The organism is Allobosea sp. MMO-172, assembly GCF_037147855.1.
Classification (GTDB): Bacteria; Pseudomonadota; Alphaproteobacteria; order Rhizobiales; family Beijerinckiaceae; genus Allobosea.
This window is the reverse complement of record NZ_JBBCUM010000015.1, coordinates 56,760-111,805: the sequence shown is the minus strand read 5'-3', so window position 1 is coordinate 111,805 and position 55,046 is coordinate 56,760. Positions and strand designations below refer to the sequence as shown.

General features: G+C 67.5%; 59 protein-coding genes and 1 other RNA gene (2 of these 60 cut by a window edge). 36 read left to right on the top strand and 24 right to left on the bottom strand.

The features are described 5' to 3' along the window. The 3 genes in view from WFK61_RS20685 to WFK61_RS20675 are tightly spaced (at most 16 nt apart) and all read right to left on the bottom strand, a layout consistent with a single transcriptional unit that may run on beyond the window. On the bottom strand, positions 1-563 hold the 5' portion of the coding sequence (locus WFK61_RS20685) for an ABC transporter permease (protein WP_336813953.1). Its footprint begins 538 nt before the window's first position; the window shows 563 of its 1,101 coding nt (coding positions 1-563); its start codon is at positions 561-563; the stop codon falls past the left edge of the window. Further along, positions 560-2,089 (bottom strand): ABC transporter ATP-binding protein, encoded by a 1,530-nt coding sequence (locus WFK61_RS20680; RefSeq protein WP_336813952.1) that lies wholly within the window; start codon positions 2,087-2,089, stop codon positions 560-562. Before WFK61_RS20680 ends, WFK61_RS20685 begins: the two co-directional genes overlap by 4 nt. Positions 2,090-2,105: 16 nt before the next feature. Beyond that, complete coding sequence (locus WFK61_RS20675; RefSeq protein WP_336813951.1) at positions 2,106-3,110, bottom strand: BMP family lipoprotein; 1,005 nt, start codon at positions 3,108-3,110, stop codon at positions 2,106-2,108. A gap of 170 nt (positions 3,111-3,280) precedes the next feature. Between WFK61_RS20675 and WFK61_RS20670 the strand changes: the two genes are divergently transcribed. The 3 genes from WFK61_RS20670 to WFK61_RS20660 all read left to right on the top strand — a co-directional run bounded on the left by WFK61_RS20670 (position 3,281) and on the right by WFK61_RS20660 (position 6,999). Further along, entirely contained in the window at positions 3,281-4,081 is an 801-nt protein-coding gene (locus tag WFK61_RS20670) for a HesA/MoeB/ThiF family protein (RefSeq protein ID WP_336813950.1), read from the top strand. Between the two features lie 304 nt (positions 4,082-4,385). Beyond that, positions 4,386-6,101 (top strand): hypothetical protein, encoded by a 1,716-nt coding sequence (locus WFK61_RS20665; RefSeq protein WP_336813949.1) that lies wholly within the window; start codon positions 4,386-4,388, stop codon positions 6,099-6,101. A gap of 133 nt (positions 6,102-6,234) precedes the next feature. Beyond that, complete coding sequence (locus tag WFK61_RS20660; RefSeq protein WP_336813948.1) at positions 6,235-6,999, top strand: hypothetical protein; 765 nt, start codon at positions 6,235-6,237, stop codon at positions 6,997-6,999. A gap of 10 nt (positions 7,000-7,009) precedes the next feature. Here the strand turns inward: WFK61_RS20660 and gshB are convergent, their stop codons facing one another. The 3 genes from gshB to rsmI form a co-directional block, all read right to left on the bottom strand. Continuing rightward, entirely contained in the window at positions 7,010-7,948 is a 939-nt protein-coding gene (gshB, locus tag WFK61_RS20655; protein WP_336813947.1) for a glutathione synthase, read from the bottom strand. 74 nt (positions 7,949-8,022) lie between these two features. Beyond that, complete coding sequence (locus tag WFK61_RS20650; RefSeq protein ID WP_336813946.1) at positions 8,023-8,418, bottom strand: YraN family protein; 396 nt, start codon at positions 8,416-8,418, stop codon at positions 8,023-8,025. Further along, positions 8,415-9,323 (bottom strand): 16S rRNA (cytidine(1402)-2'-O)-methyltransferase, encoded by a 909-nt coding sequence (gene rsmI, locus WFK61_RS20645; protein WP_336813945.1) that lies wholly within the window; start codon positions 9,321-9,323, stop codon positions 8,415-8,417. Before rsmI ends, WFK61_RS20650 begins: the two co-directional genes overlap by 4 nt. A 185-nt stretch (positions 9,324-9,508) precedes the next feature. Here rsmI and WFK61_RS20640 point away from each other — a divergent pair, with 185 nt between their 5' ends. Beyond that, positions 9,509-10,717, top strand: coding sequence for a penicillin-binding protein activator (locus tag WFK61_RS20640; protein ID WP_336813944.1), 1,209 nt, complete (start codon positions 9,509-9,511; stop codon positions 10,715-10,717). A 62-nt stretch (positions 10,718-10,779) separates the two neighbouring features. On the opposite strand, the gene WFK61_RS20635 is transcribed toward WFK61_RS20640, so the two are convergent. From WFK61_RS20635 to WFK61_RS20615, 5 genes are all read right to left on the bottom strand, one after another. Next, entirely contained in the window at positions 10,780-11,415 is a 636-nt protein-coding gene (locus WFK61_RS20635; RefSeq protein WP_336813943.1) for a thioredoxin family protein, read from the bottom strand. 29 nt (positions 11,416-11,444) lie between these two features. After that, on the bottom strand, positions 11,445-13,610 hold the full coding sequence (locus WFK61_RS20630; protein WP_336813942.1) for a protein-disulfide reductase DsbD family protein: 2,166 nt from the start codon (positions 13,608-13,610) through the stop codon (positions 11,445-11,447). A gap of 161 nt (positions 13,611-13,771) precedes the next feature. Next, complete coding sequence (locus tag WFK61_RS20625; protein WP_336813941.1) at positions 13,772-14,548, bottom strand: ABC transporter ATP-binding protein; 777 nt, start codon at positions 14,546-14,548, stop codon at positions 13,772-13,774. Next, positions 14,524-15,276 (bottom strand): ABC transporter permease, encoded by a 753-nt coding sequence (locus tag WFK61_RS20620; RefSeq protein ID WP_336813984.1) that lies wholly within the window; start codon positions 15,274-15,276, stop codon positions 14,524-14,526. Before WFK61_RS20620 ends, WFK61_RS20625 begins: the two co-directional genes overlap by 25 nt. Positions 15,277-15,457: 181 nt before the next feature. Further along, the gene (locus tag WFK61_RS20615) at positions 15,458-16,486 is read right to left on the bottom strand and encodes an ABC transporter substrate-binding protein (protein WP_336813940.1); all 1,029 of its coding nucleotides are present in this window, start codon (positions 16,484-16,486) and stop codon (positions 15,458-15,460) included. A gap of 159 nt (positions 16,487-16,645) precedes the next feature. On the opposite strand from WFK61_RS20615, the gene WFK61_RS20610 reads away from it, so the two are divergent. From WFK61_RS20610 to WFK61_RS20585, 6 genes are all read left to right on the top strand, one after another. Next, entirely contained in the window at positions 16,646-17,113 is a 468-nt protein-coding gene (locus tag WFK61_RS20610; RefSeq protein ID WP_052232492.1) for an Lrp/AsnC family transcriptional regulator, read from the top strand. A gap of 92 nt (positions 17,114-17,205) precedes the next feature. Further along, positions 17,206-18,480 (top strand): phosphopantothenoylcysteine decarboxylase domain-containing protein, encoded by a 1,275-nt coding sequence (locus WFK61_RS20605; RefSeq protein ID WP_336813939.1) that lies wholly within the window; start codon positions 17,206-17,208, stop codon positions 18,478-18,480. Between the two features lie 3 nt (positions 18,481-18,483). After that, positions 18,484-18,954 carry a dUTP diphosphatase gene (gene dut / locus WFK61_RS20600; protein ID WP_336813938.1) on the top strand — a complete coding sequence of 157 codons (471 nt, stop codon included), beginning with the start codon at positions 18,484-18,486 and terminating at the stop codon, positions 18,952-18,954. Continuing rightward, complete coding sequence (locus WFK61_RS20595; protein ID WP_336813937.1) at positions 18,951-19,403, top strand: RrF2 family transcriptional regulator; 453 nt, start codon at positions 18,951-18,953, stop codon at positions 19,401-19,403. Before dut ends, WFK61_RS20595 begins: the two co-directional genes overlap by 4 nt. Positions 19,404-19,490: 87 nt before the next feature. Next, complete coding sequence (gene cysK, locus WFK61_RS20590; protein WP_336813936.1) at positions 19,491-20,462, top strand: cysteine synthase A; 972 nt, start codon at positions 19,491-19,493, stop codon at positions 20,460-20,462. Continuing rightward, positions 20,459-20,911, top strand: a complete 453-nt coding sequence (locus tag WFK61_RS20585) for a GNAT family N-acetyltransferase (protein ID WP_336813935.1) — start codon at positions 20,459-20,461, stop codon at positions 20,909-20,911. Before cysK ends, WFK61_RS20585 begins: the two co-directional genes overlap by 4 nt. 7 nt (positions 20,912-20,918) lie before the next feature. Here WFK61_RS20585 and WFK61_RS20580 read toward each other — a convergent pair whose 3' ends face one another. The 3 genes from WFK61_RS20580 to WFK61_RS20570 all read right to left on the bottom strand — a co-directional run bounded on the left by WFK61_RS20580 (position 20,919) and on the right by WFK61_RS20570 (position 24,188). Next, complete coding sequence (locus WFK61_RS20580) at positions 20,919-21,788, bottom strand: VOC family protein (RefSeq protein WP_336813934.1); 870 nt, start codon at positions 21,786-21,788, stop codon at positions 20,919-20,921. Positions 21,789-21,903: 115 nt separating this feature from the next. After that, positions 21,904-23,139 carry an NAD(P)/FAD-dependent oxidoreductase gene (locus WFK61_RS20575; protein ID WP_336813933.1) on the bottom strand — a complete coding sequence of 412 codons (1,236 nt, stop codon included), beginning with the start codon at positions 23,137-23,139 and terminating at the stop codon, positions 21,904-21,906. Further along, the gene (locus WFK61_RS20570; protein WP_336813932.1) at positions 23,139-24,188 is read right to left on the bottom strand and encodes a YihY/virulence factor BrkB family protein; all 1,050 of its coding nucleotides are present in this window, start codon (positions 24,186-24,188) and stop codon (positions 23,139-23,141) included. Before WFK61_RS20570 ends, WFK61_RS20575 begins: the two co-directional genes overlap by 1 nt. A 182-nt stretch (positions 24,189-24,370) precedes the next feature. Here WFK61_RS20570 and WFK61_RS20565 point away from each other — a divergent pair, with 182 nt between their 5' ends. Next, positions 24,371-25,075 (top strand): outer membrane protein, encoded by a 705-nt coding sequence (locus WFK61_RS20565; protein WP_336813931.1) that lies wholly within the window; start codon positions 24,371-24,373, stop codon positions 25,073-25,075. Between the two features lie 7 nt (positions 25,076-25,082). Here WFK61_RS20565 and recR read toward each other — a convergent pair whose 3' ends face one another. The 4 genes from recR to ffs all read right to left on the bottom strand — a co-directional run bounded on the left by recR (position 25,083) and on the right by ffs (position 28,256). Continuing rightward, complete coding sequence (recR, locus tag WFK61_RS20560) at positions 25,083-25,688, bottom strand: recombination mediator RecR (RefSeq protein ID WP_257733135.1); 606 nt, start codon at positions 25,686-25,688, stop codon at positions 25,083-25,085. Positions 25,689-25,851: 163 nt separating this feature from the next. Continuing rightward, positions 25,852-26,172: a YbaB/EbfC family nucleoid-associated protein gene (locus WFK61_RS20555; RefSeq protein WP_336813930.1), complete on the bottom strand. Its 321-nt coding sequence runs from the start codon at positions 26,170-26,172 to the stop codon at positions 25,852-25,854. Positions 26,173-26,193: 21 nt separating this feature from the next. Continuing rightward, a complete protein-coding gene (locus WFK61_RS20550) occupies positions 26,194-28,071 on the bottom strand; it encodes a DNA polymerase III subunit gamma/tau (RefSeq protein ID WP_336813929.1) in 1,878 nt (625 codons plus the stop codon). Between the two features lie 88 nt (positions 28,072-28,159). Next, positions 28,160-28,256: signal recognition particle sRNA small type (ffs, locus tag WFK61_RS20545), an RNA gene on the bottom strand. 242 nt (positions 28,257-28,498) lie between these two features. Here ffs and rpmH point away from each other — a divergent pair. The 21 genes from rpmH (at position 28,499) to WFK61_RS20440 (ending at position 44,269) form a co-directional block, all read left to right on the top strand. Then, positions 28,499-28,633, top strand: a complete 135-nt coding sequence (gene rpmH / locus WFK61_RS20540) for a 50S ribosomal protein L34 (protein ID WP_038364779.1) — start codon at positions 28,499-28,501, stop codon at positions 28,631-28,633. A 54-nt stretch (positions 28,634-28,687) separates the two neighbouring features. Beyond that, on the top strand, positions 28,688-29,116 hold the full coding sequence (rnpA, locus tag WFK61_RS20535; protein ID WP_336813928.1) for a ribonuclease P protein component: 429 nt from the start codon (positions 28,688-28,690) through the stop codon (positions 29,114-29,116). Positions 29,117-29,163: 47 nt separating this feature from the next. Beyond that, positions 29,164-31,026 (top strand): membrane protein insertase YidC, encoded by a 1,863-nt coding sequence (gene yidC / locus WFK61_RS20530; protein ID WP_336813983.1) that lies wholly within the window; start codon positions 29,164-29,166, stop codon positions 31,024-31,026. Positions 31,027-31,083: 57 nt separating this feature from the next. Then, positions 31,084-31,716, top strand: a complete 633-nt coding sequence (locus tag WFK61_RS20525) for a CatB-related O-acetyltransferase (protein ID WP_336813982.1) — start codon at positions 31,084-31,086, stop codon at positions 31,714-31,716. A gap of 10 nt (positions 31,717-31,726) precedes the next feature. Then, positions 31,727-32,464 (top strand): GTP-binding protein, encoded by a 738-nt coding sequence (locus WFK61_RS20520; protein WP_336813927.1) that lies wholly within the window; start codon positions 31,727-31,729, stop codon positions 32,462-32,464. 6 nt (positions 32,465-32,470) lie between these two features. After that, positions 32,471-32,839, top strand: a complete 369-nt coding sequence (locus tag WFK61_RS20515) for a DUF423 domain-containing protein (protein WP_336813926.1) — start codon at positions 32,471-32,473, stop codon at positions 32,837-32,839. An 85-nt stretch (positions 32,840-32,924) separates the two neighbouring features. Then, positions 32,925-33,821: an acetylglutamate kinase gene (argB, locus tag WFK61_RS20510; protein WP_306227610.1), complete on the top strand. Its 897-nt coding sequence runs from the start codon at positions 32,925-32,927 to the stop codon at positions 33,819-33,821. Between the two features lie 204 nt (positions 33,822-34,025). Next, on the top strand, positions 34,026-34,766 hold the full coding sequence (locus WFK61_RS20505) for a pyrimidine 5'-nucleotidase (protein ID WP_336813925.1): 741 nt from the start codon (positions 34,026-34,028) through the stop codon (positions 34,764-34,766). A 117-nt stretch (positions 34,767-34,883) separates the two neighbouring features. Then, positions 34,884-36,080, top strand: coding sequence for an O-succinylhomoserine sulfhydrylase (gene metZ / locus WFK61_RS20500; RefSeq protein WP_336813924.1), 1,197 nt, complete (start codon positions 34,884-34,886; stop codon positions 36,078-36,080). Positions 36,081-36,268: 188 nt separating this feature from the next. Further along, positions 36,269-36,856, top strand: a complete 588-nt coding sequence (gene hisB, locus WFK61_RS20495) for an imidazoleglycerol-phosphate dehydratase HisB (protein WP_336813923.1) — start codon at positions 36,269-36,271, stop codon at positions 36,854-36,856. Positions 36,857-36,865: 9 nt separating this feature from the next. Next, entirely contained in the window at positions 36,866-37,351 is a 486-nt protein-coding gene (locus WFK61_RS20490; protein WP_336813922.1) for a DUF2628 domain-containing protein, read from the top strand. Next, positions 37,348-38,004: an imidazole glycerol phosphate synthase subunit HisH gene (hisH, locus tag WFK61_RS20485; RefSeq protein WP_336813921.1), complete on the top strand. Its 657-nt coding sequence runs from the start codon at positions 37,348-37,350 to the stop codon at positions 38,002-38,004. Before WFK61_RS20490 ends, hisH begins: the two co-directional genes overlap by 4 nt. After that, complete coding sequence (gene hisA / locus WFK61_RS20480; protein WP_336813981.1) at positions 37,992-38,744, top strand: 1-(5-phosphoribosyl)-5-[(5-phosphoribosylamino)methylideneamino]imidazole-4-carboxamide isomerase; 753 nt, start codon at positions 37,992-37,994, stop codon at positions 38,742-38,744. The genes hisH and hisA overlap by 13 nt, the downstream gene beginning before the upstream one ends. Further along, positions 38,741-39,505, top strand: a complete 765-nt coding sequence (gene hisF, locus WFK61_RS20475; protein WP_336813920.1) for an imidazole glycerol phosphate synthase subunit HisF — start codon at positions 38,741-38,743, stop codon at positions 39,503-39,505. The genes hisA and hisF overlap by 4 nt, the downstream gene beginning before the upstream one ends. Continuing rightward, positions 39,506-39,970, top strand: coding sequence for a hypothetical protein (locus WFK61_RS20470; protein ID WP_336813919.1), 465 nt, complete (start codon positions 39,506-39,508; stop codon positions 39,968-39,970). Next, a complete protein-coding gene (locus WFK61_RS20465; protein ID WP_336813918.1) occupies positions 39,967-40,287 on the top strand; it encodes a phosphoribosyl-ATP diphosphatase in 321 nt (106 codons plus the stop codon). The genes WFK61_RS20470 and WFK61_RS20465 overlap by 4 nt, the downstream gene beginning before the upstream one ends. An 81-nt stretch (positions 40,288-40,368) precedes the next feature. Next, positions 40,369-41,343, top strand: a complete 975-nt coding sequence (gene coaA, locus WFK61_RS20460) for a type I pantothenate kinase (protein ID WP_336813980.1) — start codon at positions 40,369-40,371, stop codon at positions 41,341-41,343. Between the two features lie 16 nt (positions 41,344-41,359). Next, positions 41,360-41,887: a DUF1697 domain-containing protein gene (locus tag WFK61_RS20455; RefSeq protein ID WP_336813917.1), complete on the top strand. Its 528-nt coding sequence runs from the start codon at positions 41,360-41,362 to the stop codon at positions 41,885-41,887. Then, positions 41,887-42,333, top strand: a complete 447-nt coding sequence (locus tag WFK61_RS20450; protein WP_336813916.1) for a YqaA family protein — start codon at positions 41,887-41,889, stop codon at positions 42,331-42,333. The genes WFK61_RS20455 and WFK61_RS20450 overlap by 1 nt, the downstream gene beginning before the upstream one ends. A gap of 117 nt (positions 42,334-42,450) precedes the next feature. Beyond that, positions 42,451-42,801 carry a RidA family protein gene (locus WFK61_RS20445; protein ID WP_257733118.1) on the top strand — a complete coding sequence of 117 codons (351 nt, stop codon included), beginning with the start codon at positions 42,451-42,453 and terminating at the stop codon, positions 42,799-42,801. A gap of 109 nt (positions 42,802-42,910) precedes the next feature. Next, entirely contained in the window at positions 42,911-44,269 is a 1,359-nt protein-coding gene (locus WFK61_RS20440) for a coiled-coil domain-containing protein (RefSeq protein ID WP_336813915.1), read from the top strand. Between the two features lie 18 nt (positions 44,270-44,287). On the opposite strand, the gene WFK61_RS20435 is transcribed toward WFK61_RS20440, so the two are convergent. Beyond that, a complete protein-coding gene (locus tag WFK61_RS20435) occupies positions 44,288-45,436 on the bottom strand; it encodes an aminotransferase (protein ID WP_336813914.1) in 1,149 nt (382 codons plus the stop codon). Between the two features lie 144 nt (positions 45,437-45,580). Further along, positions 45,581-45,787 (bottom strand): hypothetical protein, encoded by a 207-nt coding sequence (locus WFK61_RS20430; protein ID WP_336813913.1) that lies wholly within the window; start codon positions 45,785-45,787, stop codon positions 45,581-45,583. On the opposite strand from WFK61_RS20430, the gene WFK61_RS20425 reads away from it, so the two are divergent. From WFK61_RS20425 to WFK61_RS20415, 3 genes are all read left to right on the top strand, one after another. Next, the gene (locus tag WFK61_RS20425) at positions 45,786-47,267 is read left to right on the top strand and encodes a cobyric acid synthase (protein ID WP_336813912.1); all 1,482 of its coding nucleotides are present in this window, start codon (positions 45,786-45,788) and stop codon (positions 47,265-47,267) included. The genes WFK61_RS20430 and WFK61_RS20425 overlap by 2 nt on opposite strands. Positions 47,268-47,441: 174 nt before the next feature. Then, positions 47,442-48,038, top strand: coding sequence for a TetR/AcrR family transcriptional regulator (locus WFK61_RS20420; RefSeq protein WP_336813911.1), 597 nt, complete (start codon positions 47,442-47,444; stop codon positions 48,036-48,038). A 151-nt stretch (positions 48,039-48,189) separates the two neighbouring features. Continuing rightward, positions 48,190-50,154 carry a nucleoside-diphosphate sugar epimerase/dehydratase gene (locus WFK61_RS20415; RefSeq protein ID WP_336813910.1) on the top strand — a complete coding sequence of 655 codons (1,965 nt, stop codon included), beginning with the start codon at positions 48,190-48,192 and terminating at the stop codon, positions 50,152-50,154. Here WFK61_RS20415 and WFK61_RS20410 read toward each other — a convergent pair. The 4 genes from WFK61_RS20410 to WFK61_RS20395 all read right to left on the bottom strand — a co-directional run bounded on the left by WFK61_RS20410 (position 50,078) and on the right by WFK61_RS20395 (position 53,936). Further along, a complete protein-coding gene (locus WFK61_RS20410) occupies positions 50,078-51,007 on the bottom strand; it encodes an NAD-dependent epimerase/dehydratase family protein (protein ID WP_336813909.1) in 930 nt (309 codons plus the stop codon). The genes WFK61_RS20415 and WFK61_RS20410 overlap by 77 nt on opposite strands. After that, a complete protein-coding gene (locus tag WFK61_RS20405; protein WP_336813979.1) occupies positions 51,000-51,998 on the bottom strand; it encodes an MraY family glycosyltransferase in 999 nt (332 codons plus the stop codon). The genes WFK61_RS20410 and WFK61_RS20405 overlap by 8 nt, the downstream gene beginning before the upstream one ends. 99 nt (positions 51,999-52,097) lie before the next feature. Then, complete coding sequence (locus WFK61_RS20400) at positions 52,098-52,547, bottom strand: hypothetical protein (RefSeq protein ID WP_336813908.1); 450 nt, start codon at positions 52,545-52,547, stop codon at positions 52,098-52,100. Positions 52,548-52,673: 126 nt separating this feature from the next. Then, positions 52,674-53,936: a GGDEF domain-containing protein gene (locus WFK61_RS20395; protein ID WP_336813907.1), complete on the bottom strand. Its 1,263-nt coding sequence runs from the start codon at positions 53,934-53,936 to the stop codon at positions 52,674-52,676. 428 nt (positions 53,937-54,364) lie between these two features. On the opposite strand from WFK61_RS20395, the gene WFK61_RS20390 reads away from it, so the two are divergent. Then, positions 54,365-55,046 carry the 5' portion of a methyl-accepting chemotaxis protein gene (locus tag WFK61_RS20390; protein ID WP_336813906.1) on the top strand. It continues 1,136 nt past the right edge of the window, so the window shows 682 of its 1,818 coding nt (coding positions 1-682); the start codon lies at positions 54,365-54,367; its stop codon lies beyond the right edge, outside the window.

The window sequence follows — 55,046 nt, the reverse complement described above, 5'->3', positions numbered from 1 at the left end:
GGCGTCAGGATGGCGCCTGCCGGGAAATCCGGAGTCTCGGGCTGCATCGAGCCGGGCTTCCCGATGACCTCGCGCAAGAGATAGACGATCAGCGTCGCCGCGACGAAGTTCAGCATGATCGTGGTGATCACGACATGGCTGCCGCGCCGCGCCTGGAGCCAGCCGGGGATGAAGGCCCAGAGCGCGCCGCCCGCTGCCGCTCCCAGGATCGCGAAAGGCACGGCGAGGAAGCCGGGCAGCATGGGCAGCGCGAGACAGACGATCGCCATGGCGATGCCGGCGACCGTCGCCTGCCCCTCGCCGCCGATATTGAACAGGCCGGCATGGAAGGCGACCGCGACCGCGAGCCCGGTGAAGATGAAATTCGTGGCGTAGTAGAGCGTGAAGCCGATACCCTCAGCGCTGCCGAGCGCGCCGCGCAGGAGCAGCGCCGTCGCCTCCAGCGGGTTCTCGCCGATGCCGACGACCACGAGTCCGGCGACGAGCAGGGCCGCGATCACCGAGACCAGCGGCACCAGCGCGATATCGGCCCAGCGCGGCAGTTCGACCGGGGCCGCGCTCATGCGGCCTCGTCCGTCACGCCGGCCATCAGCAGGCCGAGATCGCGTTCGTCGGCTGCCTCGGCGACGCGCTCGCCGGTGATCCGGCCGCCGCACATCGCGATGATCCGGTCGGACAGCGCCATCACCTCTTCCAGCTCGACCGAGACGAGCAGGATCGCGACGCCGGCATCGCGCAAAGCCACCAGCCGGCGATGGATGAACTCGATCGCGCCGATATCGACGCCGCGCGTCGGCTGGCCGACGAGCAGTACCTTGGGGCCACGCTCGATCTCGCGGGCGAGCACGATCTTCTGCTGGTTGCCGCCGGAGAATTTCGCCGTCTTCAGCGCCGGATCGGGCGGGCGCACGTCATAGGCCGCGAAAGCCTCGCGCGCATGGGCCTCGATGCGGGCCGGCGAGAGCAGCGGGCCGGAGCCGAAGGCGGGATCGTGCTGATAGCCGAGAATGGCGTTCTCCGCGGCGGAGAAGGCTGTGACGAGGCCGCTGCGGTGGCGATCCTCGGGGATATGCATCAGCCCGAGATCGCGCAATCGCGCCGGATGGCGATCAGCGGCGGCCAATATCTGCCCGCCGAGCCGGACCACGCCGCGGCTCGGCTGGATCAGGCCGGCCAGCACCTCCAGCAACTCGCTCTGGCCATTGCCGGCGACACCGGCGATGCCGACGATCTCGCCGGCATGGAGGGTGAGATTGACGTCCTTCAGGGTCTCGGTGCCGCGCCCGTCGCGGCAGGAGAGACCAACCGCTTCCAGCACCGGCGCACCGCGCTCGCGTGGCTCCTTCTCGACACGCAGCAGCACGCGCCGGCCGACCATCGCCTCGGCCAATGCCGGCGGCGAGGTTTCGGCGGTCGCGACATGGGCGACCATCTCGCCACGGCGCATCACCGAGACCCGGTCGGTCACGTCCATGATCTCGCGCAGCTTGTGGGTGATCAGGATCACCGTCTTGCCCTGCGCCTTCAGCGCCCGGAGCAGGGCGAAGAGCTGGTCGGCCTCGGCCGGGGTCAGCACCGCCGTGGGCTCGTCCAGGATCAGAATCTCGGCGCCGCGATAGAGCGCCTTCAGAATCTCGACGCGCTGCTGTAGGCCGACGGAGAGCTCGCCGACGATGGCATCGGGATCGATCGCGAGGCCGTAATCCTGCGACAGCTTCGCGAGCGCCCCCCGGGCCTTGCCGATGCCGCCTTTCAGGAAGGCCCCGCCCTCGGCGCCGAGCACGACGTTCTCGACGACGCTCAGCGTCTCCACCAGCATGAAATGCTGATGGACCATGCCGATCCCGGCCGCGATCGCATCGGCCGAGGAGCGGATGCGGCGCGGCGCGCCGGCGATCCTGATCTCGCCGGCATCGGCCTCGTAGAAGCCGTAGAGGATCGACATCAGCGTCGACTTGCCGGCGCCGTTCTCACCCACGATGCCATGGATCGAGCCGGCCGCGACCGAGAGGGACACGTCCCTGTTGGCGGCGACCGGGCCGAAGCGCTTGGAGATGCCGACGAGCTCGATGGCGGGCGCAGAACTCAAGGGAGCGGCCCGCGCCTCACATCGTGCATTTCTGGTCGGACATGTAGTCGTGGACCTTGACCGTGCCGGCGATGATGTCGGCCTTGGCCTTGTCGGCAGCGGCCTTCATCTCCGGCGTGATCAGGGCCTTGTTGGCATCGTCCAGCGCCCAGTCGATGCCCTCTTCCTTCAGGCCCAGCACGGAGACACCCGGCTTCCAGGAGCCGTCCTGCGCCGCCTTGAAGGAGTTGTAGGCGGCGACATCGACGCGCTTGAGCATCGAGGTCAGCACCTTGCCGGGATGGAGCGCGTTCTGGTTGGAATCGACGCCGATGCCGAGCTTGCCGGCATCCGCCACGGCGCGCAGCACGCCGATGCCGGTGCCGCCGGCGGCGTGATAGACCACGTCGGCGCCGCGATCGATCTGCGACTTGGCGAGCTCGCCGCCCTTGACGGGGTCGTTCCAGGCGGCCGGCGTCGAGCCGGTCATGTTCTGGAAGATCTCGGCGCCGGGCTTGCCGGCCTTGACGCCCTGGACATAGCCGCAGGCGAACTTGCGGATCAGCGGAATATCCATGCCGCCGACGAAACCGACCTTGCCGGATTTCGAGGCCAGCGCCGCGAGCAGGCCGACGAGATAGGAGCCCTCATGCTCCTTGAAGACGACCGACTGCACGTTCGGCAACTCGACGACCATGTCGATGATCGTGAATTTCAGGTTCGGGAATTCGGCCGCGACCTTCTGCAGGGCCGTCGCCTGCGAGAAGCCGACGGCGATGATCGGCGAATGGCCGTCGCGGGCAAAACGGCGCAGAGCCTGCTCGATCTGGGCGTCGTTGGTCGGCTCGAAATCGCGGAAGTCGACATTGGTCTCCTTCTTGAACTTCTCCGCGCCGATGAAGACGCCCTCGTTGAAGGATTTGTCGAACTTGCCGCCCTTGTCATAGACGATCGCGGGCTTGATCGGTTGCGGCTGCGCCAGAGCGGCCACACTGGAAAGCGCAACGCCGGCGAGCGCCGCCGCGAAAGAACCCAAACGCATCGAACCGATCCCCTGTTGCTGCCGGGCGCCGTTGGCCGGCCCTCGATGGCGGCACGATGGCATGGCCCGGGCGCGCGGCCAAGCTGGCGAAAGGTCATGCTCGCCGCGGGGCACGACCGGGCACGGCCGGCGATTGCCCAAGCACCGCTCCCGGCCTTAGGCTGCCGGCCATGATGCTGAACGACGACGAGATCGAGCGTTACGCCCGCCATATCGTCCTGCCCGAGATCGGCGGGCCGGGCCAGCAGCGGCTGAAGAACGCGCGCGTGCTGGTCGTCGGCGCGGGCGGGCTCGGCGCGCCGCTGATCCAGTACCTGGCGGCAGCCGGCGTCGGCAAGATCGGCATCGTCGACGACGACATCGTCTCGCTCTCGAACCTGCAGCGCCAGACCATCTTCTCGACCGAGGATATCGGCGCTCACAAGGCGGTCGCCGCCGCGCGCTTCGTGCGCAACCTCAACCCGAATGTCGTGGTCGAGGAGCATGTGACACGGCTCGATCCGCATAATGCGCGCGCGCTGATCGCCTTCTACGACGTCGTCGCCGAAGGCTCCGACAATTTCGCGACGCGCTATGCCGTCTCGGACGCCTGTTTCCATGAGCACAAGCCGCTGGTGATGGGCGCGCTCGGGCGCTTCGACGGCTCGCTCACCACGATCCGCGCCCATGAAGCGGGACCGGACGGCAAGCCCAACCCGACCTGGCGCTGCCTCTTCCCGGACGCGCCGCCGCCCGGCGCGATCCCGACCTGCGCGGAAGCCGGCGTGCTCGGCGCCCTGCCCGGCGTGATCGGCTCGCTGATGGCGCTGGAGGTGGTGCGCGCCGTCACCGGCTTCGGCGAATCGCTCGTCGGCAAGCTGCTGCTGGTCGATTCGCTGACGATGCGCTTCGAGACGCTGCGCTATGGCTGGGACGAGGCCAATCCGCTCAACGGCACGGGCGCGAACGAAGGTCGATCTAAGAGCCTCTAATAGAGCCTGGAGGGGTCTCGACGCCGGCAATTCGTCCGCTCCGCCAGGAGCGGAGTGAAGCCGATACCGTTGGTATCGGCAAGCGCCGCGACGCCGCGGGCGGTCGAATTCCCGGCGCCGCAGGTGGGCTTTGGAGGGCCGCCTGCGGCGTCGGACCGACTTGCCGATATCTGGGGATATCGGCTGCGCGCTCCTCCTGGCATTCGGCTCCTCCAAGGCCCATCGAGCCCCCTCCAGGCTCTATTAGAGGCTCTTAACCGGCTTCTGCTAGCAAGCCCCATCGAAAGCGATGGGGAAGGGCGCCATGCAGGCCGGCGACACGATCGGGACGCGGGTTTCGACGCGAACGGCCCGGCTTCCGAATCTGCCCCTCGCCCTGCTCGGCATCGCCATCCTCGCCTGCGCGCTGCTGCTGACGCTGCCCCTGACATTGCCGCTGGGGCCGATGTACTGGGACCTCGTCCTCTATCTCGACGCCGCCAACCGCATCGGCGACGGACAGATCCCGCTGATCGACTTCATCGCGCCGGTCGGGCCGCTCGGCTACTGGCTCTTCGCCGGGTTCGACGCGCTGTTCCCCCGCGCGCATCCGCTGCTTCTGGCGCAGTGGTGCCTCTTCGCCGTGACCGCCCCGGCCATGGCCGTGATCCTGCACAAGGTCGGCCGGCCATCGCGCGCCACGGCGCTGGCGCTGCTCCTGCCCTATCTCGCCTTCCAGATCCTGCCGATCAATGTCGAGCATTACTCCTTCTTCCCCGGCACGGACGGGTTCGGCATCTACAACCGCCATGTCAGCATCGTGCTCTACGTGCTGGTCTCGGGCCTCGTCTTCCTGCGCGGCCCAGCCCTCGGCGCCGTCATCGGCTGGACGCTGACCGCGCTGTTCCTGATCAAGATCACCGGCTTCCTCGCCGGCGGCCTCGTCACGGCCTTCGCGCTCGCGGCCGGGCGGATCGGCTGGCGCCCGAGCGCCCTGATCGCCGCTGCCGCCGGGATCGGGATGCTCGGGCTCGAACTCTCGACCGGGCTCGTCGGCGCCTATCTCGGCAGCATCCTCGCGCTGATCGCGATCAATGCCGGCGGTATCCTGCCCCGCTTCGTCCAGGCGGCCTCACTGCATCTCGACATCGTCGGCGCCGGAACGGCGCTGGGCCTCGCCCTGCTCTGGCTGGACCGGCGCGACATCGCCGACGCCGCGCTCGCGCTCCGCCGTGAGCCATCCGCCAACGGCTTCGTCCGGCTGCTCGACCGCGACGTCGCCTGGCTCGCGGTCGTCCTTGCGGCGGGCCTGTTCTTCGAGACCCAGAACACCGGTGGGCAGGCCTTCATCTTCATCTGGCCGGTGCTGCTGATGATCCTGTCGCGCTGGCTCGGCAGCGGCCGGCGCGGCGCGCTCGTCGTCTGCGGCCTCGTCGCGGCCACCGCGATCCCGCCGGCCGAAACCGTGCTCCAGCGCGGCGCGCGCGCCCTGATGGCGCAGACCGGCTATTCCACCCTGCCGAACCAGCATCTCGGCCGGCTCGGCCTGGTCTCGCAACATATCGACGTCATGAGCCGCGCGAGCGCGATGCTCGACATCTATGCCGCCTATCCCGCCACATTCCAGGGTTTCGCCACCCGCGAGATGCTCCCGGGGCTGCAGCTCTATTCCGAGCTCGACTTCCAGGCCTCCTGGCTGCTGGCGGTCGACGAGGGCGTCTCGGCGATCCTGGCCCATGAGCAGGCGAGCGGACGCCGCTTCGAGACGATCATGAGCCTCAATTTCGTCAACCCGTTCCCCGCCGTGATGGGCCGCAGCGCGCCGCGCGGCATCGCCATCGGCGCCGACCCGTTCCGGGCCGTGCCGAAGCCTGACGATGCCGAGATCACGCTCGCCCGCGAGGCCGACCTCGTTCTCTATCCGCTCTGCCCGGTCACGGTGGCGAACGAGGCCCTGCGCCGGATCTACGCGCCGGTCCTGACGGGCCGGCGGGAGATCGCGCTCGGGCGCTGCTGGAAGGGCTATGTCAGGGCGGACTAGCACCCCGCGAGAACAGCCCACATCTCCGGCGTGCAGAGAAAAGCCTCCACTCTCTTCAAATTGCGCGATTTTAGTTCACCTGCACTTCTCTCGGCTTTGAGACGCTGATCTTCCTGCAATTGGGCACCCTGCCATGCGTACGCTTGCCATCTGCGTTCTGTTCTGGATTTCGACGTCATCGGCCTACGCTTTCGATAGCGCCTGGCAGCGGCTGGAAAGCTATCGCATCTTGGCTGGAAGCTGCTCACCGGAAATCCAGAAGTCGCTTAAAGGTTTTCAGGTTGCCGATTTGGATGAGCCAATCGCCATCATTTACGAGCGCGAAGCCAATTTCGTCAGCAGCATCAGCAAGCCGGGCAATATCGTTCAAGCTCGCAAGGCTATGGATGACTATCGAATTGAAATGGTCCGCCAACTCGACGAGGCCGTCAAAACCGCGGGCTGCGAGAAAGCGATCCAGCGCCTAGGTCTCGATATTCCCAAGCCCGTTACCAAACAGCAGATGATCGAGTTCGTGCGCTCCGTTCCGATACCAACATCTGAACGCACGGACTCCATCCCTGCCATCGACCGGATCGGCACGAAGGCGGCCTACACGCTACAGAAGGTCATCACGCGCGCGCTCATCGACAAAAAACAATGTGATCTGGCCACTCTGAAAGCGTCTGTCGTGAAAGAAACGCCTAGGGAGGCGATCAACCCGCCACCATTCGTCGGTGTGCCCAAATCCCATGAAGAGCGCTGGGATATCGTCTGTGACGGCAGCAACCTGACGGCCCTAGTTACGTTTGTTCAAGACGCGCGAAAGTGGCGCAATTACAAGATCGAAACGAAAAACAGCGCCAGCGAGAAAGCTGACGCTGCAACAAGTGGCGGCCTTCGCAAAGCTCTAGACTGACACGCGCAGCTTAGCGCTTCGCCTCGATCACGTCGAAGAGCTGGGCCGCGAGGTCCGGGCCGCCGAGCTTCTTGATCGCCCGCACGCCGGTCGGCGCGGTGACGTTGATCTCGGTAAGCTTGCCGTGGATCACGTCGATGCCGACCAGGAGCAGGCCGCGCTCGCGCAATGTCGGGCCGATCGCCTCGCAGATCGCGAGCTCCTGCTTCGACAGGTCGGTCGGGCGCGCCGCGCCGCCGCGGACCATGTTGGCGCGCAGATCCCCGACCGCCGGGACGCGGTTGACGGCGCCGGCCGCCTTGCCGTCGATCAGGATGATGCGCTTGTCGCCCTCGCTGACCTCCTTGATGAAGCCCTGCACCACCCAGGGCTCACGGAAGAGATTGCTGAACAGGTCGAAGAGCGAGCCGAAATTCGGGTCGCCCTTGCCGGTCTTGAACACGGTCGCGCCGCCATGGCCGTACAGCGGCTTCATGACGATCTCGCCGTGCTCGTCGCGGAAGGCCTCGATCTCCGCCTTGTCGCGGGTGATCAATGTCGGCGGCATCAATTCCGGGAAATGGGTGACGAGGATCTTCTCGGGCGCATTGCGCACCGAGGTCGGATCGTTGACCACCAGCGTCTTCGGGTGGATGCGCTCCAGCATATGGGTGGTCGTGACATAGGCCATGTCGAAGGGCGGATCCTGCCGCAGCAGCACGACGTCGAGCGTCGAGAGATCGACCTTCTCCTCGGCACCGGCGGTGAAATAGTCGCCGTCGACATCGCGCACCTTCACCGGGCGCATCGGCGCGGTGACCTTGCCGTCGCGCATCGAAAGCTTGTCGGGCGTGTAGGTGTAGAGCGAGTGGCCTCGCGCCTGCGCTTCCAGCATCAGCGCGAAGCCGGTATCCCCGGCGATCCGGATGCGCTCGATCGGGTCCATCTGGATGGCGACGTTGAGGCTCATGACAGGCTTCCTGTTGCAGGCAGGCGGTTCTTATCGGACCGCAGACGGTGTCCCCGCAAGTGGGTGGCCCTGCATCAGAGGACAAGCGCGAAGGCAGCGGGGACATGGCGCGGCCGGCGCCAGGGCGCCAGGAACACCGCATCGGCCCGCAGATGATGGTCGACGGCCCAGGCATTGCGCGAGAGCCAGTGCCGGACGCGCCGCTCGACGAGGCGCTGCTTTTCCGCGGTGATCGCGATCATGGCGTTGTCGAGCTGGCCCCGCGCCTTGACCTCGACGAAGGCGATGGTGCGGCCGCGCTTCATCACGAGATCGATCTCGCCGCCCTTGCCGCCGAAGCGCCGCTCCAGCAGGCGATAGCCCTTAGCCGTCAGCCAGAGAATGGCGAGCCATTCGGCGCGGCGCCCGGTCAGGCCGGAGCGGCGTGCCTTGAGGCTGCGCCCGCCCGGATCGGCGCCGGCCTTGCTCATGGATCGTCGCGCGTGAGTTCGAGCGCGCGGGCATAGACTTTGCGGCGCGGCTGGCCGGTCTCGGCCGCGACCTGCGCCACGGCTTCCTTCAGCGAAACCTTGGCCATGGCCGTGCGCAGGCGCTCGTCGATCGCCTCGTCGCTGGTGACGAGATCGGCGGCGCCGGGCGGGCCGATGATCACGACGATCTCGCCGCGCGCCTCCTCCTCGCTCTCGTAATGGGCCGCGAGTTCCGGAAGCGTGCCGCGCCGGACCGTCTCGTAGAATTTGGTGAGTTCGCGCGCGACGGCGCCCGGCCGCGCGCCGAGCACGGCAGCGGCATCACTCAGCATCTCGGCGAGGCGGCGGGGCGATTCGAAGAAGACCAGCGTCCCGGGAATGGCGGCGAGCTCGGTCAGGCGGGTGCGGCGTCCCCCCGATTTCGGCGGCAGGAAGCCCTCGAAGAAGAAGCGGTCGGTCGGCAGGCCGGCCAGCACCAGCGCCGCCAGTACGGCGGAAGGACCGGGAATGCCGGTGACGGGCAGGCCTTCCGCCACCAGTTCGGCGACGAGCTTGTAGCCGGGATCGGAGACGAGCGGCGTGCCCGCATCCGAGATCAGCGCGAGCTTGCCGCCCTCGCGCAGCTTCGCCAGCACTTTGGGGCGCATCTGCGCGGCATTGTGCTCGTGATAGGGCAGGAGCGGCGTCGATATCCCGTAATGCGCCAGCAGCGTCTTCGAGGTGCGGGTATCCTCGGCCAGGATCGCATCGGCAGCGGCAAGCGTCGCCAATGCCCTAAACGAGATGTCGCGGAGATTGCCGATCGGCGTCGCGACGATGTGCAGGCCCGGCGCCAGCGGCTCGGCCTCGGCCTTCAGGCCGAAGGCGGTGTAGCTGGGGGGGCGGGCGGCGGCATCGGTCGACATGGCGCCACGCTGCCACAGCCAGGCGGCCCACGCCATCGCAAGGCGCGCGTACGCCCCTGCAACCTATAGTTAACAACTTGAAAATAGGCTTCCGCACTGGCACGAGAGGTCCGGGGGTAGAACAGTTCCGCAGGACCTATCGCCGGGCCGCTTCTTGCCGGCCCGGTCACGACTGGAGATCGCCCGTGTTCCACCATCGGCACCTCGCACCGATCCTGCGGTTCAAGGCACGGGCCTTCGCCGTCATGCTGCCGCTTGCGCTTGCCGCCTGCGGTGGCGGCACCTCCGGCATGCCGGGCTTCGATTCGGGCGCGCCCGCAGCCGGCGGCGCCGCGCCGACCGGGCAGACCCTCGGCACCGGCAAGGTCAAGGTCGGGCTCATCCTGCCGCTGACGGCCGAGGGGCAAGGTGCCGTGGTCGGCAATTCCCTGAAGAACGCCGCCGAGATGGCGCTCGCCGAATTCCCGAATGCCGACCTGATGCTGCTGGTCAAGGATGATCGCGGCACGCCCGAAGGCGCCCGCGCCGCCGCGCAGGAGGCCCTCTCGGAAGGCGCCGAACTGATCGTCGGCCCGCTCTTCGCGCCCTCCGTCCAGGCGGCCGGGCAGGTGGCACGCGCCGCCAACAAGCCGGTCATCGCGTTCTCCAGCGATTCCAACGTCGCCTCGCGCGGCGTCTACCTGCTCTCCTTCCCGCCCGAGAACGACGTCAACCGCGTGATCGGCTATGCCGCCCAGCAGGGCCGCAAGTCCTTCGCCGCGCTGGTGCCGGACACCGCCTATGGCAAGGTCGTCGAGGCCGCCTTCCAGCAGGCCGCGGCCAATCGCGGCGTGCGCGTCGCCGCGATCGAGCGCTTCAGCTCCGATCCGGCCGCGATGAAATCCGCGATCCAGCGCCTGATGCCCTCGCTCGCCCAGGCCGATGCGCTGTTCGTGCCGGCCGCGGCCGACACGATGCCCACCGTGGGCCAGCTGCTGCAGGAGGCCGGCTACAACCCGGCCAAGGTCAAGCCGCTCGGCACCGGCGTCTGGAACGATGCCAGCATCGCGCGCGTGCCGGCGATCCAGGGCGGCTGGTTCGCCTCGCCGGATACCGCCGGCTTCAACGCCTTCGCCGGGCGCTATCAGCAGCGCTTCAACAGCGCGCCGACCCGCACCGCGACGCTGGCCTATGACGCGGTCTCGCTGGCGGCGGCGCTGGCCCGCACGCAAGGCTCGCAGCGCTTTTCGGAAGCCGTCCTGACCAACGGCTCGGGCTTCGCCGGGGCGGACGGCGTCTTCCGCTTCCGCCCGGACGGGCAGGTCGAGCGCGGCCTCGCCGTGCTGGAGCTGCGCAACGGCCAGATCGTCACGATCAACGCAGCGCCGCGCGATCTCGGGCCGAGGTCGCAATAGGCGCCCAAACGAAAACGGCCGGGCAAGACCCGGCCGCTTCCTGATCACGTTGGGCGACGGCCTCAGCTCAGCGGCGCGTATTTCACCACGCAGCCATAGGCCTTGGTGCTGGCTTCCGAGACCGGCTTGCCCGCCTTGAGCTCGGCGATGGCCTGGCGGACATAGCTTTTGGCGCCTTCGAGGCTCGCGGCCGACGAGGTCGGCTTGTCGTCGATCGCGCCCATATAGGCGAGCGTGCCCTTGGGATCGATGATGTACATATGCGGCGTGGTCTGCGCGCCATAGGCGCGTGCCACCTTGCTGTTCGGGTCGAGCAGGATGCCGGCCGGGGCGGCGTTGCGCTGGACGGTCAGTTCCTTCGCCTTCGCGGCATCGACATGGCCCTGCTCGCCCTGCGGCGAGGAGATCACCGAGAGCCAGACGATGCCCTCCTTCGCCATGTCCTTCTGCAGGGTCTGCATGGTCGCGCTGTTATAGTGCTTCCGAACATAGGGGCAGTCATGGTTGGTCCATTCGAGGATCACCGTCTTGCCGGCGAATTCCGAGAGGTTGCGCGTCTTGCCTTCGACATCGACCGCCTGGAAGGCGGGGGCGGGCGCGCCGACCTTGGCCGCGCCTTGCGCGAAGGCGGCTGCCGGGAAGGCGAGGCCCGCGAGGGTAAGGCCGGCGATGAAAGTCTGTCTGGTCAGGCTTTGCATGTCTGTCTCCCTGGGTTGATGTCGAAAACCTATGGCAATGCCGCCGTCTTCGCGTTGCGACCGGCCGCACGCTCGGCCGCGGCGATCAGCCCGTCCACGGTCAGGAGCTGCGGCAGGATTTCGGCCTGCGCCTCCTTGCGGGCGGGGTAGAACAGATAAAGCGGCACGCCGGCGCGGCCCTGCTCGGCCAGCGCCTTGGCGATGCGGCTGTCGCGATTGGTCCAGTCCGCCTTGAGATAGACGACGCCGAGCCTGGCGAAGGCGTCCTTCACCTCCTGCCGGGAGAGCGCGACGCGCTCGTTGGCGATGCAGGTGATGCACCAGGCGGCGGTGAAATTGACGAAGACCGGCTTGCCCTGCACCTGCAAGGCCGCGACCCGCTCGGGCGACCAGGCCTCGATATCGCCGGCCCGCGCCTCGGTCGCCGTGCCGGGAATGGCGTTCTGCACGGTGAACCAGCCGGCGCCGAGCACGACCAGCGCCGCCAGCACCGAACCGAAAGCGCGCCGCGCGAAAGAGCCGCGCGTCACCCCGACGAGCCAGACGGCGAAACCCGCCGCCAGCACCGCGACCAGGGCGGCAAGCACGCCCTGCGGACCGCTCTGCACCGAGGCGACCCAGATCAGCCAGATCGCGGTCGCGAACATCGGGAAGGCGAAGGCCTGCTTCAGCACCAGCATCCAGCGGCCGGTCCTGGGCAACAGGCGCAGCAGCCCCGGCGCGAAGGAGAGCGCGACGACCGGCAGGGCAAAGCCCAGCGCCAGCGCCATGAAAACGGAGAGGGCGATGACTGGCGGCTGCGTCACCGCATAGCCCATCGCCGCGCCCATGAAGGGCGCCGTGCAGGGCGTCGCGACCACGACCGCGAGCACGCCGGTCATGAAGGCGCCGAGCCGCCCGCCCCGGCTGGCGAGGCCGTCACCGAGCCCGGTGACGGAGGTGCCGATCTCGAAGGCGCCGAGCAGGTTGAGGCCGATCAGGACCATCACCACCGCGAGCCCGATGACCAGCGGCGGGGACTGGAGCTGGAAGCCCCAGCCGACGCTGCTGCCCAGCGCCCCCAAGGCGATCACCGCGCCGGCCAGCACCATGAAGGTCAGCAGCACGCCGCTGAGAAAGAGCAGGCCCTGCTCGCGAACCTCGGAGCGATTGCGATGGGCGAGCTGCGCGAAGCCGAGCGCCTTGATGAACAGCACCGGCAGGACGCAAGGCATCAGGTTGAGGATCAGGCCGCCGGCAAAGGCAAAGGCGAGCGCCGCCCAGAGCGTGAGATCGGCGCCCTCGGCCGGCATCGGAATCCGCACCACGGCCGGGCGGGCTTCCGGCGCAGCCGCCCCGCCAGCCGCCATCAGGGCGGCGTCGGCATCGGCGACGATCGTAACCGCCCTCGGCGAGCCGGTTTCGGTGAAGGTGAGGACGCCGGTCACCTCCGGCTTCTCCAGCTTGAAGGCGCTCGAACGGGTCAGGGTCAGGAAGGGCTTGTCGCCGGCCGTCAAGGGCTGATCGGCCGCATGCTCGATCAGCGTATCGGAAACCGGGAAGAAGCGCAGATCGGCGACGCCGGCCGGCAGGCCGGGCAGGTCGAGCACGAGCTTGCCGGCATCGTCGCGGAGCTTGCCGCGGAAGGCGGCGGGCTTCGGCAGCGCCGCGATGGCGGCATTGATCCGCGCTGCTGCAGCCTGATCGACCGTGCTGACAGCGGCGATGGGGAGGTCGAGCGAGAAGGAACCTTCCTCGGGAATGCAGATCTTCTCGCAGACGAGCCAGGTCGCCTCGGCCTTCAGCGCAAAATTCTCGCCGGGCTTGGCATCGGCCGGGACGGTGATCTCGAGCGGCAGCAGGACAGTGCCCTCGAAGCCGAAATTGACGAGCGGCTCGACGCGGATCGCCTTGGGCGCCGGCCACTGGATCTCGCCGGCCGTCGCGCCGGCCGGCAGGTCCCACCTGATCTGGGTCGGCTCGCCGGAATCGCCGGGATTCAGCCAGTAGGTATGCCAGTGCGGCGCCAGCTTCTGGACGAGCGCGACCTTGAAGCGCTCACCGGGCACGACCGTATCGCGGCTCGACAGCAGGGTCGCGGTGACGCGCGGCGAGGTGACCGCGGCGGATTCGGCTGCGAGCGCCAAGCCCGGAGCCGCCAGCCCGAATGCCAGCACTGCCCCGCGCAGGAAACGCTTGCCGAAATGAAGCCGCATGATGCCGTCGCCATCCCTGATCACCCGGACCCCATGCCTCAATCCGCCCTCACCTGCCAATGACAAGGCAGTGAGGCGGGGTCAGGACCATTCTGGGCGATCGGGCGCCGGGAGGCAGCGTGCCATGATGTCGCCGCCCTCGATACGGGCGGCGCGATGGGTCAGATCGCGGCGCCGTCCGTCACGATGTCGGCGCCGAGGCCCTGGCGGACCGCACGCACGATCTCGGCCTCCGCCGCCGCACCGCGCTTGCGCGGGCGGCTCGCGTCGATGCGGTGCTCGGCGATGATCTGGCCGGGTGCGCCCGAGAGGACGACGACACGATCGGCGAGATAGGCGGCCTCGTCGATATCATGGGTGACGAAGAGCACGGTCTTGCCCGTGCGCTGCCAGACGCGGATCAGCTCGTCCTGCAGGTTCTCGCGCGTCAGGGCGTCGAGCGCCGAGAAGGGCTCGTCCATCAGCAGGATTTCCGGCTCGACGGCGAGTGCGCGGGCGAGCGAGACACGCTGGCGCTGGCCGCCGGAGAGCTGGTGCGGCCAGCGCTGCGCCAGCGGCGCGAGGCCGACGAGGTCGAGCATCGCCGTCGCCTTGGCGAGACGCTCGGCGCGGGGCGCGCGGCCTTCGAGCCCGAAGCCGACATTGGAGACGACCTTGCGCCAGGGCAGCAGGCGCGAATCCTGGAAGACCAGCGCGACCGGCCGGCGCGTCCGGTCCTTCGCGTCGATTACGACCTCGCCGCCGCTCGGCCTGGCGAGGCCGGCGATGACGCGCAGCAGGGTCGACTTGCCGACGCCGGAGGGGCCGACGATGGCAAGAAACTCGCCACGCCCGACATTCAGGTCGAGCTTGCGCAGAACCTCGGTCTCTTCGCCGTCGCGGGTGAAGGTCAGCGACAGACCCTTGATCTCGATCACGCTTTCCAACGCAGCACCCATTTCTGGAAGGCGACGAAGCCGGTGTCGAGCAGGCCGTAGAGCGCCGCCATCGTCAGCATGTAGACCACGACGATATCGGTCGCGAGCAGGCTGGACGCCTGCATCATGCGCTGGCCGACACCGGCGACGCCGAAGATTTCGGCCGCAACCACCGCCATCCAGGCCTGGCCGAGCGCCGTCCTGATGCCGACGAGAATGCCCGGCAGGGCCGCCGGCAGCAGGATCTTGAACAGACGAGCCCAGGGCGAGCGGAAGCCGAAGGCATCGGCGACCTCGATGAGATCGCGGTCGACGCCACGGATCGCGCCCTGCGCCGCGAAGAACACGATCCAGAACACGCCGATCGCAATGATGAAGACCGCCGCGCCGGGCGTCACACCGAACCAGATGATGGCGAAGGGCACCCAGGCGAGACCCGGAATCGGCCTGAGTACCCGGACGACCCAGGCCGTCGCCTCCTCGGCAATGCGGGACATGCCGATCAGGACGCCGAAGGCGATACCGAGACCGGCGCCGACAAACAGGCCGACAAAGTAGTGCCAGAGCGAACCGAGTATGGCCGCGAACCAGGCGCCGGAGGAGAGCTCCCGCATGAAGGCCTTCGGCAGGGCGCTCGGCCCCGGCAGGAAGGCCGGATTCACCAGACCGAAATAGGGCATCGCCTCCCAGAGCAGGAGGAAGGCGACGAGGCCCAGAAGGGCGAGGGCCGGAGCCCGGAACGACTGCAACGTCAAACCACTCAACCTCTGGCTCGTAAACGCACCGTCATCCCGGGCGGAGCGAAGCGCAGACCCGGGATCCATGGCTGAACCTCACCGAGATATGCTCCGGAATGGATCCCGGGTCTCCCTGCGATCGCCCGGGATGACCCGCGTTTCATATCCACAACGATATCCATGAGGATCGGCATCAGCCGCCCGTCTTGATCGCGCGCTCGAAATACTGGGTTTCGAACAGCCCGTCGAAGGGAAGTTCCTTCTCCAGCGAGCCGAGCTTGACCTGATAGGCCTGCATCGCGCGGGACGGCTCGATGATCTTGCGCGGGTCGATCTCGAACTGGCTGGCCGGCGAGACCAGCGCCTTCTGGATCAGTTCGGGATCGACGATGCCCTTGCCGAGCGCGGCACCGACATGGGGAGCGGCTTTCTTGGGATCGGCCTTGATCAGCGCGGCTGCCCTGACGAGACCGGTGACGAGGTTCTGCACGGCCTGCGGGTTCTTGGTGGCGAAGGCGCCGGAGACAGCGACGACCGTGCCGGGCTGGCCGGGGAAGACCTCCTCGCCGCCGGCGACGAGCTTGATCTGCGGGTTGCGGGTCTGGAGGATGGTCAGTGCCGGCTCGCGGACGGAGCCGCCATCGACCGCGCCGGCCAGGATCGCCTGCTGGGTCGCGTCGATGCCCATCGGTACGATCTCGACATCGGCCTTGTCGACCTTCGCGACCTCCCAGAGCCAGTATTGCAGGGTCGTGTTGGGTACCGAGCCGGCCGGCTGGGTGGCGAGGCGCGCGGCCTTGCCATTGGCGGCGCGGAAGGCCTTGAAGGCGGCGGCGGCATTCGTGCCGGGGGTGAAGAACTTGGTGAGCGAAGGCGCGCTGACCACGACGTTCTCGCCGATCGCGGTCGAGGCGACGACGCGGATGTCGATGCCGCGCGAGCGGGCAACCGCGAGCGGCGCGACGCCGGCGACATAGACATCGATCGTGCCGGAAGCCAGCGCCTGGATCATGTTCGGGCCGGATTCGAAGACGGTGACCGCGACATCGATGCCCCCCTGCTTCAACCAGCCCTCGCCATTGGCGACGAAGAACGGCGCCGTGCCGACGATCGGAATGTAGCCGACACGCGCCGCGACGCTCTGAGCGCGGGCCGGAGCGGCGGCGAAGGGCATGGCCGCCGCGAGGCTCGACCCGGCGATGAGGAACTGGCGGCGATCCATCGTTCAAATCCCTTTCGAAAACAGGCCCGATTGAGCCCCATTGACAGATTGAGAAAAGGATTTTCTATCTGGATGCAATAGATTAGCTAGAAAAAGATAATTCGTCTATTTCATGCGAAATCTGCGAAACGAATTTCTCCAGATAGCGAGCTTGAGAGAATGGACGCCATCGACCGCAAGATTCTGACCGTGCTCCAGGCGGACGCGAATATCTCGATCGCGGAGCTCGCCGACCGCGTCGGGCTCTCGCAGACCCCGTGCTGGAAGCGCATCCAGAAGCTGGAACAGGCCGGCGTGATCCTGAAGCGGGTCGCGCTGGTCGCGCCCGAGAAGATCGGGCTCGGCCTCACCGTCTTCGTCCAGATCGAGACAGCCGACCATTCCGGCCCCTGGCTGGAAAAGTTCGCCCAGATGGTCGCGGCGATGCCGGAGGTGATGGAGTTCTACCGGATGGCGGGCGATGTCGATTACATGCTGCGCGTCGTGGTCGCCGACATGGCCGCCTATGACGGCTTCTACAAGAAGCTGATCGAGACGATCCCGCTCAAGAACGTCACGTCGCGCTTCGCGATGGAGCGGATCAAGGCGACGACGGCCTATAAGGTGCCCGATCTGCCCCGCAACTGAGGAAGGCGGGGCAACGCGCCGCGCATGACAGCGCGGCGTGGCAGATGCTACGTAACGGACAGTTCGCCATTCGCGCTGCCCGAGGAGCCGCCTTGTCCGCTTCCCGCTCCGTTCTCCTGATCATCGGCGGCGGCATCGCCGCCTACAAGATGCTGGAGGTCATCCGCCGGCTGAAGGATCGCGGCATCGCATCGCGCTGCATCGTGACCAAGGCGGGCGAGCAGTTCGTCACGCCGCTCACCGTCTCGTCGCTGGCGGGCGAGCGCTGCTTCACCGACCTGTTCTCGCTGACCGACGAGGCCGATATCGGCCATATCCAGCTGTCGCGCTCGACCGACCTCGTCGTGGTCGCGCCCGCGACCGCAGACCTGATCGCCAAGATGGCGAACGGGCATGCCGACGACCTCGCCTCGACCGCGCTGCTCGCCACCGACAAGCGCGTGCTGATCGCGCCGGCGATGAACCCGCGCATGTGGCAGCACCCGGCGACCCGCCGGAACATGGCGCAGCTCGAGAAGGACGGCGTGCTCGTCGTCGGCCCCAATGTCGGCGCCATGGCCGAGCGCGGCGAGAGCGGGCCGGGCCGCATGGCCGAGCCGCCGGAAATCCTCGCCGCGATCGAGCTGGCGCTCGCAGAAGAAAAGCCCAACGCCCAGCGTGCCATCGGCTTCCTCGGCCGGCTGCCGGGTGGTGAGCATGCGACAGGCTCGCTCGCAGGCCGGCATGTGCTGATCACGTCCGGGCCGACGCATGAGCCGATCGACCCCGTGCGCTACATCGCCAACCGCTCCTCCGGGAAACAGGGCCATGCCATCGCGGCAGCGGCGGCCGCGGCCGGAGCACGCGTGACGCTGGTGAGCGGCCCGGTGAACCTGCCCGATCCCGCCGGCGTCGAGACCATCCATGTCGAATCGGCGCGCGAGATGCTCTCGGCCGTCGAGACGGCGTTGCCTGCCGATATCGCGATCTTCGCCGCTGCCGTCGCCGACTGGCGCGTCGCCGACGCGGCCTCCGACAAGCTGAAGAAGGATGGCAAGGCGCTGCCGCCCCTCTCGCTGGTCGAGAACCCCGACATCCTCGCAACGATCGCGCATCGCAAGAACGGGCGCCCGCCGCTGGTCGTCGGCTTCGCCGCCGAGACGCAGAACGTGATCGACTATGCCCGCGCCAAGCTTGCCCGGAAGGGCTGCGACCTGATCGTCGCCAACGATGTCGGCGGCACCGGCGTGATGGGCGGCGATGCCAATACCGTGCATCTCGTCACCGCGACGGACATCGAGACCTGGCCGACCCTGCCGAAGGGCGAGGTCGCGGCGCGCCTGATCGCCCATATCGCCGGGCTGGCGCCGGCCCGGCAGGCGGATTGAGCGATGGTCGCGGTCCTGCTGCAACGCCTCCCGCATGGCGCCGACCTGCCCTTGCCGGCCTATGAGACGGAAGGCGCGGCCGGGCTCGACCTGCGCGCCGCGATTGCCGAAGGCCTCTCGCTCGCCCCGGGCGAACGCGCGCTCGTCCCGACCGGGCTGGCGATGCAATTGCCAGCGGGTTTCGAAGGGCAGGTACGCCCGCGCTCGGGCCTTGCCGTCAAGCATGGCGTCACCGTCTTGAACGCACCCGGCACGGTCGACAGCGACTATCGCGGCGAGGTTAAGGTGCCGCTGATCAATCTCGGGCAGGAGCCCTTCGCCATCGCCCGTGGCGACCGGATCGCGCAGATGGTGATCGCGCCGGTGACGCGCGCCATTCTCACGGAGGTCGCAGGGCTCGACGCCACGGCACGCGGCGCGGGCGGCTTTGGCTCGACCGGCGTCGCGAGCGGCGGCGGGGAGAAGCGGCCATGATCCTGCTCTCGCGCCGCAGCCTGCTCGCCATCGCCGCCGTGGTCGATATCGCGCTGCATGCAAGGCCGCAGCCGGTCGCGGCCAAGCTGCTCGCCGCGCGCCATGCGCTGCCGCCGCGCCATCTCGAAACCCTGCTGCAGACGCTGGTGCGCGTCGGCATCCTCAAGGGCGTGCGCGGCCCGCGCGGCGGCTACGAACTCGCCCGCGAGCGCCGCAAGATCACGGCCGGCGACATCGCGCGCGCCGCGATGCAGGAAGCGATCGAGGAAGCGCTCGGGCCGGAGCCGCAATCGCGACTGGTCGACGAGGTCATCGGGCCGGAGGTCGCACATGCCTCGGCGGCCTTCCTCGCGGCGCTGGACACCGTGACGGTCGAGGAACTGTGCCGCCGGGCGCAGGCCAAGGCCGTCTTCGGCGAGCCCGGAACGAAACCTGATTTCACTATCTGATTGTGTGATTTATTTCTTTATTCGACAGATTCTGTGAATTGTTCTAGCGTCGCGACCGAACGTTCTCTCGTCCAGAGGAGTCATGTCATGACCGAAGCACAGAAGACGACGAAGGCGCCCGGACGCGGACGCATCTACAACTCGATCACCGACACGATCGGCGACACGCCCCTGGTCAAGCTCAACCGCCTGCCGGCCGAGCGCGGCGTCAAGGCGACGATCCTGGCCAAGCTCGAGTTCTTCAACCCGATCTCGAGCGTGAAGGACCGCATCGGCGTCAACATGATCGATGCGCTGGAGGCCTCCGGCGCGCTCAAGCCCGGCGGCACGCTGATCGAGCCGACCTCCGGCAATACCGGCATCGCGCTCGCCTTCGTCGCGGCAGCCCGCGGCTATCGCCTGATCCTCGTGATGCCCGAGACGATGTCGCTGGAGCGGCGCAAGATGCTCGCCCTGCTCGGTGCCGAACTCGTGCTGACGCCGGGCCCCGGCGGCATGCGCGGCGCCGTCGCCAAGGCCGAGGAGCTCAAGGCCGAAATCCCCGGCGCGATCATCCCGCAGCAATTCGAGAACCCGCATAATCCCGAGATCCACCGCAAGACCACGGCGGAGGAGATCTGGAACGACACGAATGGCGCGGTCGACATCGTCATCTCCGGCGTCGGCACCGGCGGCACCATCACCGGCGTCGGCCAGGTGCTGAAGGCCCGCAAGGCCGGCGTGAAGATGGTCGCGGTCGAGCCGGAGGATTCCCCGGTCCTGTCCGGCGGCCAGGCCGGCCCGCACAAGATCCAGGGCATCGGTGCCGGTTTCGTGCCGGGTATTCTCGACCGTGGAATCATCGACGAGGTCGTCACCGTGGGCAACCAGACGGCCTTCGAGACGGCGCGCGCGCTCGCCAGGAGCGAGGGCATCCCGGCCGGCATCTCGTCCGGCGCGGCTGTCGCTGCGGCGCTCGAAGTCGGCGCCCGGCCGGAAAATGCCGGCAAGACCATCGTGGTGATCATCCCCTCCTTCGCCGAGCGCTATATCTCCAGCGCCCTGTTCGAGGGGCTGTGACCGCAACGGCCATCCAGATCGTCCGGCTGGCGGAGAGCCTGCCGGACGATTTCGAGGCCCTGCGCCACGAGGCGAGCGCGGAAAGCTACCGCTTCATCGAGGGGCTGCGCGAGGAATGGCTCGCGGGCCACTATGGCGGCACCGACGAGCGCTTCGTCACCTTCGCCGCCTTCCACGAAGGCGAGCTCGCCGGCATCGGCGCCTTGACGCCCGACCCTTACGATCCCGCTCCCGATCTGCTGCGCGTGCGGCATGTCTATGTCCGGCCGCTGCATCGCGGCGCCGGCATCGGGCGCGTGCTGGCCGCCGCGCTGATCCAGCAAGGGCTCGATCTTGCGCCGCGGCTCTCGTTGCGCGCGGCCGATCCGCGCGCCAGCGCCTTCTGGGAAGCGAATGGCTTCACGCCCGACACGAGCGGAACCCGCCGCTCGCATCTGCTAACGCGATAAGCGCGTTTCAGCGCACCAGAACCAGCCGGTTGTTCCAGGGATCGGTGACGCTCGGCACGCCCTCATTCTCATTACCGCCCGCAGCCAGGATGCGCTGACGCATCGCCACGAAATCCGCCTCGTTGCGCGCGACCAGCTCGAAACGGTCGAGCCCCGCCTCGCCCGGCTGGCGCGGGCCGGCGCCGCGGCTGCCCCAGATATTGCCCGCGATATGATGATGGTAGCCGCCGCTGGCGAGGAAGCTCGCGCCGGGATAATGCACCATCAGGTCGAAGCCGAGCAGGTCGCGATAGAAGGCCTCGGCCGCCTTGGTATCACCGACGCGCAGATGGATATGGCCCATCCCCGTGCCCTCGGGCATGCCGGCATAGACAGCCTCGTCGGCTTCGCTCAGCAGCTTGTCGAGATCGAGCCGTTCGGTCGCCATGGCGATGCTGCCATCGGGCTTGCGTGGCCATTCCTCGCGCTTGCGGTCGCGATAGATCTCGATGCCGTTGCCTTCGGGATCGGACAGATAGAGCGCCTCGCTGACGAGATGGTCGGAGGCGCCTTCGAGCGGGATGCGCGTCACCGCGGCATGCCTCAGCCAGTTGGCGAGGTCCTGCCTGGACGGCAACAGGATGGCGAGATGGAACAGGCCGGCAGTCGAGGTCGGCCGGACCGCGCCCGCGACAAGCCGGACGAGCACCTGCCCGCCGACGCCGAGATCGGCGCTCGTCGCATCCTGCCGGATGATGCGAAGGCCGATCGCATCGCGATAATAGGCGGTCAGCGCCGGGAGATCATGCGCCCGCAGCGTCACGGCGCCGATGAAGACGGGCGCCTTATGGGCTTCGAGAGTGACGGCGGAAGCCGTCCGTTCGATCGTTGCGACCATGGGAAATCCTTTCGCGGCGGCCCTGCCGGCCACCTTCCCAACATGGCGTTTGTGCAGCGCCTTGTCGCCCACCCGCTCGGCAAGGCTACGATTGCATGACTGCAATCACCGCCATTCAGGCGGGGCGCGGCCGGTCGATGGCGAAATGGCGGAACCAGCGCTTCTCGCGTCCGCTCACCAGCGCCCCGATCAGGCGCGAGGCCATGAAGCTGAAGGTGATGCCGTTTCCGCCGTAACCGTAGGCCGCGAGCAGGCGCGGATGGCCGGGCACGCGCCCGATCAATGGCAGCCCGTCTCCCGTCTGCCCGAAGGCGCCGGACCAGGCATGATCGAGGTCGAGGCCGGCCTGCGGGATCAGCCCCTGCAGACGCGCCTGCAGAGCCCTGGTTTTCGCGGGGCCGAGCGCCTCGCGCCGGTCGGGATCGTCGAAATCCTCGTCCTCGCCGCCGAAAACGATGCGGCCATCCGTGGTCGTGCGACAGTAGCAGTAGTCCTCGGAGGCCTCCCAGACGAGCGCGGGGCCGGGCCAGAGCGCTTGCGGCACCTGCGGAACCGTCGCGATCGCCCAGCTCGACGCGACGCGATGCAGATCGTCCCTGACGATGTCGGGCATGACATAGCCGGTGGCCAGCACGATGCTGCCGGCCTCGACGACCCGGCCGCTGGCGAGAGTAACGGCGGCAGACCGGCCGGCGCCGTCGAAGCCCACCGCCTCTTCGCGGATCAATCTCGCGCCGCGTTGCGCGGACACCGCGAGCAGGCCATGGCACAGGCTGAGCGGGTCGGCCTCGGCCGAACCGGGCGAGACGATCGCCGCCGCCCGGTCGAAGCCGAAGGCGGCCCGGAGGGCCGCATGGTCCAGGAAATCGCCGGGCAACCCGGCCCGCTCGCGCAGGGCGGCTTCCTCCCGAAGCTTGCGCGGGCCACTTTCACCCGCAGCGAGATAGACGGTCTGGCGGGCTGAGAACCCGCAGGAGAGCGCGAGTTCCCCGACCAGACCGCGCAGGCCCGCGACCGCCTGAAAGCTCAACCGATAGACCTCGGCCGCAGCGGCGAAGCCGTAGAATGCCGCCAGTTCCGACAATCGAAGGTCGATTTCCCATTGCAGCATCGCGGTCGAGGCCGCCGTGCTGCCGAAGCCTTCGCGCTCGCGGTCGATCAGGACGACGTCGCGGCCCATCGCCGTGAGATGTTCGGCGACGAGGGCGCCGGTGATGCCGCCGCCGACGATCACGATGTCGCAGCGCGTGTCCGCCTCGATCTCCCGTCCCGAAGGCCGCACCGGAGTCGGGCGCCACGGCCCTTTGCCGGTGCGCAGGTCGTCCTGGCGCGTGGCCTGCGGGTCGAGCATCACTCCGCCCTGGGTGGGCCGACCCGGTCGGCCATCGTGGCGCCGCGCTGGCCGAGCGGCTTCGGCCGGCCGGTCGTGGTGTCATGCGCGGTCTGGTGCTCCAGCTCGGCATTGAGCTCGGCACCGGCCAGCACGATCATCGCCGAGAGCCAGAGCCAGGTCATGAAGACCACGACGGTCGCGAGCGAGCCATAGGCCGCCGTGTAGTTGCCGAGCGTCGAGACATACCAGGAGAAGCAATAGGAGGCCGCGCCCCAGAGCAGGGCCGCGGCGATCGCGCCGGGCATCACCCAGATGAAGCGCATGCGCTCGCGGCTCGGGCCGATCCAGTAGAGGATCGCGATCGAGAAGGTCGCGACGACGAAGAAGGCGGGCCAACGCACCAGCCCGATCAGGCGCTCCAGCTCGACATGGAAGGGGAAGAGCGCGGTCACGACCGGAAGGCTGGCGATGGCGATCAGCGCGGCGGTGAGCAGGACGACGCCGCTGACCGTGGTGAAGAGCGAGATGGCGTTGAGCTTGAGGAAGCTGCGCTTCTCGGTCTCGCGATAGATGATGTTGAGCGCATCGAAGATCGCCTTCACCGCCGCATTGGCCGACCAGGCCGCGACGAGCAGGCTGACATAGAAGGTCGTGGACAGGACGAAGCCGGACTGGGTCGAGAGCCTGACCGCCTGCTCGTGGATGAGCTCGCGTGCGGCCTGCGGGAACATCGTCGTCACCGTGTCGAGCTGCTCGGCAATGGTCCCGGGATCGGTGAAATAGCGATAGAGCGTGACCATCAGCGACAGGGCCGGCACGAGCGAGAGCAGGGTGAAGAAGGCGACCGCACCCGCCAGCGACGAGAGGCGGTTCTCGGCGACATTGCCGGCAAAGCGCAGCAGCACGTCCTTCCAGCCGAGCCAGGTCATCTGCAGCGGCGTCTTCGCCAGCCGGCCGCGCACCGCTTCCTCCCGATGCCGCCCGAGCTTGTCGGACAGCAATCCCGACAGATAGCCGAGCGCGACCCCGATCCCGGCGGCGCCCGTGATCCGTTTCAGGAAAGCCATGTCGGACCCGTTTCTCCGCAGCCAGTTCTTGCCCGCAAGCATGCGAGCAACCGCATCCGGCCGCAATCGTTCCGATGCGAAACCCGGGGAGGCACGGCTTAGCCGATTGTTAACCTTAATGCTTCGTTATGGCAGGGCGCAGCCGCGAGCGGCAGGCGCTTCCCCATGTTGCGGAAAGCCCGATGACGAAGCTGTTCAGAACCGGCCTGACGGGCCTCGCGATCCTGCTGTCGGGCGCGGCCGGAGCGGCCGACCTGCGCAAGATCGCCCTGCCGCCGGCCCCGGACCTGCCGGCGCTCTATTCCTGGACCGGTGTCTATGCCGGTCTTCAGGGCGGCTATGCCTGGGGCGACAGCCGCGTGCGGATCGGCGCGCCGGGCGGCGGTTTCGCCCCCGTCAGCTTCCGTGCCGGCGAGGATACGGCCTTCGGCGGCGCCCATGCCGGCTTCAACTACCAGCTCGGCGGCATCGTGCTGGGTGTCGAGGGCGATGTCGAAGCCCTCGATAGCCGCAGCCGCTTCGACGGCATCGGCCTCTCCGCCCGCGTCAGCCAGGACTGGCAGGGCTCGGCCCGCGCGCGCCTCGGCCTCGCCTTCGACCGCTGGCTGGTCTACGGCACCGGCGGCGCCTCCTTCACCGAATACGAGCGGCGCGTCTTCACGCCCGGCGCCGGCTTCAGCGAACGGCTGACCAGCGCACGGACCGGCTGGAATGTCGGCGCCGGCGTCAATTTCGCCTTCACCGACAACCTGATCCTCGGCGCCGAGTATCGCTATACCGATTTCGGCCGGAACCGCTTCGCCAGCTCCGGCGCCTTCCCGGGCCTGACCGGCTCGCAGGACCTCTCGACCCACAGCGCCCGCGCCAGCGTCGCCTACAAGTTCTGAGGACGCCTTAGAAGCCCGTGCGCTGGCGGATCGCGGCGGCCAGCGTGCCGTCGTCGAGATAATCGAGCTCGCCACCGACCGGGACGCCGTGGGCGAGCTTGGTCACCTTCACCGGCAGATGCGCCATGAGGTCGGTGATGAAATGCGCCGTGGTCTGGCCGTCGACCGTCGCGTTGAGCGCGAGGATGACCTCCTTCACCGCCGGATCGGAAGCCCGCGCCACCAGCGCATCGAGCGAGAGATGCTCGGGCCTGACACCGTCGAGCGCCGAGAGCACGCCGCCCAGCACGTGATAGCGGCCGGAGACAGCCCCCGAACGTTCCAGCGCCCAGAGATCCGAGATATCGGCGACGACGACGATCAGCGAATCGTCGCGGCGCGGATCGGTGCAGAGGCCGCAGGGGTCGCTGGTATCGACATTGCCGCAACGGGCGCAGACGACGATGCGCTCGCGCGCCACCGCCATCGCCTCGGAAAGCGGGCCGAGCAATTGCTCGCGCTTCTTGACGAGATGCAAGGCGGCCCGCCGGGCCGAGCGCGGCCCGAGCCCCGGCAATTTGGCCAGGAGCTGGATCAGCCTTTCGATCTCGGGACCGGCAATGGCGCGGGACATCGTACTACCTTGTCATTCCGGGGCGGCCGCAGGCCGAACCCGGAAGCCACGACCGGGTGAGCGCGGTAGGACGCGGCGGCGTGATCGGGACAGCCCAGTCGTGGGTTCCGGGTTCTTCGCTTCGCGAAGCCCCGGAATGACAGCGGGCGGCCGCCATTGCGTTTCAAAACAGCTTCATGCCCGGCGGGATCGGCAGGCCCTTGGTGATCTCGGCCATGCGCTCCTGCATGACGCGCTCGCCGCGGGTGCGGGCGTCATTTGCAGCCGCGACGATCAGGTCCTCGAGGATTTCGCGCTCGTCCGGCACCATCAGGCTGGGGTCGATCTTCACGCCCTTGAGCGCGCCCTTGGCCGTCATCGTGACCGTGACCATGCCGCCGCCAGCGCCGCCCTCGACCTCGATATTGTCGAGCGCGGCCTGCATGTCGGCCATCTTCTGCTGCATCTGCTGCGCCTGCTTCATCAGGCCCATCATGTCGCGCATCGAAAATCCTCCTCGGAATCGTCAGAAATCGATGCCGTCGAAATCCGGTTCGGAATCGTCGAACAGGGGCTCGGCATCGGGCAGGTATTCGTCTTCGGCCGGCATGGACGCCGCCGCCTCGGCCGCCGCAATGGCGCGGGGATCACGGACATCGACGATGCGCGCGCCGGGAAAGCGCTCCAGCACCGCCTTGACCGACGGGTGAGCGGCCGCGTCGCTCTCGCGCTGGTCCTTTGCGGCCGCCGCCTGCTCGCGCATGGTGGCGCCGCCCTCGTCATTGACGACGGCGACCATCCAGGTCTGGCCGGTCCATTCCTTCAGGCGGCGGGAGAGGTCCTGCGCCAGCGTCCGCGAGGCGCCCTCGGCCAGCGAAAATTCGATGCGGCCGGGCTCGAAGCGCACGGGCCGGATATCGCGCTCCAGCGCGATCTTGAGCGTGATGTCGCGATGCTGGGAGGCCAGCGCGACGACATCCTCCAGCGTCGCGACGATCGCCATCGGCGCGGCCACCGCGCGCGCGACGGGAGCCGGCGCGGGATTGGCGCTGGCCAGGATCGGGCGGGCGGCGAGCGCCGTATTGCCGCCGCCTGAAGGCGGGCGTGGCATGCCCATGCCGTTGCCGCCACCATTCCCATTGCCGGCGGGGACGGAGCCCATGCCGTCACGCAGCATCTTCAAGGCCTCGTCCGGCGTCGGCAGGTCGGCGGCATGAGCAAGGCGGACGAGGACCATCTCGGCCGCCATCACCGGCCGGTCGGCCTGCTTCACCTCGGCAATGCCCTTGAGCAGCATCTGCCAGGTGCGGGCGAGGATGCGGACCGAAAGGCGCTGGGCGAAATCGCCGCCGCGCACGCGCTCGGCCTGGGCGAGGCTGTTATCCTTCACCGCCTCGGGCACGAGCTTGAGGCGGGTGACCAAGTGGGTGAACTCGGCGAGGTCGTTCAGCACCACGACCGGATCGGCGCCGGCATCATATTGCGCGCGCAATTCGCCGAGCGCGGCGGCGATATCGCCCTTCATCACGGCTTCGAAGAGGTCGATGACGCGGGCCCGGTCGGCCAGGCCGAGCATCGAACGGATATCGTCGAGCGTGATCCGGCCGGCGGCATGCGCGATGGCCTGATCGAGGATCGAGAGGGAATCCCGCACCGAGCCCTCGGCGGCGCGGGCGACGGCAGCGAGCGCCTCCTGCTCGGCATCGACGCTCTCGGCCCGGCAGATATTGGAGAGATGATCGACCAGAACGTCGGATTCGACGCGGCGCAGGTCGAAGCGCTGGCAGCGCGACAGCACCGTGATCGGCACCTTGCGGATTTCCGTCGTCGCGAAGATGAACTTCGCATGCGGCGGCGGCTCCTCCAGCGTCTTCAGGAAGGCGTTGAAGGCGCCGGTCGAGAGCATGTGCACCTCGTCGACGATATAGACCTTGTAGCGGGCCGAGACCGGCGCATAGCGCACGGCGTCATTGATCTGGCGGATATTGTCGACGCTGTTGTTCGAGGCGGCGTCGATCTCCATCACGTCGATATGGCGGCCCTCGATGATCTCGCGGCAATGGATGCCGAATTCGCGCAGATCCGTGGTCGGGCTGCCCTGCCCGTCGGGCGTCTGGAAGTTCAGCGCGCGCGCCAGGATGCGGGCGGTCGTGGTCTTGCCGACGCCGCGCACGCCGGTCAGCATCCAGGCCTGCGGGATGCGCCCGGCAGCAAAGGCGTTGGTGAGCGTGCGCACCATCGCCTCCTGACCGATCAGGTCGCCGAAATGCGCCGGACGGTACTTGCGGGCGAGCACGCGGTAAGGCGCGGGCGCTCCCGTGGCGGCGGCTTGCGGCGCAGGCACCGGATCGAAACCGGCGAATCCCGGTTCGTCAGCAGAGGCGGCGTCGATTGGGTCGGTCATGCGGACTGGTTTCGCCAATCGGGAGGCGAGGGTCAATGGCGCCGCGCCGGTTCCGCTATTCGGACCGGCGCTTTAGATGGGCGCATGAGGTGGGAGGCTGGACGAAGACCCGTTCGGTCTCGTTAGGGCTGCTTCCTTCCGGACCTGACCCGGTTGGCGAGTGAGACGTCCCTCGCCAACCTCCCGCCCGCTATATCGGGGATGTCCGCGCGAATCGCAAGCCGGCATCGCAAGGTCGCGGAGCTTCGCCGCAGCCGGCGTCGAATCTGCCAGTTTGGCGTTGACTTGGTGTCGTCCATCCGTCATAAGCCCGCGACCTGCGCAGCCGAGAGGCGGCGCCGACCCTTATCGCATGACAGGCTCGGTTGGCCATGCTTTCCCCGGAAAGCCGCGGCCGTCGTGCTCATAAAGGCCCCGGAGACGGACCGTGAAGAGAACCTATCAACCCAGCAAGCTGGTTCGCAAGCGCCGCCACGGCTATCGCGCTCGCATGGCGACCAAGGGTGGCCGCAAGGTCATCGCCGCTCGCCGCGCCCACGGCCGCAAGCGCCTGTCGGCCTGACGAGCCCTGGCGCGTCACGATAGCGCGCCGGTTTCGGAAGACAGGCCAATCGCCATGCGCCTCGCCCGTCTGACGCAACGCAAAGAATTCCTGGCGGCGGCCGATCACGGCCGCCGTTTTCGTTCGTCCGCCTTCATGGCGCAGGTGCGCGACGCCGCGCCCGACGAGCCCCGCAAGGACGGCGAACCCGTGGCCCTGAGGCTTGGCCTCACCGCCTCGCGCAAGACCGGCAATGCCGTGAAGCGCAACCGCATCCGCAGGCGCCTGCGCGAAGCGGCCAAGCAGGCGCTCGCCCATCAGACCGAACGCCCCTGCGACATCGTCGTCATCGCCCGCTCCGACGTGCTGACCGCGCGATTTAAGACGCTCGTCGCCGATCTTTCGATTGCCATCGACAGGGCAAAGCCTCACAAGCCGCGTGAAGCAGCCTTTGCCGACAGGCGCCGCCCGCCCCCCAAGCGCGGCACGCCTTCGCAAGCCTGACCCCGCCGCGCCTTTACCGGACCAAGCGAGATCCGTTTCCGACCATGATGAAAGAAGACAACCGCAATCTGCTTCTCGCGATCGTCATGTCCGTGGTCGTGCTGCTCGGCTGGCAGTTCTTCTACGGCGTGCCGCAGATGGAAAAGCAGAAGCAGATCGCGCAGCAGAACCAGCAGGCCCAGAGCCAGCAGGCGCCCGCTACGCCCGGCTCGACCCCCGCTCCCGGCCAGCCCGCAGGCTCGGCCGCGCCCGGAACCGCTGCCACGCAGCAGGCGATCGGCACCCGCGAGCAGGCGCTGGCGGCGAGCCCGCGCCTCCGCATCGATACGCCCAAGATCAGCGGCTCGATCTCGCTGACCGGCGCGCGCATCGACGACGTCTCGCTCAAGGCCTATCGCGAGACCGTCGATCCGAAGAGCGCGAATATCGTCCTGCTCTCGCCGCTCGGCGGCCCGAACGCGTATTATTCCGATTTCGGCTGGGTCGCGGCGCCGGGCAGCAATGTGACGCTGCCGAACGCGACGACGGTCTGGACCGCCGACAGCCAGGTGCTGACCCCGGCCAAGCCGGTGACGCTGAGCTGGGACAACGGCCAGGGCCTGACCTTCCGGCGCATCGTCAGCATCGACGACAACGCCATGTTCACGATCCGCGACGAGGTCGAGAACAAGGGTAGCGCCGCGGTGAACCTGTTCCCCTACGGACAGATCGTCCGCCAGGGCAAGCCGCCGACACTCGGCTACTACGTGCTGCACGAGGGCCTCGTCGGCAATCTCGGCGAGCAGGGCCTGCAGGAATACACCTACGACAAGCTCGACAAGGAGCCGCTGCTCTCGCCGGGCACGACCGGCAAGGTCTGGAAGGACGCCGTCGGCGGCTTCGTCGGCATCACCGACAAGTACTGGGCCGCCGCGGTCATCCCCGACCAGCAGCGCAAGTATGACGGCCGCTATTCCTCGGTCCAGACCGGCGCCGGCCATACCTACCAGGCCGATTTCCTCGGCGAGAGCGTCGCCGTCGCGCCGGGCGCCACCGCTTCCGCCAATGCCCGGCTCTTCGCCGGCGCGAAGGAAGTCGCGGCTGTCGACGGCTACGAGAAGAATCTCGGCATCAAGCGCTTCGAGCTGCTGATCGACTGGGGCTGGTTCTATTTCATCACCAAGCCGCTCTTCTTCGTGCTCGACTGGATCTACAAGCATGTCGGCAATTTCGGCGTCGCGATCCTGCTGGTCACGGTGCTGCTGAAGATCCTGTTCTTCCCGCTCGCCAACAAGTCCTACGCCTCGATGGCGAAGATGAAGGCGCTGCAGCCGGAAATGACGGCGATCCGCGAACGCTACGCGGACGACAAGATGAAGCAGCAGCAGGCTCTGATGGAGCTGTACAAGACGCAGAAGATCAACCCGGTCGCCGGCTGCTGGCCGGTGCTGCTGCAGATCCCTGTGTTCTTCGCGCTCTACAAGATCCTGTTCATCACCATCGAGATGCGGCACGCGCCGTTCTTCGGCTGGATCCACGATCTCGCGGCGCCGGACCCGACGAACCTGTTCAACCTGTTCGGCCTGCTGCCGTTCACCCCGCCGGCTTTCCTGCATCTCGGCGCCTGGCCGATCATTATGGGCATCACGATGTTCATCCAGATGAAGATGAACCCGGAGCCGCCGGACCCGGTGCAGAAGATGATGTTCACCTGGATGCCGGTGTTTTTCACCTTCCTGCTCGGCTCGTTCCCGGCCGGCCTGGTGATCTACTGGAGCTGGAACAACCTGCTCTCGGTGATCCAGCAGGGCTACATCATGCGCAAGCATGGGGTGAAGATCGAGCTGTTCGACAATCTCAAGGGCATGTTCGGCAAGAAGCCGGCAGCAGCCGGCGGCGCGCCCAACCCCGCCAACAGCAACAAGAAGTGAGTGATCGAAGGGCGGGGTTTCCCGCCCTTCGCTTTTGCAGCCAAGGCCATCGCAACGATGCCGCTACCCGATCCGAGCACGCGCCACCCGATCCCCGGCTGGAAAGGCACCGCCTTCCTGAAGGCTGTCGTCGACCACCCGCTGATCGAGGTCGGCGACTACAGCTATTATGACGACTCGCGCGGGCCGGAGCATTTCGTCGCCCGCTGCGTGCGCTATCATTTCGACTTCATCGGCGATCGCCTGATCATCGGGAAATTCGTCGCGATCGCGCAGGCGGCGCAGTTCATCATGAACGGCGCCAACCATCCGATCGGCGGGTTCTCGACCTTCCCCTTCCAGATGTTCGGACTCGGCGACCCCGAAAGCCTGAAGCGCCCCGGCCCGAACAACCGCGGCGACATGGTGATCGGCAACGATGTCTGGATCGGGCGCGAGGCGGTGATCATGCCGGGCGTGACGATCGGCGACGGCGCGATCATCGGCACGCGGGCGCAGGTGACCAAGGACGTGCCGCCCTATGCGGTGGTCGCCGGCAATCCCGGCCGCGTCGTGAAGATGCGCTTTGCACCGGAGATCGTGGCCGAGCTGCTGGCGATCCGCTGGTGGGACTGGGAGGCCGACAGGATCGCGCGCCATATCGACGCGATCCAGGGCGCCGATATCGACGCGCTGCGCGCAGCCGTGTAGGCAGGGCATCATGACGACATCGACGACCAAGCCCTATGACGCCGAGGAGATCGAGGCCGCCCGCAAGCTCTTCGAGGGCCCGTGGGATTTCGTCTGGGCTTCGACCAAGATCGACGACCTGCCGCCGATGGTCGGCCAGGAGATCGCCTTCGCCGGGCGCTCCAATGTCGGCAAGTCCAGCCTGATCAACGCGCTGACGCGCCGCAACGCGCTGGCGCGGACCTCGCATACGCCCGGCCGGACGCAGCAGCTCAACTTTTTCCGGCAGGTCGAGCACGAGGAGCCGCTCGGGGCGGGGCCTCAAGGCGGCAAGCGCGGCTCGCGCGAAAAGCCGGTTCCGGTTTATTCGCCCCATGCGCCGACCATCGTCGACATGCCCGGCTACGGCTATGCCGCCGTCGGCAAGGAGAAGGTCGCGGCCTGGACCCGGCTGATCCACGATTACCTGCGCGGCCGCTCCAACCTGATGCGGGTCTATGTGCTGATCGATGCCCGCCACGGCATCAAGGATGTCGATGGTGCCGTGCTGGAGACGCTCGACAAGGCCGCCGTGTCCTACCAGGTCGTGCTGACCAAGGGCGACGCGCTGAAGAAGGCCGACCAGACCTTCATGACCGAGGCGACCTATGACGAGATCAAGCGCCGCCCGGCGGCCTTCCCCGAGGTGCTGCTGACCTCAAGCGAGACGGGCGCCGGCTTGCCGGAATTCCGCGCCGCGATCAGCCGCGTGCTGGCCGAGCACGGCTGAGCCCCGATGACCGCGACGCGCCTGCACCTTGCCCTTGCCGCGCTGATGGGCCTTGCCGGCGTCGCCCTGCTGGCGGCGGCCGCGCATGTCACCGGTACGGCCAATGTCCAGACGGCCGGGCAGATGCTGCTGTTCCATGCCTCCGTGGTGATCGGCGCCACCGCGGCGCGCAAGGGCGGGCATCTTCAGGATGTCCTCGCCCGGATCGCGCTCTCGGCGATCATCCTCGGCGCGATGCTGTTCGCGGCCGATCTCGCCCGGCGCGGCTTCGCCAACGAGGCTCTGTTTCCGCGCGCGGCGCCGATCGGCGGCTGGTTCATGCTCGGCGGCTGGCTCGGACTGGCTGTCGCCGCCGTGACCGCGAAGCGCAGCTGAACGGCGTCAGCGTTCTTCCGCCTTAGTCGATCTTGAGCTAGAAGCGCCCCGCATCTGTCCTTGCGGCCGCGCGGAGCCTGCCCGAATGACCGACCATCCCCACCTGACGCCGTCGCAATCCGCCGAGCTGCTGGTCCAGGCGCTGCCGCATATGCAGCGCTACGACCAGGAGATCATCGTCATCAAGTATGGCGGCAACGCCATGGGTGACGCCGCCACCGCCGAGGATTTCGCCGAAGACATCGTGCTGCTCGAGCAGTCCGGCCTTAAACCCGTGGTCTGCCATGGCGGCGGCCCGCAGATCGCGGCGATGCTGAAGAAGCTCGGCATCCAGTCCGAATTCAAGCAGGGCCTGCGCGTCACCGACGAGGCGACCGTCGAGGTCGTCGAGATGGTCCTGGCGGGTTCGGTGAACAAGGAGATCGTCGGCTACATCACCCGCGAGGGCGGGCGCGCCATCGGGCTCTGCGGCAAGGACGGCAACATGGTCACCGCCCGCAAGGTGACGCGCACCGTGGTCGATCCCGATTCCAAGATCGAGGAGGTTCTGGACCTCGGCTTCGTCGGCGAGCCCGAGAAGGTCAACACGACCGTGCTCGACGCGGTGCTGAAGGCCGAGCTGATCCCGGTTCTGGCGCCGGTCTGCGCCGCCGCCGACGGCCAGACCTACAATGTCAACGCGGACACCTTCGCGGGCGCCATCGCCGGGGCGCTCAATGCCAAGCGCCTGCTGCTGCTCACCGACGTGCCGGGCGTGCTGAACAAGGACAAGCAGCTCATCTCCGAACTGACGATCGAGGAGTGCCGCCACCTGATCGCGGACGGCACGATCTCCGGCGGCATGATCCCGAAGATCGAGACCTGCATCTACGCGCTGGAAAAGGGCGTCGAGGCCGTCGTCATCCTCGACGGCAAGGTCCCGCATGCGGCGCTGATCGAGCTCTTCACCGATACCGGCGCCGGCACGATCATCCGGCGTTGAGGGAAATTCTGACGCGGTCATCCCGGGCGTAGCGAAGCGCAGACCCGGGATCCATTACGGAACGGTTCAGGCATGGATCCCGGATCGGCGCCGCTGACGCGGCTTGTCCGGGATGACGGCGTCAAGAGTTGCAGAAGCCCCCACGATTAAGCCCCCGCCAAGGACTTGCGGCGCAGACTCCGGCTCGCCACATCTCGGAGTCCAATGACAATACTCGCAGACACACCTGCCGCGACCCCGCCCCTGACGGCGGAAGGCTTCGCGCATGTCGACCACTGGATCTTCGATCTCGACAACACGCTCTACTCGCATGAGAGCCGCGTCTGGCCGCAGGTCAACGAGCGCATCACGCTGTTCCTGCAGGAATTGTTCGGGCTCGACGGCCTGTCTTCGCATGCGCTGCGGCAATATTACTATCACCGCTACGGCACGACGCTGAAGGGTTTGATGGAGGAGCACCGGATCGATCCGGACCAGTTCCTCGATTTCGCCCATGATATCGACCTGACGCTGCTGGAGCCTAATCCCGAGCTCGGCGCGGCGCTCGCGGCGCTGCCCGGCCGCAAGCTGATCCTGACCAACGGCTCGGTCGGCCATGCCAAGAACGTCGCCGGCAAGCTCGGCATCCTCGACCAGTTCGAGGATATCTTCGACATCGTCCATGCCGGCTTCCTGCCGAAACCCGAGCGCGCCACCTACGAGAACTTCCTCGCCAAGCATTCGGTCGATCCCGGCCGGGCCGCGATGTTCGAGGATATCGAGAAGAACCTGATCGTGCCGAGCGATCTCGGCATGAAGACCGTGCTGATCGTGCCGCAGACGCCCGACCCCTTCCGCGAGGCCTGGGAGCAGGTCGCGATCGAGGCCGGCCATGTCCATCACGTCACCGCGGACCTCACCGGCTTCCTCAAGCCCCTCGGGCGAACGGACGAACGGCAATCCTGAGCGGGAGGCGTTTCCTCCCGCTCAGCTTCCCTAAAAAAGGAAATTCCGTTCTTCTTTACGAACTCCTTGGGAGCTGATACTGCTCTTGTCCGTTATAAAGAACGGATCGAGAGTTCCATGCCGTCACCGGACAAAACCGCAGCCAAGCTGCATCCCGAGACCCGCCTCGTCCATGACGGCATCCAGCGTTCGCAGTTCGGCGAGACCTCCGAGGCGCTCTACCTGACGCAGGGCCATGTCTACGACAATGCCGCGCAGGCCGAAGGCCGCTTCCTGAACACCGATCCGGGCTTCCAGTATGGCCGGCTCGGCAACCCGACGACCGCGATGCTGGAGGCTCGCATGGCCTCCTTCGAAGGCGCCGAGGCCTGTCGCGCCACCGCGACCGGCATGGCGGCGGTCACCGCGGCGATGATGGCGCCGGTGCGGGCCGGCGACCATGTCGTGGCGGCGAGCGCGCTGTTCGGCTCCTGTCGCTACATCATCGAGGACCATCTGCCGCGCTACGGCGTCGAGACGACGCTGGTCGAGGGCACCGATCTCGACGCCTGGCGCAAGGCGGTTCGCCCCAACACCAAGCTGTTCTTCCTGGAATCGCCGTCGAACCCGACGCTGGAAGTGCTCGATATCGCCGCGATCGCCAAGGTGGCGAAGGACGCCGGTGCCAAGCTCGTCGTCGACAATGTCTTCGCCACGCCGCTTTACCAGCGCCCGCTCGAACTGGGCGCCGATATCGTCGTCTATTCCGCGACCAAGCATATCGACGGCCAGGGCCGCTGCCTCGGCGGGCTGATCCTCGGCTCGAAGGAGCTGATCGAGGCCGATATCCAGAACTACCTGCGCCAGACCGGGCCGATCCTGTCGCCCTTCAACGCGTGGGTGATGCTGAAGGCGCTGGAGACGCTGCCTTTGCGCGTCGCCAAGCAGGCGCAGAACGCGACGGCCGTGGCCGACTGGCTGGCGGCGCAGAGCAAGCCGACCAAGGTGATCTTCCCCGGCCACAAGAACCATCCGCAGGCCGAGATCATCAAGCGCCAGATGAGCGGCCCCTCGACGATGATCGCCTTCGAGGTTCCCGGCGGCAAGGAAGGCGCCTATCGCCTGCTCGACGCCTGCAAGCTGATCCGCATCTCGAACAATCTCGGCGACGCCAAGAGCCTGATCGTCCATCCGGCGACGACGACGCATCAGCGCTTCACCCCGGAGGTTCGCGCCGCGATGGGCGTCAGCGACGGGCTGGTCCGCCTCTCGATCGGGCTCGAGCACCATGACGACCTGATCGCCGATCTGGAGCAGGCGCTGGCGAAGGTGTGAGCTACGGCTTTTCCGTCATGGTCGGGCTTGTCCCGACCATCCACGTCTTCCTTCGTTACGCACGGTGTTCAAGACGTGGATGCTCGCCACAAGGGCGAGCATGACGGCTGAGGTTCCCGGCCCTGTGGCCATCCCCTTCCGCCCCTGCTAAAGCGAAGCCGTTTTCCAGCCAGCCCTGAGAGGCCAGCATGCGTTCGGGCGAAGTGAAGCGCCGCACCAACGAGACCGATATCGCGGTCTCGCTCCTGATCGACGGCACCGGCAAGGCCGATATCGCCACCGGCGTCGGCTTCTTCGACCATATGCTCGACCTCTTCGCCCGCCATTCGCTGATCGATCTCACGGTCAAGGTGAAGGGCGACACGCATATCGACGACCATCATTCGGTCGAGGATGCCGGCATCGCCATGGGCGAGGCCCTCAAGCAGGCGCTCGGCACCAAGAAGGGCATCCGCCGCTATGCCGATGTCCACCTGCCGATGGACGAGACGCTGACGCGCGTCGCCGTCGACGTCTCCGGCCGGCCGTTCCTGGTCTTCCGCACGGAGTTCAAGGCGCAGAAGATCGGCACCTTCGATACCGAATTGGTGCGCGAGTTCTTCCAGGCCTTCGCGATCAATGCCGGCATCACGCTGCATGTCGAGACGCTCTATGGCGACAACGCCCACCACATCGCCGAAAGCTGCTTCAAGGGGCTGGCGCGGGCGCTACGGCAGGCGCTGGACGTCGATCCGCGCGAGGGCGACCGCATTCCCTCGACCAAGGGCGCTCTGTAGGAGGTCTCGATGGCATTCTACACCGTCATGACGCCGCCGCCGGAAGGCGACCGGCGCGAGGAGATCGAGCAGGCGCGGCTGATCCCCGAGAGCTTCACCACACCGGCCTTCCTGCTGACCGGCCTGTGGCTGCTCGGCAAGCGGCTCTGGCTGGCGACGCTGCTGTTCGTGCTGTTCTGGGGCGTGCTGATCTGGCTGAACAGCCGCTTCGGCCTGCACGCCAGCGCGCTCTCGCTGATCTATTGGGCGGTCGCGCTGTTCCTGGGCATCGAGGGCAACAACCTCGTCATCCGCAAGCTCACCCGCCAGGGCTGGCGCGTGTCCGACGTCGTCGAGGCCCGCACGCTGGCCGAGGCGGAGCGCCGCTATTTCGAGCGGGCGCTGGCCGACGAAGCCGTGCCGGCACGCGTGGAAGCTGCACCGGCCGCGCCCGCAGCGCGGCCGAGCGCGCCGCTGCCGATCATCGGGCTGTTTCCGGAGGCCCAGGGACGATGAGCCAGAGCGTCGCGATCATCGATTACGGCTCGGGCAACCTGCACTCGGCCGCGAAAGCCTTCGAGCGGGCGGCGGCCGAGGCCGGCATTCCCTCGACCATCCATGTCACCAGCGACACCGATATCGTGCGCGCGGCCGATCGCATCGTGCTGCCGGGCGTCGGCGCCTTCGCCGATTGCCGGCGGGGGCTCGATGCCGTGCCCGGCATGGTCGAGACGCTGGAAGAGGTCGTGCGGGGCAAGGGCCGGCCCTTCCTCGGCATCTGCGTCGGCATGCAGCTGCTCGCCTCGCGCGGGCTGGAATATACGGTGACGCAGGGCCTCGGCTGGATTCCCGGCGACGTCACGCTGATCCGGCCGAAGGACGACGCCCTCAAGATCCCGCATATGGGCTGGAACACCCTGCACAAGCAGGACGAGCACCCCCTGCTCGACGGCATCGAGACCGGCCCGCAGGGGCTGCACGCCTATTTCGTCCATTCCTATGCGCTCGCCGCCGCGCGCCCGCAGGACGTGCTGGCGCTCACCGAGCATGGCGGGCCGGTGACCGCGATGGTCGCGCATGGCAATGTCGCCGGCACGCAGTTCCACCCCGAGAAGAGCCAGAAGCTGGGGCTGAAGCTCATCACGAATTTCCTGAGCTGGGCACCATGATCCTCTTTCCCGCGATCGACCTGAAGGAAGGCCGCTGCGTCCGGCTGAAGCAGGGCGACATGGCGCAGGCCACGATCTTCAACGACGACCCCGCCGCGCAGGCCGCCGATTTCGAGGCGCAAGGCTTCCAGTGGCTGCATGTTGTCGACCTCGACGGCGCCTTCGCCGGCAAGCCGATGAACGCGGCCGCGGTCGAGGCGATCCTGAAGCGCGTGGCGTTTCCGGTGCAGCTCGGCGGCGGCATCCGCGACATGAAAACGGTCGCCGGCTGGCTGGAGAAGGGTATTCGCCGCGTCATCATCGGCACGGCGGCGGTGCGCGATCCCGGCTTCGTGCGCGAGGCGGCGAAGGCCTTCCCGGGCCAGGTCGCGGTCGGCATCGATGCGCGCGACGGCTTCGTCGCGGTCGAGGGCTGGGCCGAAACCTCCTCGCTGGCGGCGGCCGATCTCGGCCGGCGCTTTGAGGATGCCGGCGTTGCTGCGATCATCTACACCGACATCGCCCGCGACGGCATGCTCCAGGGCATCAACTGGGACGGCACGATCGCGCTGGCCCAGGCCGTCTCGATCCCCGTCATCGCCTCGGGAGGCCTGGCCTCGATGGCCGATATCGAGCGGCTCTGCGCCAACGACGCCGCGATCCTCGAAGGCGCGATCACGGGCCGCGCGCTCTATGACGGGCGCATCGATCCGGCGGCGGCGCTGAAGCGGCTGGCGGCCGGCGCGGGAGCAGCGGCATGACGCTCAAGACCCGCATCATCCCCTGCCTCGACGTCAAGGACGGCCGCGTCGTCAAGGGCGTGAAGTTCGTCGACCTCGTCGATGCCGGCGATCCTGTCGAAGCCGCCAAGGCCTATGACGCGGCCGGCGCCGACGAGCTCTGCTTCCTCGACATCACCGCGAGCCATGAGGATCGCGGCATCCTGTTCGACGTGATCACCCGCACGGCCGAGGCCTGCTTCATGCCGCTCACCGTCGGCGGCGGCGTGCGCAAGGTCGAGGATATTCGCGCGCTGCTGCTCGCGGGCGCCGACAAGGTCTCGATCAACACCGCCGCCGTGACCAACCGCCAGTTCGTCAAGGAAGCGGCCGAGAAATTCGGCGCGCAGTGCATCACCGTCGCGATCGACGCCAAGCAAGTCACGCCCGGCCGCTGGGAAATCTTCACCCATGGCGGGCGCAACGCCACCGGCATCGAGGCCGTCGCCTTCGCCCGCGAGGTCGTCTCGCTCGGCGCCGGGGAATTGCTGGTCACCTCGATGGACCGCGACGGCACCAAGGTCGGCTACGATCTCGGCCTGACGCGGGCGATCGCGGATGCGGTCTCGGTCCCGGTCATCGCGTCCGGCGGCGTCGGCGATCTCGACGACCTCGTCGCCGGCGTCGCGCAGGGCCATGCCTCGGCCGTGCTCGCCGCCTCGATCTTCCATTTCGGCACCTACACGATCGGCCAGGCCAAGACGCATATGGCGGAAGCCGGTCTCAGGATGAGGCTGGACTGAGTGCGCAATGCACCGGGCCACTGGCTTTTCCAGACACCGGATCGGCGCCTGACCATCTGGCTCATCTGGCTGACGCTAGTCGCCATCGCCCCGGTTGCCCATGTCTCGGAACTCAATATCCGCGATGCACGCGGCGAGTTCGATATTTACGACGATCAGTACCGCAAGCTGACGGTCCTGTACCTATTGGGTTATGTCACGTTGCTGGTGCCCGTCAGCGCCTTTGCAACGTGGTTCTGCCTGCGACGCCACATGCATGCGGTCAGCCTGTTTGCATTCGACAACGGACGTCGGCTGCTTTCTGGTCTCGCCACTGTGCTAGCAGCCGCGTTGGTCGTTTCGATTGCGGTCGGTATTTTGAAAATCGATCGCGATATCTGGTTTGCTGCCCCCGTCGAAATGGCGGAAATCTGGTACCTTCTTGTTCTGCGAGCCGCATGGGTCGCGCCTCGGGATTCGCTATGACCGCTTTCACCCTCTCCGATCTCGAAGCCCGCGTCGCCGAGCGCGCCGCCGCGTCGCCCGAGGAATCCTGGACGGCGAAGCTCCTCGCGGCCGGGCCGGAACGGGCCGCCAAGAAATTCGGCGAGGAGGCGGTCGAGGCCGTCATCGCCGCGGTGAAGGGCGACAGGGCCGAGCTGATCGCCGAGAGCGCCGACGTGCTCTATCATCTTTTGGTTGTGCTTCGGGCGCGCGATGTTGCATTGCAGGACGTCTTGAGCCAGCTTGAGGCCCGCACGGCCCGCTCCGGACTGGCGGAAAAGGCGTCCAGACCGGGCTAGCTTGCCGGTTGAGTAGCGTGAGGACGGACCCGCCAGGATGACCCTCCCTTGAACCTCGAAGCCTGGATTGCGGGTCGCGTCATGGACCAGCGCCTGATCACCACTCCACCCGAACGCGAACTCGTCTCGCCCTACCGCGCCTTCTCGCGGGACGAATGGGCGCATCTGCGTGCCGACGCGCCGCTGACGCTGTCGGTCGACGACCTCGCCAAGCTGCAATCGCTCAACGACCCGATCTCGCTCGACGAGATCGTGGCGATCTACCTGCCGCTGTCGCGCCTGCTCTCGCTCTATGTCGCGGCGACGCAAGGGCTGTTCAAGGCGACACAGCGCTTCCTGATGGCCGAGTCCGAGGCCAAGGTGCCCTATGTCATCGGCGTCGCCGGCTCGGTCGCGGTCGGCAAGTCGACCACCGCGCGCGTGCTCAAGGCCCTGCTCTCGCGCTGGCCGAACACGCCGAAGGTCGAGCTCGTCACCACGGACGGCTTCCTCCTGCCCAATGCCGAGCTGGAACGGCGCGGCCTGATGGGGCGCAAGGGCTTCCCGGAGAGCTATGACGGCGCCGCGATCCTGCGCTTCCTCTCCGACGTCAAGGCCGGCAAGCCGCAGGTGACCGCGCCGGTCTATTCGCATCTCGTCTACGACGTCGTGCCCGGCGAGACCGTGACGGTCGAGCGGCCGGACATCCTGATCCTCGAAGGGCTCAACGTCCTGCAGCCGAGCCGGATGCCGAAGGACGGCACGGTCATCCCCTTCGTCTCCGACTATTTCGACTTCTCGGTCTATCTCGATGCCGACGAGAACGACCTGCACCGCTGGTACGTCAACCGCTTCATGACGCTACGCCAGACGGCCTTCCGCGATCCGCGCTCGTTCTTCCGCAAATACGCGGAGATCGGCGAGGAGGAGGCGCTGGCCATCGCCGAGAAGCTCTGGAGCGGGATCAACCTGCCGAACCTGCAGGAGAACATCCTGCCGACGCGCCAGCGCGCCAGCCTGATCCTGACCAAGGGCGCGAGCCATCGCATCCAGCAGGTCGCCCTGCGCCGGCTGTAGAACCGCCAAGACCGCGATGACGACCTATGTCGCCCTGCTGCACTCGATCGTGCTCGGTCCCGGCAAGCGACTGGTCATGGCCGATCTGAAGGCCATGGCGGCGGAGCTCGGCTTCGCCAATCCGCGAACCTGGGTCGCCACCGGCAACCTGATCTTCGAGGGCGAGGATGCACCGCTCGCCGCGGTCGAAGGCCGGCTGGAGGCTGCGTTCCAAGCCCGCTTCGGCAAGCCTGTCGACATCATCCTGCGCACGGCGCCGGCCTGGCTGCGACTGGCCGCACAGAACCCCTTCCCGGATGGCAACGGCGCCCATATCGGCATTCGCGTCATGCGTGCGCCTCTCGGCCCGGATACCCTCGCCAAACTGGAGCCTATTGCCGCGCCCGGCATGAGACTCGCGCTGCGGGACGGCGATCTCTGGATCGATTTCGCGGGCGAACCGAACGAGGCGAAGCTGCTCTCGCATCTGACGACCAGGAAGCTCGGCATCGGCACGTTGCGCAACGCGAATACGGTCAAGGCGCTGGCGGCCATGCTCGCGTGATGGCCGGCCTGTCCTCTCTCGGCGCGATGGCGCTCGCAGCCTTCGTCGCCGCGACCCTGCTGCCGGCGCAGTCGGAAGCCGTGTTCGTCGGATTGCTGGCGGCGAAGAGCGTCGATCCGCTCGCGCTCTTCCTGACCGCGAGCCTCGCCAACACGGCCGGCTCGATCCTCAACTGGTGGCTTGGCCTGATGATCGCCCGGCATGGCGTCGACCGGTTGCCGGCCCGCCTGCGCCCCGATCCGAAGCGCTTCACCCAGGCGCAAGGCCTGTTTGCCCGCTTCGGCTGGCCTTCCCTGCTGCTGGCCTGGGTGCCGATCGTCGGCGATCCCCTGACCTTCGCGGCGGGCACGCTGAACTACCCGTTCTGGCGCTTCACGATCCTCGTCCTCATCGGCAAGGCCGGTCGCTATGCGGCGCTCTGGGCAGGCTGGGCGAGTTTCGCCTGAGCCTCCGGGGCTCGCGGATGATTTTCGGCGCGCTCTTCCCTTAGGGTCGCCGCATATCGTTTGCGAAACCGGCCGGGCCGGGCTACCAGCGAAGCGTCCGTTCAAGGAGATCAGACTATGAGCATTCAGCGTATCGGCGTCGGCCCGCGCATGTCCAAGGCCGTCGTGCACGGCAACACCGTCTATCTGGCCGGCCAGGTCGCGGACAAGGCTGCCGGCAAGAGCGTCGGCGAGCAGACCGCCGACATCCTCGGCATCATCGACGGCCTGCTGGCCGAGGCCGGCACCGACAAGACCAAGCTGCTGATGGTCAATATCTGGCTCTCCGACATGTCGACCTTCGCCGAGATGAACGCCGTCTGGGACAAGTGGGTCGTTGCCGGCGCCACGCCGGGCCGCGCCACGGTCGAGGCCAAGCTGGCCGCGCCGCAGTTCACGGTCGAGATCGCGGTCATCGCCGCGAAGTAAGCCCATTGGGGTCGCCGCGCGCCCGGACGGGTGCGCGGCTATCCCTAGTGATCAAACCAGACCGGAGCGGGAGGCCACCATCAGCCAAGCCGACCAGATCGCTCCGCTCTTGGCACGCGTCGCCGGACGCCGCGGCCTGTCGCCGATGGCGATGGCGGCGATGATGGCGGATTGGCTGCGACGCGCCGGCTCCACGCTACCGGGCGAACGCCTGCTCGACCGCAAGGCCAGCGATTTTCTCGCGCTGTCGAACCGCCTCGCGACACAGCTGGGCGATGCCGAGATCAAGCGCCTGCGCAGCGAAGCCGCAACGGCCATCGTCGAGGGCCGCTTCGCCGAGGCCGACAAGAGCCTCGCCCAGGCCGAACTGCATGCCATCGGCGGCTCCAGCGACCTGTCGGCCCTGCCGCTCGAACGCCGGCTGCTGATCGGCGAGAACCGCGCCGACCGCGCAGCACTCAGCTTCCTGCGCACGACCTCCGAGGCCTATCGCGAGGCCGCCGCCCGTTACGGCGAGGCCTCCGCCCTGATCGGCCTCGCAAATGTGGACCGCAGCCGGGAGACCGCGCTCGAACAGGTGAAGGTGCTGGCACGGCTCAGCGAGGATTTCGGCGGCCGCGAAGGCTATGACGGCTCGATCGCCGCGCTGCGCCGTTTGCTCGAAGGGCTCGACAGCCTCGCCGACACCATCGCCTTCGCCGGAGCGCAGGAAGCGCTGGCCTCGGCGCTCGACAAGCTCGCCGCGCTGACTGGTGATCCCAAACTGCTCGACGAGGCCCTCGTTCATTGCCGGGCGGGCATCGAGGATCTGCGTCATGACGAGGCACCGGCGCTCTGGCGTGCCCTGAAGCTGCGATTGGGCCGGCTCGCTGTGAATCTCGGCGTCTCGCAGAAGGACGATAACCTGCTGGAGGAAGCCGTCGCGACCTATGCCACGGCGCTCGCCGTCTGGAAGCGCAGCGACGACGAGGCCCGCTGGCTCGAAGCCGAGCACATGATCTCCCGCGCCCGGGCCACGCTCGGCCGGCGCCGCAGCGACCTTTCCCTGCTGGAGCGCGCCTTCAACGGGCTCAACCGCGTCTCGCAGGCGACCGATCGCAGCCGCGATCCCCTGCGCTGGGCCGAATTGCAGGACCAGATGGGCGGCGTGCTTGCCGCCATGGGCGAGCGCTACAGCGAGCCGGTCGTGATCGAGGAGGCGATCGCCGCCTTCGGCGCGGCGCTGGAAGAGTATCGCCAGGAGCGCGCACCGCTGCTCTGGGCACAGACGCGGGCCAACCAGGCCGAAGCCATGCTCCAGCTGGCGCGTCGCAACAAGGACAAGGCTTTGGCGCAGCAGGCGCTCGCCCAGTTGATGACGGCGACCGAAGCCGCCAAGCAGGCGCCGAATGGCGGCGCGGTCGCGGTCGATCTGCAGAAGCGCCTTGGCGCCGTCGGCGCAATAGCCGCCAAGCTGATCGCCGGCTGAAACCGCCGGCCGGAGGCTTCAGCGCGGGCGGCGTGCCGCCAGCCGTTCCAGGGCCGCATCCAGCGTCGCATCGCGCTTGGCGAAGCAGAAGCGGACGACATTCCTGACCGCGCCCTCGGCATAGAAGGCGCTCACGGGAATTGCGGCGACGCCGTTCTCGGTCACCAGCCTGCGGCAGAAATCGACGTCGTCGCTCTCGCCGAGCGGAACGATGTCGACATTGAGGAAATAGGTGCCGGCGCTCGGCAGCACCGCGAAGCCGAGATCGCGCAGGCCGGCCGCGAAACGATCCCGCGAGCGCTGGAAATCGGCGCGCATGCACTCGTAATAGCCGTCATCCTTGCCGAGACCATAGGCGACCGCGGCCTGCAGGTTCGGCGGCGTGGTGAAGGTGAGAAACTGGTGCGCCTTGGACAGCACGCGCATGATCGCCGGCGCCGCCATGACGAGCCCGACCTTCCAGCCGGTCAGCGAGAAGATCTTGCCCGCCGAGGAGATCTTGACGGTGCGCTCGCGCATGTCTGGCCGTCCCAGCACCGAGGCATGGCGGTGCCCGTCGAAGACGACATGCTCCCAGACCTCGTCGCAGATCGCGATCGCATCGTGGCGAACGCAGAAATCGGCGAGCAGGTCGAGATCGGTCTTGCCGAAGATCGTGGCGGTCGGGTTCAGCGGATTGTTGAACAGCACGACCTTCGTCTTCGGCGAGAAGGCCTTGGCCAGCGCCGCCTCGGTCAGCCCGAAATGCGGCGGGGTCAGCGTCACGAATTTCGGGATGCCGCCAGCGCGCCGCACCAGCGGCAGATAGGCGTCGTACATCGGCTCGAACAGCACGACCTCGTCGCCGGGCGTGATTAGGGCCATCAGCGCGCCCGCGATCGCCTCGGTCGCGCCCGAGGTCACCATGACCTCCGTCGCCGGATCGAGATCGAGCCCCTGCCAATGCTTGTAGTGCTTCGCCGCTGCCTCGCGCAGCTCCGGCAGGCCCATCATCGGCGGATACTGGTTCCAGCCGTCGACCACCGCTTCGGCCGCCTTCCGGCGGACATCGAGCGGGCCGGGGTCATCCGGAAAGCCTTGCCCGAGATTCACGGCCCCGGTCTCGCGGGCGAGCTGCGACATCACCTCGAAGACGGTGGTGGGGAGGGCGGAGAGGATCGGATTCATCGCGGTCGGATCGGCTCGGCAAAGGCGGGAGCCGTGGCTTTAGCATGCCGGGCCGGCCGGCGCATCCGATGGACAATCGTTCTCGGAGAGGCGCGATAAATAGCGAATGATGAATGTTGACATTCGTCAGCGGTCAGTGTTTATTCAGTTCAGCCGGCCTTCGGCGGACGCCTGATGCGACTTCGCCCCTTTGGCGCAGCAGGATGCCGCAGAAGGCCGGCGAACCTTGTCAGGATGGTTGCGAACCATCTCCCGGCGCGCGAACTCCGCGCCAAACTCTCCCGGCGCCCTTGCCTGAAGATTGCCGCAGCCGGTTTCCGCCCCCGCGAAAACCGCGCTAAGCAGGCGCATGGCCCGCTCCCCCGTCCCCGCGATCATGATCCTCGGCACCGGCTCCAATGTCGGGAAGTCGCTGATCGTCGCCGGCTTATGCCGGCTGTTCGCGAATCGCGGCCTGAAGGTGCGTCCGTTCAAGCCGCAGAACATGTCCAACAATGCCGCGGCGACCCAGGCCGGCGAGATCGGCCGGGCGCAGGCGCTTCAGGCCCGCGCTGCCCGCATCGCTCCCCATCCCGACATGAACCCCGTGCTGCTCAAGCCCGAGGGCGAGCAGGGCAGCCAGATCATCCTGCAGGGCCGCGTCGCCGGCCGGCTTGCCTCGCGCGACTTCGCCCGGCGCGGGGATTTCATGCCGCAGGTGCTCGACAGCTTCGCGCGCCTGAGCGAAGGCGCCGATCTCGTCATCGTCGAGGGCGCGGGATCGCCGGCCGAGACCAACCTGCGCGCCCGCGACATCGCCAATCTCGGTTTCGCCCGTGCGGCGAACGTCCCGGCCGTGCTGGTTGGCGATATCGACCGCGGCGGCGTGATCGCGAGCCTGGTCGGCACCCATGCGGTGCTCGATCCGGAAGACAGGGCGATGATCCGCGCCTTCGCGATCAACCGCTTCCGGGGCAATGTCGAACTGTTCACGCCCGGCGTCGCGACCATCGCGGCGGCAACGGGCTGGCCCGGTCTTGGCGTCGTGCCCTGGTTTGCGGATGCGGTCAGGCTACCGGCCGAGGACGGGCTCGATATCCATTCGGGACGCAAAGCCGGAGCCCGCATCAGGATCGCCGTTCCGGTCTTGCCGGGCATCGCCAATTTCGACGATCTCGATCCGCTCAAGCTGGAACCTGATGTCGACCTCGCCATGATCGGGCCGGGGCAGCCGCTGCCGGGCGATGCCGATCTCGTCATCCTGCCGGGCTCCAAGACGACGCTGCGCGACCTCGCGGCGCTGCGGCGGGAGGGTTGGGACATCGATATCCTCGCCCATCGCCGCAGGGGCGGGCGCGTGCTCGGGCTCTGCGGCGGCTACCAGATGCTCGGGCGCGTCGTGCGCGATCCGCTCGGGCTGGAAGGCCCCCCGGGAGAGGCGCCGGGCCTGGGCTTGCTCGATGTCGAGACCACGCTCGACACCGACAAGACCGTGCGCGAAGTCGGTTTCATCGATGCGGCCAGCTCGACCGAGGGCCGGGCCTATGAAATCCATCTCGGCCGCACGGAAGGCACTGACACGATCCGCGCTCCGTTCCGGGTCGAAGGCCGGGCAGAGGGCGCCGCGAGCCCGGATGGGCGGGTCGCTGGCAGCTATCTGCATGGCGTCTTTGCTTCGGACGCGGTGCGCGGCGCCTGGCTGGCGGCCATGGACGGCGAGCGGCACGGGTCAGAACTGCAATACGAGGACGCTGTCGAGGCGACCCTGGATGCGCTCGCGACGCATCTTGAACGGCATTTCGATACGGAAACGCTGCTCAAACTTGCCCGGATGCGACCTCTCGCCGGTTAGGCGATCCGGGGAACCTCGATCCCTCTGGCGGGTTCCCCAAGCGAAGCAGCTGTAAGGGATTGATGCACATCAAGGCAAAAGTCTTTATTCGCCATTATGTTGACGAATGACGAAATTCGTCATAACGATCAATTCTTCACCGCTTTCGTTTGAAACAACCCAACCGGCGACGCCGTGAGTAACCCCGAACGCGATACCAGGCAGATCATCGTCGACACCGCCGAGCGCTTCTTCCGCGACATCGGGTACCAGAAGACGACCGTGGCGGACATCGCCAAATCCCTGCGGATGAGCCCTGCCAACGTCTATCGCTTCTTCGATTCGAAGAAGTCGATCAACGAAGCCGTGCTCGAGCGCTACAAGCGCGAGCAGGAAGAGGCGATCGCCACCATCGCCGACGAGGACCGGCCCGCCACCGAGCGGCTGCGCGACATCCTCGCCACCTCCTACCGGCTGAACGCCGCCCGTTTCGCCGGCCATGCCCGGATGCAGGAGATGGTCTGCGCCGCGATGGAGGAGAGCTGGGACGCGATCATCGCCCATATCGAGCGCTTCGACGTGGTGCTGCGTCGCGTGGTCGCCGACGGCATCGCGCGGGGCGAGTTCCGGCCGATGGAGCCGGCCCATGCCACCGGCTGCATCCGCACGGCGATGATCCGCTTCATGCACCCGCTGCTGATCACGCAATGCGAGTGCATTCCCGGGCCGAACTCGGACGAGATGATCGCCTTCATCCTCAGCGCGCTGGAAGCCAGGCCGCAGGCCCGGTGAGCGACCGCCGCTGGCGTATCGGGCCGCGTCTTCAGCCCGATACTCCTCGTTTCTGATTTCGCATCGGCTTCTCCGCAAACCGCGTTTCACTCTTCGGGCCGATGCGCTCGTGCGTTGACAAGCCGCCGAGGGAGCGGGATACCGCCCGGACATGGCCAGCCCGCCCAAACAGAATCTCAAGAAGCTCGCCGTCGTCCTGCATGACCTCGCGGTCACGGCGCTGGCGATCTGGCTCGTTTTCGTCGTGCGGTTCGAGGGCGCGCTGCTCGTCGAGCATATGCGCTACCTGCCGCGCTTCCTGCCGTTCTTCGTCGCCTATGCCGGGCTGGTCTACTGGTTCTTCTCGCTCTACCGCTCGAAATGGCGCTTCGCCTCGCTGCCGGACCTGTCCAATATCGTCAAGGCGGTCTCCGTCCTGACGGTCTCGCTGCTCGCTCTCGATTACGTGCTGATCTCGCCGAGCTTCTACGGCGCCTTCTATTTCGGCAAGATCTCGATCGCGCTCTACTGGCTGGTGCAGATCGCCCTGCTCGGCGGGCCGCGGCTCGCCTATCGCTACTTCAAATATGCGCGCACCCGCACCACCGCCGTGCGTGAGGCCAATCTGCCGGCGCTGCTGCTCGGGCGCGGGGTCGAGATCGAGATGGTGATCCGCGCGATGGAGGCCGGCACGATGCGGCGCCTCAGGCCCGCCGGCATCCTGTCGCCACGCGCGGACGACCTCGGCCAGCTGATCCGTGGCGTGCCGGTGCTCGGGCTGCTCGGGGATATCGAGCGGATCGCCGGCGAAGCGATCGAGCGTGGCGAGGCCTTCCGCCGGATCGTCGCCACACCCTCCGCCCTGCTGCCGGAGGCACAGCCGGAAAAATGGCTGGCGCGCACGCGCAAGCTCGCCCTGCCGATCTCGCGGATCGACAGCCTTGGCGAAGGCGTGCGCGACACGGAAGTCGCGCCGCTCGAGATCGAAGACCTGCTGGTGCGCTCGACGGCGACCATCGATCGCGAACGGCTCGGCGCATTCCTCAAGGGCAAGCGCGTCATCGTCACCGGCGGCGGCGGCTCGATCGGCTCCGAGATCTGCCTGCGCTGCGCCGCCTTCGGCGCGGCCGAACTGCTCGTCGTCGAAAGCTCGGAACCAGCGCTGTTCCAGATCAGCGAGCAGCTCTCCGTTCAGGCGCCGGACACCGCCGTCTCCGGCGTGCTGGCCGATGTGCGCGACCGCGAGCGCATCATGCCGCTCTTCGCCGCCTTCAAGCCCGACATCGTCGTCCATGCGGCGGCGCTGAAGCATGTGCCCTATCTGGAGGCCGACTGGAGCGAGGGCATCAAGACCAATATCTTCGGCTCGGTGAACGTCATCGACGCCGCCGTCGCGGCCGGCACCCGCACCTTCGTGATGATCTCGACCGACAAGGCGATCGAACCCGTCTCGATGCTGGGCGCGACCAAGCGCTTTGCCGAGATCTATGCGCAATCGCGCGATGCCGAGCTGGTCGCCGCGGATTCGGGCATCCGCCTCGTCGCGGTGCGTTTCGGCAATGTGCTGGGCTCGGCCGGTTCGGTGGTGCCGAAGTTCAAGGCGCAGATCGCCCGCGGTGGCCCGGTCACGGTGACCAGCCCGGAGATGATCCGCTATTTCATGACGATCCGCGAGGCCTGCGACCTCGTGCTGACCGCCGCCACGCATGCCCGCGCAGGCGATGCGGAGGCCGACCGCGCCGCGGTCTATGTGCTCAAGATGGGCCAGCCGATGCGGATCATGGACCTGGCCGAGCGGATGATACGCCTCGCTGGCTTCGAGCCGGGCGAGGATATCGAGATCATCGTCTCCGGCGTCCGGCCGGGCGAGCGCCTGAACGAAATCCTGTTCGCCCGCGACGAGCCGATGGCGGAAACCGGGCTCGACGGCGTGATGGCCGCCAAGCCGATCTTCGCCGGCCGCGCCCGGATCGAAGTCTGGCTGACGCAGCTCCAGGCTGCCGTGAAGGCCAATGACCAGGCGGCGGCCAATGCCGTGCTCGACGAGGCGATCCCGGATTTCAGCCTGCGCGACCAGAAGCGGCCAGACGCGCCAGAGCCGTCTTCGTCTCTGCCTGCGGCTGCCAGCCAGCACTGAGCAGCCGGTCCGGCCGGGCGACGAGGCTCCCCGCCAGCTTCTGGAAGGTCTCCTCGCGGCCTGCGAGGCGCGCCAGCTGGCGCAGCCAGGGCTCGGGGACGGGCAACAGGCCGGGGCCGCGGCCCAGACCCGCGCGCATCGCGGCGAGCATCTCCGAGACGCTGATCGGCTCGGGGTCGGATAGCGCATAGCTCTGCCGCGCCGGGCAAGCCGGCGTCAGCGCGAACAGGATGGCGCTGGCCAGATTCGCGACGGCCAGCAGCGAGCGCGGCGCCTTCAGCCCGCCCAGAGGCAGCGGCACGGGCAGGCGCGCAAGCTTGAGCAACGCCGCCATATTGGCCTTCACGCCCGGCCCGTAGATCAGGACCGGGCGCAGCGCGACCCAGTCGAGATCGAGCGCGGCAAGGCCCTGTTCCGCGGCGAGCTTCGAGCGGCCATAGGCGTCGCCGGGCGCGGGCTCCATATCCTCGCGCAGCGGCGGGCCGTCGAAGGCGTCGGTCAGCGCCTTGATCGATGAGAGGTAGACGAAGCGGCGGACGCCTGCGTCCGCGGCGGCGCGGGCAAGCTCCAGCGTCGCCTCGGTGTTGATGCGGCGATAGAGCGCCTCGTCGAGCCCCGGCCCGGCATGGGCGAGGCCGGCCATGTGCACGACATGGTCGACGCCCTCCAGCGCGGCGCGCCAGTCGGTGTGCGTCGAGAGATCGCCGGTCACGACCGCCTCCGCGCCGGCCGGGACCGGATGCGGGCCGCGCTGGGCGAGGCGGGGACGATAGCCCGCCGCGATCAATGCCGCGACGACGTGCGGCCCGACGAAGCCGCTCGCACCGGTGACGAGGATGCGTGCCTCAGCCATGGCGCGGGCCGGTCGCGAAGCGGCGCAACAGCAGGCCGGTGAGCAGGGCCGCTCCAGCCAGGCAGGCAAACTGGACGGGGAGAGCCGGCCAGACCAGCGAAGCGCCTGCGATCGCGGCCAGTGCGAGATTGAGCAGGGCGACGCGGCCCACCACCGCCATCACGCCGAAGCCGTTCGTCGTCGCCTGCTGGTAGAAATGCGAGCGATGCGCCTCCCAGACCTTCTCGCCACGGGCGAGGCGCCCCAGCAGCGTGATCGTCGCATCCGCGATGTGGTAGAGCGGCAGGATCAGCGCGGCGGCAAAGGCGCCGGTACCGGCGAGCCGATAGAGCAGATAGGCGGTGACGAGCCCGATCGGCAGCGAGCCGACATCGCCGAGGAAGAGGCGCGCCACCGGCCTGTTGAAGGGCGCGAAGCCGAGGAGGCCGCCGCAGAGGGCGGCGGCGAGCCAGCCGGTCACCGGGTCGATCGCTCCCGTCATGCCGGCCAGTGCCAAGGCAGCCGTCAACGGCACCATCCCGGCCACCGTGATCCAGTCGAGCCCGTCCATGAAATTGACGAGGTTGACGAACCAGACCCCGGCGAGAAGCGCGAGAGCGCGCTCGACCGACAGGGGCAGAAACTCCGGGAAGAGGCGCAGCTCCGGCGCCGCGCGAAACAGCACGAAACCGACGCAGGCCGCCTGCAAGACGAGCCGGACGCTGGCCGGCAGGGGCCGGATATCGTCCCAGGCGCCGACGATGCCGAGCCCCGTCACGGCCAGGGCGAGCACGAGTGTGGCGCGGGTCGCCTCGCCCTCGACCGGAGCGAGCCAGAGTGCCGCGCCCAGCGCGACGAAGGTGCCGGCGAGAACGGCGATGCCGCCGCCCTGCGGGGTCGGGATCCTGTGGCTGGAGCGCGCATTCGGCCGCGCCAGCGCGTAGCGCAGCAGCAGCGGACGCAGGACCACGCAGAGCACCGCCGCCAGAACGGCGGCGGCGGCGCAGATCATCAGGGAGTGGAGCACGTTTTCCAAAGTGCCCGCACCATAGTCGAGGCGATGCAAAAGCCTAGAGGCTAACCCGCCTCATTTCGCGCAGAACGCGTGCGGCTAGTTGCGGAAACCGATCAGCACGCCATCGGCGCCGAGCTGAAGCTGCAGACCCTGGCGGCGGGTGGCGAGCTTGAGCGTCACGCCCTTGTCGTTGCGCAGCCACGTCGTGCCACGGCCGGCATCGCCGACCGCCCAGCCTTCCTTGAGCTGGACGTAAGGCCCGGCGAAATCCGAAACGCGGTGCAGCCCGTAGACGGTGCCCGAGGCTACCGAGCGCGCCGCGCCGATCGAGCCGATGCCGAGCCCGCCCACCGTGACCGGATAAGAGCGGCCGCGATAGCGCAAGGTTCCGCCGCCGGCCTCGCCGGAGGCGATGAAGCCCGCCTGAACCTGCTCGAGCCGCACGGTCCCCGTCGAGGGCCCGAGCGAGCGCTGCTGTGCCATGGCCGGCGAAGCCAGCATCAGAACGGCGGCGATGGTGGTGGCTGTCTGCCTGATCGTGATCATGTCCTGCTCCTTGCGCCGAACCGGCGGCGTCGCGGGATCAACCCGCGAAACGCGGATTCGATCCCGCGCTGCGAGCAGGATTGCCGGAAGAGCGGAGAGGCGCGGCGCTATCGCCACGCCTTGAGGTCACTTCCCGCCCTTCTCGTTGCGCAGGGCGTTGGCGACCTGGTCGACGAGCCGGCGCGGGTCCGGGTGGCCGTCATATTCGATGACGCCGACGCCGAGGCTGTTCTTCAGCACCGTCTGGCCATCGATCGAGAAATGGGTCGCCGCGTAGCTCTCGACGATGCTGCGGGCGAACGCCGCGGCTTCCTTGGCATCGGTCCCGACGCGGATGATCAGGAAGGTCTCCCGGCCCATGCTGAACACGGTATCGCTGGAGCGCACCGCGTTGAGCAGCATGGCGGCGGTCTGCTGGACGACCGTGTCGGCCCCGGCCTCACCGAGGCGCGCACGCAGGCCGTCGAATTGCGAGATCTCCAGCATGATCATCGAGAAGGGCCGACTGGTCCGGCGCCGCAACGCGACCTCGCGCGAGATCGCGGCGCGGAGATAGCGCCGGTTCAGCAGCCGCGACAGCGGATCCCTGGCGCTGCCGACGTCGAAGGAATGGCTGAACAGGATGCTCAGGAGGCTGTTGATCTGGCTGGCGATCAGCCTGATCTCCCTGAGATGCTCCTGACCGCCGGAAGCCCCGCCCGGCTCGCGCAACCGCCGGACATGGTCGTCGGCCTGGGTGACGAGGCGAGCGATCGACGCGTACTCGGCGGAGCGGCCGAACAGCAGATTCGCCCGATGGGAGAACCACAGGCCGAATTCCGACTGGCTGAGCGGCAGGACCCCATCCGCCTCGCCGCCCATCTGGGAGCCGAAGAACACGGCCTGCGCCCATTCGGCCAGCGAGGCCTTCTGCTTCTCCCGTTCAGCGCGGAAATCGTGATCGATCGAGACCTGTCGCAGCGCTTCCTCGGCCCGCAGGTTGCGGTCGAGCCCGCTGATATGGGCGGCGGCTATCGCAGCGGTCGCCACATCGATGACTCCGGACACGTAGAGCGCCGCCTGCACGAACTCGTCGCGCGACAGGCGCGTGTGCTTGAGGCTGTTATAGATGCCGCGCTTGAGCACGCGTGCCGCGAGCATGCTCAGCGCCGTCGGGATCTGGATGCGGGCATGTGTCGACCCGATCTCGGACTGGCGCATGAGGAAGGCCGAGGCGTCGATCGCGTCCTTGGGGAAGATATCGACGAGCCATTGCGACAGGGCCGCCCGGAACCGCCTGGCGATGACGTCATCGTCGAACAGGGCCTGGACCCGCACATGGCGGGTCAGGTCGCCCCAGAGATCGTCCACCAACTCAACGGCGAAATGCTTGACGGTGCTCGCTACCATAGCGCGCACCGGCGCCGGAACACTGCCGCTCAAAGTTGAAATCTCAACCTTCAGTTGCGCGAAATCTTCATCTTCCCAGAGCGCTGCGCTCAGCATTTCACCTTATCCGGCAGAATAGAGGCTCCCAATCAGGTCGATCGATAGTATCTTACAGTTATCAAACGACAATAAATCTTTGTCCAGCTTGTTAACGATTCGGCAACACCCATTAACGGGTTAATCCACCACGACAGAATTTCCCACCGAACTGAGATCATATCTAGAAAATTTGCCGGTTTCTCCTCGACAGGCGCGTGTATTTCGTAAATTTTTGTCCGGCCGTTCACGATGGTTACGAAATCGTTGACCACCCCATTGGACGCGCCGGCTCGTTATTTAACTTGGCCAGAGCTTTCCTGCCCTACGTCGCATCGCGTCAGGGACGGACAATGGCTTTCAACCTCTTCAGCAGTGACAGCGCTTCCGCACAGATCGCGGCGATCCATCGATCCCAGGCGGTGATCGAGTTCGACATCCAGGGCAAGATCCTCTTCGCCAATGCCAATTTCCTTACGGCAACCGGCTATCAGCTGGCGGAGATAACCGGACGCCATCACACGATCTTCCTGCCGCAGAACATGGCCGAGGCGTCTGACTACACGGCCTTCTGGAACGCGTTGCGCCAGGGCGAGCCGCAGGAGGGCCAGTTCCTGCGCATCGGCAAGAACGGCACGCCGCTCTGGCTGCAGGCGATCTACGCCCCGGTGCTGGGGCGCGGCGGCAAGCCGGTGAAGATCGTGAAATTCGCGACCGATATCACGGCGCAGAAGGCCGAGATCGCCAATTCCGAAGCGCAGATCGCGGCGATCCGCAAATCGCAGGCCGTCATCGAGTTCGACCTCGACGGCACCATTCTCGACGCGAACGACAATTTCCTGCGCGCCGTCGGCTACCGGCTCGACGAGATCAAGGGTCGCCATCACCGGCTCTTCGTCGCAAGCGAGCAGCATGTCTCCGAGGATTACAAGCGTTTCTGGTCGAAGCTCGCCCGCGGCGAATACGACGAGGGGCAGTATCTGCGAATCGGCAAGGGCGGGCACCAGATCTGGATCCAGGCCACCTATAATCCGA

Coding starts and splice junctions, on each gene's coding strand:
- WFK61_RS20675 (WP_336813951.1), bottom strand. CDS start 3,110: ATGCGTTTGGGTTCTTTCGCGGCGGCGCTCGCCGGCGTTGCGCTTTCC.
- WFK61_RS20670 (WP_336813950.1), top strand. CDS start 3,281: ATGATGCTGAACGACGACGAGATCGAGCGTTACGCCCGCCATATCGTC.
- WFK61_RS20665 (WP_336813949.1), top strand. CDS start 4,386: ATGCAGGCCGGCGACACGATCGGGACGCGGGTTTCGACGCGAACGGCC.
- WFK61_RS20660 (WP_336813948.1), top strand. CDS start 6,235: ATGCGTACGCTTGCCATCTGCGTTCTGTTCTGGATTTCGACGTCATCG.
- gshB (WP_336813947.1), bottom strand. CDS start 7,948: ATGAGCCTCAACGTCGCCATCCAGATGGACCCGATCGAGCGCATCCGG.
- WFK61_RS20650 (WP_336813946.1), bottom strand. CDS start 8,418: ATGAGCAAGGCCGGCGCCGATCCGGGCGGGCGCAGCCTCAAGGCACGC.
- rsmI (WP_336813945.1), bottom strand. CDS start 9,323: ATGTCGACCGATGCCGCCGCCCGCCCCCCCAGCTACACCGCCTTCGGC.
- WFK61_RS20635 (WP_336813943.1), bottom strand. CDS start 11,415: ATGCAAAGCCTGACCAGACAGACTTTCATCGCCGGCCTTACCCTCGCG.
- WFK61_RS20630 (WP_336813942.1), bottom strand. CDS start 13,610: ATGCGGCTTCATTTCGGCAAGCGTTTCCTGCGCGGGGCAGTGCTGGCA.
- WFK61_RS20625 (WP_336813941.1), bottom strand. CDS start 14,548: ATGGGTGCTGCGTTGGAAAGCGTGATCGAGATCAAGGGTCTGTCGCTG.
- WFK61_RS20615 (WP_336813940.1), bottom strand. CDS start 16,486: ATGGATCGCCGCCAGTTCCTCATCGCCGGGTCGAGCCTCGCGGCGGCC.
- WFK61_RS20610 (WP_052232492.1), top strand. CDS start 16,646: ATGGACGCCATCGACCGCAAGATTCTGACCGTGCTCCAGGCGGACGCG.
- dut (WP_336813938.1), top strand. CDS start 18,484: ATGGTCGCGGTCCTGCTGCAACGCCTCCCGCATGGCGCCGACCTGCCC.
- WFK61_RS20595 (WP_336813937.1), top strand. CDS start 18,951: ATGATCCTGCTCTCGCGCCGCAGCCTGCTCGCCATCGCCGCCGTGGTC.
- cysK (WP_336813936.1), top strand. CDS start 19,491: ATGACCGAAGCACAGAAGACGACGAAGGCGCCCGGACGCGGACGCATC.
- WFK61_RS20580 (WP_336813934.1), bottom strand. CDS start 21,788: ATGGTCGCAACGATCGAACGGACGGCTTCCGCCGTCACTCTCGAAGCC.
- WFK61_RS20575 (WP_336813933.1), bottom strand. CDS start 23,139: ATGCTCGACCCGCAGGCCACGCGCCAGGACGACCTGCGCACCGGCAAA.
- WFK61_RS20570 (WP_336813932.1), bottom strand. CDS start 24,188: ATGGCTTTCCTGAAACGGATCACGGGCGCCGCCGGGATCGGGGTCGCG.
- WFK61_RS20565 (WP_336813931.1), top strand. CDS start 24,371: ATGACGAAGCTGTTCAGAACCGGCCTGACGGGCCTCGCGATCCTGCTG.
- recR (WP_257733135.1), bottom strand. CDS start 25,688: ATGTCCCGCGCCATTGCCGGTCCCGAGATCGAAAGGCTGATCCAGCTC.
- WFK61_RS20555 (WP_336813930.1), bottom strand. CDS start 26,172: ATGCGCGACATGATGGGCCTGATGAAGCAGGCGCAGCAGATGCAGCAG.
- WFK61_RS20550 (WP_336813929.1), bottom strand. CDS start 28,071: ATGACCGACCCAATCGACGCCGCCTCTGCTGACGAACCGGGATTCGCC.
- rnpA (WP_336813928.1), top strand. CDS start 28,688: ATGCGCCTCGCCCGTCTGACGCAACGCAAAGAATTCCTGGCGGCGGCC.
- yidC (WP_336813983.1), top strand. CDS start 29,164: ATGAAAGAAGACAACCGCAATCTGCTTCTCGCGATCGTCATGTCCGTG.
- WFK61_RS20525 (WP_336813982.1), top strand. CDS start 31,084: ATGCCGCTACCCGATCCGAGCACGCGCCACCCGATCCCCGGCTGGAAA.
- WFK61_RS20520 (WP_336813927.1), top strand. CDS start 31,727: ATGACGACATCGACGACCAAGCCCTATGACGCCGAGGAGATCGAGGCC.
- WFK61_RS20515 (WP_336813926.1), top strand. CDS start 32,471: ATGACCGCGACGCGCCTGCACCTTGCCCTTGCCGCGCTGATGGGCCTT.
- argB (WP_306227610.1), top strand. CDS start 32,925: ATGACCGACCATCCCCACCTGACGCCGTCGCAATCCGCCGAGCTGCTG.
- WFK61_RS20505 (WP_336813925.1), top strand. CDS start 34,026: ATGACAATACTCGCAGACACACCTGCCGCGACCCCGCCCCTGACGGCG.
- metZ (WP_336813924.1), top strand. CDS start 34,884: ATGCCGTCACCGGACAAAACCGCAGCCAAGCTGCATCCCGAGACCCGC.
- hisB (WP_336813923.1), top strand. CDS start 36,269: ATGCGTTCGGGCGAAGTGAAGCGCCGCACCAACGAGACCGATATCGCG.
- WFK61_RS20490 (WP_336813922.1), top strand. CDS start 36,866: ATGGCATTCTACACCGTCATGACGCCGCCGCCGGAAGGCGACCGGCGC.
- hisH (WP_336813921.1), top strand. CDS start 37,348: ATGAGCCAGAGCGTCGCGATCATCGATTACGGCTCGGGCAACCTGCAC.
- hisF (WP_336813920.1), top strand. CDS start 38,741: ATGACGCTCAAGACCCGCATCATCCCCTGCCTCGACGTCAAGGACGGC.
- WFK61_RS20465 (WP_336813918.1), top strand. CDS start 39,967: ATGACCGCTTTCACCCTCTCCGATCTCGAAGCCCGCGTCGCCGAGCGC.
- coaA (WP_336813980.1), top strand. CDS start 40,369: ATGGACCAGCGCCTGATCACCACTCCACCCGAACGCGAACTCGTCTCG.
- WFK61_RS20455 (WP_336813917.1), top strand. CDS start 41,360: ATGACGACCTATGTCGCCCTGCTGCACTCGATCGTGCTCGGTCCCGGC.
- WFK61_RS20450 (WP_336813916.1), top strand. CDS start 41,887: ATGGCCGGCCTGTCCTCTCTCGGCGCGATGGCGCTCGCAGCCTTCGTC.
- WFK61_RS20445 (WP_257733118.1), top strand. CDS start 42,451: ATGAGCATTCAGCGTATCGGCGTCGGCCCGCGCATGTCCAAGGCCGTC.
- WFK61_RS20435 (WP_336813914.1), bottom strand. CDS start 45,436: ATGAATCCGATCCTCTCCGCCCTCCCCACCACCGTCTTCGAGGTGATG.
- WFK61_RS20425 (WP_336813912.1), top strand. CDS start 45,786: ATGGCCCGCTCCCCCGTCCCCGCGATCATGATCCTCGGCACCGGCTCC.
- WFK61_RS20430 (WP_336813913.1), bottom strand. CDS start 45,787: ATGCGCCTGCTTAGCGCGGTTTTCGCGGGGGCGGAAACCGGCTGCGGC.
- WFK61_RS20415 (WP_336813910.1), top strand. CDS start 48,190: ATGGCCAGCCCGCCCAAACAGAATCTCAAGAAGCTCGCCGTCGTCCTG.
- WFK61_RS20410 (WP_336813909.1), bottom strand. CDS start 51,007: ATGGCTGAGGCACGCATCCTCGTCACCGGTGCGAGCGGCTTCGTCGGG.
- WFK61_RS20405 (WP_336813979.1), bottom strand. CDS start 51,998: ATGATCTGCGCCGCCGCCGCCGTTCTGGCGGCGGTGCTCTGCGTGGTC.
- WFK61_RS20400 (WP_336813908.1), bottom strand. CDS start 52,547: ATGATCACGATCAGGCAGACAGCCACCACCATCGCCGCCGTTCTGATG.
- WFK61_RS20395 (WP_336813907.1), bottom strand. CDS start 53,936: ATGGTAGCGAGCACCGTCAAGCATTTCGCCGTTGAGTTGGTGGACGAT.